The sequence below is a fragment of the Clostridium sp. TF06-15AC genome, from assembly GCF_003481165.1.
GTDB lineage: Bacteria > Bacillota > Clostridia > Lachnospirales > Lachnospiraceae > Otoolea > Otoolea fessa.
Genome location: NZ_QUKS01000008.1, coordinates 81,941 through 139,611 on the forward strand (window position 1 = coordinate 81,941; position 57,671 = coordinate 139,611).

At 50.2% G+C, this 57,671-nt stretch carries 45 protein-coding genes, 4 tRNA genes, 1 other RNA gene and 1 riboswitch (1 of these 51 cut by a window edge); of the genes, 45 read left to right on the forward strand and 5 right to left on the reverse strand.

Annotated features, from left to right (window positions below):
• The 17 genes from DXC57_RS14015 to DXC57_RS14095 all read left to right on the forward strand — a co-directional run.
• Positions 1-895, forward strand: partial view of a BMP family ABC transporter substrate-binding protein gene (locus DXC57_RS14015; RefSeq protein ID WP_022359763.1) — the 3' portion only. The gene continues 212 nt to the left of window position 1, outside the view; 895 of the gene's 1,107 nt are visible here — the last part of the coding sequence; the start codon falls outside the window, past its left edge; the stop codon is at positions 893-895.
• Between the two features lie 139 nt (positions 896-1,034).
• The gene (locus DXC57_RS14020; RefSeq protein ID WP_022359764.1) at positions 1,035-2,573 is read left to right on the forward strand and encodes an ABC transporter ATP-binding protein; all 1,539 of its coding nucleotides are present in this window, start codon (positions 1,035-1,037) and stop codon (positions 2,571-2,573) included.
• A complete protein-coding gene (locus DXC57_RS14025; RefSeq protein ID WP_118472467.1) occupies positions 2,570-3,616 on the forward strand; it encodes an ABC transporter permease in 1,047 nt (348 codons plus the stop codon). The genes DXC57_RS14020 and DXC57_RS14025 overlap by 4 nt, the downstream gene beginning before the upstream one ends.
• Entirely contained in the window at positions 3,613-4,563 is a 951-nt protein-coding gene (locus tag DXC57_RS14030) for an ABC transporter permease (RefSeq protein WP_243017803.1), read from the forward strand. Before DXC57_RS14025 ends, DXC57_RS14030 begins: the two co-directional genes overlap by 4 nt.
• Positions 4,564-4,604: 41 nt before the next feature.
• A complete protein-coding gene (locus tag DXC57_RS14035) occupies positions 4,605-5,543 on the forward strand; it encodes a nucleoside hydrolase (protein ID WP_107001566.1) in 939 nt (312 codons plus the stop codon).
• A gap of 32 nt (positions 5,544-5,575) precedes the next feature.
• The gene (locus DXC57_RS14040) at positions 5,576-6,850 is read left to right on the forward strand and encodes an ArgE/DapE family deacylase (RefSeq protein WP_118653192.1); all 1,275 of its coding nucleotides are present in this window, start codon (positions 5,576-5,578) and stop codon (positions 6,848-6,850) included.
• Between the two features lie 31 nt (positions 6,851-6,881).
• Positions 6,882-7,628 (forward strand): glutamine amidotransferase, encoded by a 747-nt coding sequence (locus tag DXC57_RS14045; RefSeq protein ID WP_118472469.1) that lies wholly within the window; start codon positions 6,882-6,884, stop codon positions 7,626-7,628.
• Between the two features lie 25 nt (positions 7,629-7,653).
• Positions 7,654-8,799, forward strand: a complete 1,146-nt coding sequence (locus tag DXC57_RS14050; RefSeq protein ID WP_118538508.1) for a M20 family metallopeptidase — start codon at positions 7,654-7,656, stop codon at positions 8,797-8,799.
• Entirely contained in the window at positions 8,796-9,824 is a 1,029-nt protein-coding gene (locus DXC57_RS14055) for a LacI family DNA-binding transcriptional regulator (protein WP_118522416.1), read from the forward strand. Before DXC57_RS14050 ends, DXC57_RS14055 begins: the two co-directional genes overlap by 4 nt.
• A gap of 21 nt (positions 9,825-9,845) precedes the next feature.
• A complete protein-coding gene (locus DXC57_RS14060; protein ID WP_118570242.1) occupies positions 9,846-10,742 on the forward strand; it encodes a ribokinase in 897 nt (298 codons plus the stop codon).
• A 168-nt stretch (positions 10,743-10,910) separates the two neighbouring features.
• Positions 10,911-12,281 carry a sodium-dependent transporter gene (locus tag DXC57_RS14065; protein WP_118570243.1) on the forward strand — a complete coding sequence of 457 codons (1,371 nt, stop codon included), beginning with the start codon at positions 10,911-10,913 and terminating at the stop codon, positions 12,279-12,281.
• A gap of 375 nt (positions 12,282-12,656) precedes the next feature.
• Positions 12,657-13,982 (forward strand): electron transport complex subunit RsxC, encoded by a 1,326-nt coding sequence (gene rsxC / locus DXC57_RS14070; RefSeq protein ID WP_107001559.1) that lies wholly within the window; start codon positions 12,657-12,659, stop codon positions 13,980-13,982.
• A gap of 13 nt (positions 13,983-13,995) precedes the next feature.
• Positions 13,996-14,937 carry an RnfABCDGE type electron transport complex subunit D gene (locus tag DXC57_RS14075; protein WP_107001558.1) on the forward strand — a complete coding sequence of 314 codons (942 nt, stop codon included), beginning with the start codon at positions 13,996-13,998 and terminating at the stop codon, positions 14,935-14,937.
• Positions 14,937-15,545 carry an RnfABCDGE type electron transport complex subunit G gene (locus tag DXC57_RS14080; protein ID WP_118492120.1) on the forward strand — a complete coding sequence of 203 codons (609 nt, stop codon included), beginning with the start codon at positions 14,937-14,939 and terminating at the stop codon, positions 15,543-15,545. Before DXC57_RS14075 ends, DXC57_RS14080 begins: the two co-directional genes overlap by 1 nt.
• A gap of 14 nt (positions 15,546-15,559) precedes the next feature.
• A complete protein-coding gene (locus DXC57_RS14085) occupies positions 15,560-16,258 on the forward strand; it encodes an electron transport complex subunit E (RefSeq protein WP_118653194.1) in 699 nt (232 codons plus the stop codon).
• Complete coding sequence (locus DXC57_RS14090) at positions 16,258-16,833, forward strand: RnfABCDGE type electron transport complex subunit A (RefSeq protein ID WP_118492124.1); 576 nt, start codon at positions 16,258-16,260, stop codon at positions 16,831-16,833. Before DXC57_RS14085 ends, DXC57_RS14090 begins: the two co-directional genes overlap by 1 nt.
• A gap of 15 nt (positions 16,834-16,848) precedes the next feature.
• Positions 16,849-17,640, forward strand: a complete 792-nt coding sequence (locus DXC57_RS14095; protein ID WP_022359780.1) for an RnfABCDGE type electron transport complex subunit B — start codon at positions 16,849-16,851, stop codon at positions 17,638-17,640.
• A gap of 150 nt (positions 17,641-17,790) precedes the next feature.
• Here DXC57_RS14095 and DXC57_RS14100 read toward each other — a convergent pair whose 3' ends face one another.
• Positions 17,791-18,234: a hypothetical protein gene (locus DXC57_RS14100; protein ID WP_118522417.1), complete on the reverse strand. Its 444-nt coding sequence runs from the start codon at positions 18,232-18,234 to the stop codon at positions 17,791-17,793.
• A 79-nt stretch (positions 18,235-18,313) separates the two neighbouring features.
• Positions 18,314-19,411 carry a redox-regulated ATPase YchF gene (gene ychF, locus DXC57_RS14105; RefSeq protein ID WP_118653196.1) on the reverse strand — a complete coding sequence of 366 codons (1,098 nt, stop codon included), beginning with the start codon at positions 19,409-19,411 and terminating at the stop codon, positions 18,314-18,316.
• A gap of 590 nt (positions 19,412-20,001) precedes the next feature.
• Here ychF and DXC57_RS14110 point away from each other — a divergent pair.
• From DXC57_RS14110 to DXC57_RS14175, 14 genes are all read left to right on the forward strand, one after another.
• A tRNA-Leu gene (locus DXC57_RS14110) sits at positions 20,002-20,085 on the forward strand.
• A 4-nt stretch (positions 20,086-20,089) separates the two neighbouring features.
• Positions 20,090-20,173: transfer RNA gene (locus DXC57_RS14115), tRNA-Leu, on the forward strand.
• Between the two features lie 166 nt (positions 20,174-20,339).
• Positions 20,340-20,423, forward strand: a tRNA-Leu gene (locus tag DXC57_RS14120).
• Between the two features lie 4 nt (positions 20,424-20,427).
• Positions 20,428-20,511 (forward strand) — tRNA-Leu (locus DXC57_RS14125).
• Between the two features lie 99 nt (positions 20,512-20,610).
• Entirely contained in the window at positions 20,611-22,368 is a 1,758-nt protein-coding gene (locus tag DXC57_RS14130) for a S8 family peptidase (RefSeq protein WP_118653198.1), read from the forward strand.
• 258 nt (positions 22,369-22,626) lie between these two features.
• On the forward strand, positions 22,627-24,309 hold the full coding sequence (locus DXC57_RS14135) for a carbon starvation protein A (RefSeq protein WP_022359691.1): 1,683 nt from the start codon (positions 22,627-22,629) through the stop codon (positions 24,307-24,309).
• A gap of 324 nt (positions 24,310-24,633) precedes the next feature.
• Positions 24,634-25,641 carry a deoxyguanosinetriphosphate triphosphohydrolase gene (locus tag DXC57_RS14140; protein ID WP_118653200.1) on the forward strand — a complete coding sequence of 336 codons (1,008 nt, stop codon included), beginning with the start codon at positions 24,634-24,636 and terminating at the stop codon, positions 25,639-25,641.
• A 10-nt stretch (positions 25,642-25,651) separates the two neighbouring features.
• Entirely contained in the window at positions 25,652-27,565 is a 1,914-nt protein-coding gene (dnaG, locus tag DXC57_RS14145; protein ID WP_118653202.1) for a DNA primase, read from the forward strand.
• 204 nt (positions 27,566-27,769) lie between these two features.
• Positions 27,770-28,885, forward strand: a complete 1,116-nt coding sequence (rpoD, locus tag DXC57_RS14150; protein ID WP_022359694.1) for an RNA polymerase sigma factor RpoD — start codon at positions 27,770-27,772, stop codon at positions 28,883-28,885.
• Positions 28,886-28,928: 43 nt separating this feature from the next.
• Entirely contained in the window at positions 28,929-29,696 is a 768-nt protein-coding gene (locus DXC57_RS14155) for a class I SAM-dependent methyltransferase (RefSeq protein ID WP_118653204.1), read from the forward strand.
• Positions 29,683-30,483, forward strand: a complete 801-nt coding sequence (locus DXC57_RS14160; protein WP_118653206.1) for a Nif3-like dinuclear metal center hexameric protein — start codon at positions 29,683-29,685, stop codon at positions 30,481-30,483. The genes DXC57_RS14155 and DXC57_RS14160 overlap by 14 nt, the downstream gene beginning before the upstream one ends.
• Before the next feature lie 12 nt (positions 30,484-30,495).
• On the forward strand, positions 30,496-32,148 hold the full coding sequence (locus DXC57_RS14165; RefSeq protein WP_118653208.1) for a nucleoside kinase: 1,653 nt from the start codon (positions 30,496-30,498) through the stop codon (positions 32,146-32,148).
• 44 nt (positions 32,149-32,192) lie between these two features.
• Positions 32,193-32,540: RNase P RNA component class A (gene rnpB / locus DXC57_RS14170), an RNA gene on the forward strand.
• Between the two features lie 100 nt (positions 32,541-32,640).
• Complete coding sequence (locus tag DXC57_RS14175; RefSeq protein ID WP_118523582.1) at positions 32,641-34,068, forward strand: alanine/glycine:cation symporter family protein; 1,428 nt, start codon at positions 32,641-32,643, stop codon at positions 34,066-34,068.
• A 136-nt stretch (positions 34,069-34,204) separates the two neighbouring features.
• Here DXC57_RS14175 and DXC57_RS14180 read toward each other — a convergent pair whose 3' ends face one another.
• Both DXC57_RS14180 and pyrB read right to left on the reverse strand, forming a co-directional pair.
• Positions 34,205-34,630 (reverse strand): aspartate carbamoyltransferase regulatory subunit, encoded by a 426-nt coding sequence (locus DXC57_RS14180; protein WP_022359701.1) that lies wholly within the window; start codon positions 34,628-34,630, stop codon positions 34,205-34,207.
• The gene (gene pyrB / locus DXC57_RS14185) at positions 34,624-35,547 is read right to left on the reverse strand and encodes an aspartate carbamoyltransferase (protein ID WP_107001544.1); all 924 of its coding nucleotides are present in this window, start codon (positions 35,545-35,547) and stop codon (positions 34,624-34,626) included. Before pyrB ends, DXC57_RS14180 begins: the two co-directional genes overlap by 7 nt.
• Positions 35,548-36,107: 560 nt before the next feature.
• Between pyrB and DXC57_RS14190 the strand changes: the two genes are divergently transcribed.
• The 9 genes from DXC57_RS14190 to DXC57_RS14230 all read left to right on the forward strand — a co-directional run bounded on the left by DXC57_RS14190 (position 36,108) and on the right by DXC57_RS14230 (position 48,703).
• Positions 36,108-36,875 carry an ABC transporter ATP-binding protein gene (locus DXC57_RS14190; protein ID WP_118653210.1) on the forward strand — a complete coding sequence of 256 codons (768 nt, stop codon included), beginning with the start codon at positions 36,108-36,110 and terminating at the stop codon, positions 36,873-36,875.
• Positions 36,876-37,030: 155 nt separating this feature from the next.
• The gene (locus DXC57_RS14195) at positions 37,031-39,007 is read left to right on the forward strand and encodes a CARDB domain-containing protein (RefSeq protein ID WP_243101489.1); all 1,977 of its coding nucleotides are present in this window, start codon (positions 37,031-37,033) and stop codon (positions 39,005-39,007) included.
• 15 nt (positions 39,008-39,022) lie between these two features.
• Positions 39,023-40,384, forward strand: coding sequence for an ABC transporter permease (locus DXC57_RS14200; protein ID WP_118653212.1), 1,362 nt, complete (start codon positions 39,023-39,025; stop codon positions 40,382-40,384).
• A 129-nt stretch (positions 40,385-40,513) separates the two neighbouring features.
• Complete coding sequence (locus DXC57_RS14205) at positions 40,514-41,023, forward strand: SEC-C metal-binding domain-containing protein (protein WP_022359524.1); 510 nt, start codon at positions 40,514-40,516, stop codon at positions 41,021-41,023.
• Between the two features lie 141 nt (positions 41,024-41,164).
• The gene (locus DXC57_RS14210) at positions 41,165-44,242 is read left to right on the forward strand and encodes an insulinase family protein (protein ID WP_182457326.1); all 3,078 of its coding nucleotides are present in this window, start codon (positions 41,165-41,167) and stop codon (positions 44,240-44,242) included.
• Positions 44,243-44,273: 31 nt separating this feature from the next.
• Complete coding sequence (locus DXC57_RS14215) at positions 44,274-45,959, forward strand: GspE/PulE family protein (RefSeq protein ID WP_118653216.1); 1,686 nt, start codon at positions 44,274-44,276, stop codon at positions 45,957-45,959.
• A 32-nt stretch (positions 45,960-45,991) separates the two neighbouring features.
• On the forward strand, positions 45,992-47,053 hold the full coding sequence (locus DXC57_RS14220) for a type IV pilus twitching motility protein PilT (protein ID WP_118653218.1): 1,062 nt from the start codon (positions 45,992-45,994) through the stop codon (positions 47,051-47,053).
• Positions 47,054-47,201: 148 nt separating this feature from the next.
• Entirely contained in the window at positions 47,202-48,308 is a 1,107-nt protein-coding gene (locus tag DXC57_RS14225; RefSeq protein WP_118653220.1) for a stage V sporulation protein AD, read from the forward strand.
• A gap of 38 nt (positions 48,309-48,346) precedes the next feature.
• On the forward strand, positions 48,347-48,703 hold the full coding sequence (locus DXC57_RS14230; RefSeq protein WP_022359528.1) for a SpoVA/SpoVAEb family sporulation membrane protein: 357 nt from the start codon (positions 48,347-48,349) through the stop codon (positions 48,701-48,703).
• 131 nt (positions 48,704-48,834) lie between these two features.
• Here the strand turns inward: DXC57_RS14230 and DXC57_RS14235 are convergent, their stop codons facing one another.
• Positions 48,835-51,546 carry a transglycosylase domain-containing protein gene (locus DXC57_RS14235; protein WP_118653222.1) on the reverse strand — a complete coding sequence of 904 codons (2,712 nt, stop codon included), beginning with the start codon at positions 51,544-51,546 and terminating at the stop codon, positions 48,835-48,837.
• A gap of 322 nt (positions 51,547-51,868) precedes the next feature.
• On the opposite strand from DXC57_RS14235, the gene DXC57_RS14240 reads away from it, so the two are divergent.
• The 5 genes from DXC57_RS14240 to dapA all read left to right on the forward strand — a co-directional run bounded on the left by DXC57_RS14240 (position 51,869) and on the right by dapA (position 57,440).
• A complete protein-coding gene (locus DXC57_RS14240; RefSeq protein ID WP_333491330.1) occupies positions 51,869-52,531 on the forward strand; it encodes a YigZ family protein in 663 nt (220 codons plus the stop codon).
• Positions 52,532-52,696: 165 nt separating this feature from the next.
• Complete coding sequence (gene typA, locus DXC57_RS14245) at positions 52,697-54,535, forward strand: translational GTPase TypA (RefSeq protein ID WP_118653224.1); 1,839 nt, start codon at positions 52,697-52,699, stop codon at positions 54,533-54,535.
• Positions 54,536-54,802: 267 nt separating this feature from the next.
• Positions 54,803-55,432 (forward strand): single-stranded DNA-binding protein, encoded by a 630-nt coding sequence (locus DXC57_RS14250; protein WP_022359532.1) that lies wholly within the window; start codon positions 54,803-54,805, stop codon positions 55,430-55,432.
• 245 nt (positions 55,433-55,677) lie between these two features.
• Positions 55,678-56,196: a cob(I)yrinic acid a,c-diamide adenosyltransferase gene (locus DXC57_RS14255; RefSeq protein WP_022359533.1), complete on the forward strand. Its 519-nt coding sequence runs from the start codon at positions 55,678-55,680 to the stop codon at positions 56,194-56,196.
• Positions 56,197-56,225: 29 nt separating this feature from the next.
• Positions 56,226-56,398: riboswitch (Lysine riboswitch) on the forward strand.
• 148 nt (positions 56,399-56,546) lie between these two features.
• The gene (dapA, locus tag DXC57_RS14260; RefSeq protein WP_118467484.1) at positions 56,547-57,440 is read left to right on the forward strand and encodes a 4-hydroxy-tetrahydrodipicolinate synthase; all 894 of its coding nucleotides are present in this window, start codon (positions 56,547-56,549) and stop codon (positions 57,438-57,440) included.
• Positions 57,441-57,671: the final 231 nt, after the last annotated feature.

The window sequence follows — 57,671 nt, forward strand, 5'->3', positions numbered from 1 at the left end:
CTGCAACATGGGTGCACAGAAAGCAGTTGAGGATTTCGGCATTGAGCTTAAGAGTCTTGAGGGTACCACTGCTGAGGAGTGGAAAGCAAACCTGCTTCAGGCTTGTGATGATGGCTACGATTTAATTATCGGTGCTTCTTCCAACATCGCAGATTACATCACTGAGAATGCTTCCAGTTATCCGGATACCAAGTTCGCAGTTATCGATACAACCGTAGATCTGCCGAACGTTGAGTCTATCAGCTTTGCTCAGAATGAGGGTTCTTTCCTGGCAGGTGCAGCAGCAGCTATGTTTACCACCAAGACTGATATCCCGAATGTCAATGAAGATCATATCATCGGCTGGGTAGGCGGTATGGATATTCCGGTACTTCATGACTTCTATACAGGCTATGAGCAGGGTGCGAAGTACATCGATCCGGATATCAAGATTCTTCAGGCTTTTGCAGGAAGCTGGACGGATCCGTTAAAGGGCAAAGAGCTGACTTTAGCACAGTATGAGCAGGGCGCTGATATTGTCATGAACGTAGCATCCGGTACCGGTGTTGGTATTCTGGAAGGTGCAAAAGAAGCTGACAAATACGCAATCGGCGTTGACTTAAACCAGGATTCCGATCAGCCTGGACATATTCTTACTTCTATGGTTAAGAGAGTTGATAATGCCTGCTACCTGGTTATCCAGTCTGCAGTAGATGGAACCTTTGAGGGCGGCACAACTAAATATCTGGCACTGAAGGACGGCGGCGTCAGCCTGACTGATTTCTCTGTTATCAAAGAATCTCTGGGCGACAAATTCCCGCAGGATATCGTTGATAAGTGTGATGAGCTTGCCGAGAAGATCAAATCCGGCGAGATCGTAGTAGAAAACTATGAAGGATTTGGCCCAGAGGCATAATTGATAAAGACAAGGCCGGGAGCGAGTGAAACCTGGCGGCGAAGGGGGATCTGGATTCTTTCAGGTTCCCCTTCATTTTCAACAAAAATGTTTTTCTTGGAAAGAGCCGTCAGGCATTTCCGGACGAGAGGGTGATCGAATGAACGAATACGTAGTGGAGATGAAAGGAATTGTCAAAAATTTCGGACAGGTTCAGGCGGTAAAGCATGGCGAATTTACTCTGAAAAAAGGCGAGATCCATTCACTGATTGGTGAAAATGGAGCTGGTAAATCCACCATGATGAAGCTTCTGTACGGCATGTATCCCATTGACGAGGGCGAGATTATCGTCAAGGGGGAACCGATGGGAACCATCACACCGAAGATTGCAATTGAGCACGGTGTCGGCATGGTCCATCAGGAATTTATGCTGGTAAATGAGCTGACGGTTCTGGAGAATATTATTCTGGGATTTGAACCGAAAAAGGGATTGACAATTGACTTTGACAAGGCAAGAAAAGAAGTTAAAAAATATATTGAACAGTATCATATGGACGTGCAGCTGGATAAGAAGGTAAGCCAGATATCCGTTGGTGAGGCGCAGCGTGTCGAGATTATCAAGACATTGATGCGAGGTGCTGATATCATCATTCTGGATGAGCCTACAGCGGTTCTGACTCCTCAGGAGGCGGAACGTCTGTTTGAAATCCTGAACAATCTGAAACAGGATGGAAAATCCCTTGTCTTTATTTCTCATAAGTTGAATGAAGTTATGGCAATATCAGACCGCATCTCTGTGATGCGTCAGGGACAATATATGGGCACTGTTAATAAAGAGGAAACTTCTCCGCTGGATCTGACCAAACGAATGATCGGACGTGAAGTATTCTTAAACATTGATAAGGCTTATTCTGAGGCGGGAGATACGATTCTGGAGGTTCAGGATGTGTGGATTCCCAGCCAGAAGGAGACATCGAAGATCCGGGGCATGTCCCTGCATGTCAAGGCCGGTGAGATTGTCGGCGTGGCAGGTATCGATGGAAATGGACAGAGTGAGCTGGTTGAGGCGATCACCGGACTCCGCAAGGTAGAGAAGGGCAAGATCCTTCTTTGCGGCAAGGATATTACGAATCAGAGTCCGAGAAAAGTGAGAGAGAGCGGTCTTTCCCATATTCCGGAGGATCGAAATACAAGAGGTCTGAACCGTGCCATGACCATCGAGGAAAATCTGATCGCAGTCCGTCTGGATCAGCCTCCATTTACCAAGGGCATCATGATGAATAAATCAGGACAGGATACCTATGCAAAAGAAATGGTAGAACAGTTTGATATCCGTCCGGCGGATTATAATCTTCCTACCTCTTCCTTATCCGGTGGCAATGCACAGAAGGTCGTAGTAGCCCGGGAGGTATCTCTTGGCAATAAGCTTCTGGTAGCATCCCAGCCTACCAGAGGTGTAGATATCGGTGCCATCGAGCTGATTCGTAATACACTGGAAAAGGCGAAAAAGGCAGGCGCCGGTGTCCTGCTGGTATCGGCAGAGCTGGAGGAGATTATCTCTCTTTCGGATCGCATCGTTGTTATCCATGAGGGCAAGATCACCGGCGAGATGCGTGCGGATGAGGCGAATGAGAACAATCTGGGTCTGCTTATGATGGGCGGTACAGACACAGGGAAGGACGGTGAAGCAGCAGTATGAATCAAACAATAAATGGTATTCGAAGGATTCTTATTACGATACTCGTTGCGATGGGTGTCGGTGCGCTGTTTATCGTAGCGATCGGGGAGAATCCGATTGATGCATATGCGGCGCTGTTCCGAGGTGCTTTTGACGGAAAGCTTCGTCTTGGTACAACCTTGGCAGGATTTACTCCGCTGCTGCTGACATCCATTGCTTTTGCAGTTGCAGCGAAAGCAGGCGCATTTAATGTAGGTGTTGAGGGCGAGGTTTTCTTGGGCGGTATCACAGCTGCTTATATCGGCATCAACTGGACCTTCCTTCCGAAGCCGGCTCTGTATGTGGCCTGCTTCGTAGGTGCTATGGTGGTAGCAGCTGCCTGGGCCTTTATTCCGGCGGTTTTGCGTGCCTATTATAATGTAAATGAAGTATGTACCACCATTTTGATGAACACAGTAGCCCTTTATATCACATCTTATCTGGTCAGCGGACCTATGAGTGCCGGTACTGCTAATGCTCAGTCCCTGCCGGTTACGGTAAGACTGTATCAGTTTATGAAACCCAGCAGTGTCAACGTTGGTATTTTCATCGCAGCCATCACCGTGATTGTGATTATTTTTATGCTTCAGAAAAGCAGCTGGGGCTACAAGATCCGTACCGTCGGCCTGAATCCGACCCATGCGGATTATGTGGGAATTGATTCCAAAAAGGTATTTGTCGGTGCTATGATGCTTTCCGGTATGTTAGGCGGCATGGCAGGCTGCATCGAGGTTCTGGGTGTTCACGGATATTTCCTGAACAACTTCGCAACTGGACTTGGAAGCAATGGTATGCTGGCAGCTCTGATTGTAAAGAACAACATGGTTTCAACTCCATTTATGGCATTTTTCCTGGCAGTTTTAAAATCAGGTGCTATGGGAATGCAGCAGTCAACCGGTGTACCAAAATCGCTGGTTGATACCATTACAGCAGTTTTCATTATCATAGCGACCATGGAGACTGCATTCCAGTTTACAAAGAAACGTAAAAAGAAAACGGAGGAGAAGAAGGAGGATAAGGCATGAATGCGATAATGCAGAATTTTGATAAAATCTTTAATGCGTCGCTGATTTATGCAACGTTTCGTTCAGCGACTCCGATCATCTTTGCCGCTCTTTGTGCGGCAATCACCCAGCAGGCCAATATCTTAAATATCGGTACTGAGGGTATCATGCTGGTGGGTGCTTTTACAGCAGTAGCGGTCAGCTACTTTACCGGAAACTGGCTGTTAGGTATCATCGCGGCGATGATCGCGGGCGCTGTGATTGCGATGATCATGGCGGTCGGTCACATCCGTTATAACTCTGAGATCTGTGCAATCGGTATGGGTATCAACATGCTGGCGCTGGCGCTCACAAAATTCATGGTAAATGCGATCTTCCACAGCACCGGCAGCTTTTCCAGCCCGGACATCAAAGCAATTCCGCGTGTGTCGCTCGGATTTTTAGACAATCTGCCGGTGGTTGGCGACCTGTTTAACAACTGGTGTGTGACCGAGTGGTTTGCCATCGTTTTGATTATTCTGCTTCAGTTCTTCTTTTATAAGACTGTATGGGGACTGCGTCTGCGTGCGGTGGGTCAGTTTCCGGAAGCAGCCAAGACGGCAGGTATCAAGGTAAATGCAGTCAAATATCAGGCAATGCTGCTTTCTGGTCTCATCGGTGGTCTGGCAGGTGCACATCTTTCCCTGGGATACAGTACCCAGTTTATCGAGAACATGACCAATAACCGTGGTTTCATGGGCGTTGCAGCCATGTATTTCGGTGGTGCGAACCCGGTTCTGACCACACTGGGCTGTCTGCTCTTTGGATTTTCAGATTCCGTCGGTGCCCGCCTCCAGGCATATGGCATTCCATCCCAGTTCGTTCTGATGATGCCGTATATCGTGACCATCGCGGTACTGGCAATTTCCATGATTGCGAAGATTTCAACCAACAAGAAGAGAGAATCTTCCCTGCATGTGGGAAGCTGATGATGAAGAAAGATAAAACACTATAAGGAGGACATAATCAGATGGAAAAGACAAAAATTATTCTTGACTGCGATCCGGGACATGATGACGCGGTCGCGATCACGCTGGCGGCGAACAGTGACAAGATCGATCTGTTAGGTATTACAGTCGTAGCAGGCAACCAGACGCTGGAGAAAACGCAGATTAATGCGAGAAATGTGTGCCAGTGGCTCGGTGTTGATGTGCCAGTGTATGCGGGCTGCGGACAGCCGATGGTGCGTGAAAAAATGATAGCGGGCGATATCCACGGTGAAACAGGGCTGGATGGTCCGGTTTTCCCGCCGCTGACAAAAGAATTAGAGAAAGAGCATGCAGTCGATTTCATCGTTAAAACCCTGATGGAGTCTGACGGCGATATCACGATGGTGACAACCGGTCCGATGACCAATCTGGCGATGGCGATGCGGATGGAACCGGCGATTATTCCGAAGATCAAACAGATCGTCCTGATGGGAGGCGCGTATACCAATGGTAACGTAACTCCAGCGGCAGAGTTCAATATCATCGCCGATGCGGATGCAGCGTATGTATGCTTTACCAGCGGACGCCCAATCACGATGATGGGTCTGGATGTTACCCGCAAGGTACTGTGCTATCCGGAGATCGTTGACCGGATGGAGAAGATCGGCAATAAGGCATCCAAGCTCTTTGCGGATCTGATGCGCTTCTTCTGCAAGACCCAGAAAGAGGTATTTGGCTGGGAAGGCGGACCTCTGCACGATCCGGTTACGATCGCATGGCTGATTGATCCGAGCGTTGTGACCTTGAAACCGATGCATGTGGACATTGACATCCGCAGCGTCCAGTCCTACGGACGTACTAACTGCGATTTCTTCGGTTACGGCGGACAGGAGCCGACTGCAAACGTAGCGATCGATATCGATGCGGCGAAGTTCTGGGATATCGTTGAGGCAGGGCTGAGAAGATACAGCGAGGCATAGTTTATAATACTTGTGTTCGGAGGCAGATATAGATGAGAGACCTGAAAGAAGTTTTAGAGCAGAACAAAGAGAAATATATCGAAGAACTCAAGAATCTGGTGGGAATTGATACCCATGACTTAGGGCACGGAATCGATGGTGGTCTGGAGAAACAGGGACAGGAGTATATGGTAAACCTGTTTGAATCGATGGGAGCCGACGAGATCACGGTGGATCCGATGGATGAGGCTGTGATTCAGGAAAGCTACAAAAAGCACCAGGAAGGAAACCTGGGGCACAACCAGACCGACCGTGCCAATGTCTATGCGACATTTAAAGGAAAACAGGGCGGAAAAAGCCTGTTATTTAACGGTCATATTGACGTTATGCCGGCGGAGATGGAAGACGGCTGGACGAACCCGCCGTTTGAGCCGGTAATTCGGGATGGCAAGATGTACGGACGCGGCTGCACGGATATGAAGGGCGGTCTGATGGCATCGGTGATGGCGGTAAAGCTTTTGCAGGATGCCGGGTATGAGCTGCCGGGCGATGTGACAATTACCTCCGTGTGTGACGAGGAAGGCGGAGGCAATGGCTCGATCCAGGCGGTAATGCGCGGTCTGAAAGCCGACGGCGTTGTCAACTGCGAGCCGACCGACGATACCCTGATTCTGGCGCATATGGGCTGGGTATTCTTTAAGGTTGATTTTGAAGGAAAAGCGTGCCATTCCGGTGCAAAAGCCGAGGGCGTCAGCGCGATCGAGAAGGCGATCAAAGTAATTCAGGGGTTAAATGAGATGGAGCACCGCTGGCTTCTGACGATCCGCCACCGCCTGCTTCCGCCGCCGAGCTTAAATATCGGCGTGATCGAGGGTGGAACCGCCGGTTCTACCGTGCCGGGCGAGTGCAGTTTTTCTACCTGCGTCCACTATGTTCCGACCCTGATGAATCAGGATATGGTTGTAAAGGAATTTACAGAGGTCGTTGAGCGGATCAGCCGTTCCGACGCGTGGATGGAGGCACATCCGCCTAAGATTTCCATTTACCAGACCGGACATGGGTTTGAGATGGAGGAGGATCATCCGCTGGTAGACACCTTTAAGGAGGCGTACAGTGAGGCACTTTCGCGCAGCGTGAAGGTGGAAGGATCCCATTTTGGCTGTGATTCCCGCCTGTGGCGCAACATTGCCGGATGCCCGACGATCCAGTACGGACCGGGCGAGGGCGCACAGTGCCATACCGTGGATGAGTGGCTGAAGCTCGATTCCTATCTGGAAGCGATTCTGGTGTATGCGAAACTGATTCTTTTCTGGGGAGAGAAGAAATAAGGAATTGATAAATATATAAGGAGATAAAAATATGAGCAAGAAAGTTTTACTGGCAGGCGAGTCCTGGATGAGCTATACAACCCATGTTAAGGGATTTGATTCATTTTACACTTCTACCTATGAAACCGGTGAAAAATGGCTGAAAGCAGCCCTTGAGGCAGGTGGTTATGAGGTGACATTCCTTCCAAACCATCTGGCAAATGAAGAATTTCCATTTACAATGGAAGAACTGAAACAGTATGATCTGGTAATTCTGTCCGATATTGGAGCGAACACCCTGCTTCTGCCGGGTGCTACGTTTAACCGCAGTGAGAAAATGCCGAACCGCTGCAATCTGATCCGCGACTATGTCAACGATGGCGGCGCTCTTCTGATGGTCGGCGGCTATCTGACCTTCTCCGGCGTGGATGCAAAGGGCAAATGGCATGACACAGCCGTACAGGAGGTTCTTCCAGTCGAGGTTCTGACGGTCGATGACCGTATGGAACACTGCGAGGGTGTAAAACCGGTAACCGTGGGCGAGCATGAAGCTTTAAAGGGCATTCCGACCGACTGGCCGGAGGTTCTCGGTTACAATAAGGTAATCGCAAAACCGGAGGCAGAGGTTCCGGTTACTGTAGAGGGCGATCCGTTTATCGCGTTTGCTTCTTATGGAAAAGGGCGCAGCGGTGTTGTCACAACCGACTGTGCACCGCACTGGGCACCGCCGGAATTCTGCGAGTGGGAATACTACAATAAATTGTGGCAGAATATCGCAGACTGGCTGATTCAGAAATAAGATAGCAGGAAAAAGGAGAGCGCGTATGGACGGAGCGGTGAAACTTTTAAAAGAGCTTCTGACCATTCGGAGTGTCAATGGACGGGATGACGAGGGAGCAGTGGCAGAATATTTGTGCAAGTATTTCGAACAATCGGGAATTTCTGCACATATACAGCGGATTGACGCGACACACGCCAATGTGCTGGCGGAGCTTGAGGGGGAGTCGGATGGCGCTCCGATCTTCTGGAACGGGCATCTGGACACGGTTCCTTACGGAGATACCGGAGAATGGAAGACTGACCCGGCGGTTCCGGTGGAACGGGACGGTTTTCTCTATGCCCGCGGTGCCAGCGATATGAAGAGTGGGCTTGCCGCGATGGTGTACGCGCTCTGTGAATATAAAAAATCCGGTCGTCCGGTGCCGCGTACGATCCATTTCCTCGGAACCTGTGATGAGGAAAAGGGCGGCATCGGCGCCAGGGAGATCTTAAAGGAAGTCCCGGAGACGTCGATTGGAACGCTTCTGATAGGAGAACCGACGGGATGCAGGCTGGGCGTGGCGCAGAAAGGCTGCCTGTGGCTGGAGATAGAAGCACACGGAAAGACGAGCCACGGGGCATACCCGCAGGAGGGCTGCAATGCCGTGGAACAGGCGATGGCGCTGACCGGTGAGATTGAAACATATGTGAAAAGCTTCACACACCCGGTTCTCGGCGCATCGACCGCGCAGGTAACGCAGATTTCCGGCGGCGTGGCGCCAAATATGACGCCGGACACCTGCCGGATTCTCATGGATATCCGTATGACACCGGGACTGACAAGCCAGATGGTAGTCGGTCAGGCGGAGGCGTTTGCGGCGGCGCGTTCCGTTACATCAGAAGAAAAATTCCGCGTCAGCTGCCGGATTGTCAATGACCGGCGGGCGATCGAGATTGGAGAATCACATCCGCTTGTGAAACAGCTCTCGAAGGAACTGGAGAAAAAAGGGCTTCCGGTGGAGACGACTGGGATTAATTTCTTTACAGATGCTTCGATCCTGGTGGAACACAAGCTGGATGCAGCCGTTCTCTTATTTGGTCCGGGCGAGGCAGGCATGGCGCATAAGCCAAATGAGCGGGTCGAGATAGAAAAATATCAGAAATCCATTCAGGTTCTCATGGATCTGATCGCATCGGAGGTGGATGAGTGAGGGCAACCATCAAGGATATTGCCGCTGCGACTGGTTTTTCCGTGACGACAATCTCACTGGTTCTCAATGGAAAAGGATATAAGATCTCGGATGAGACAAAGAATCAGATCCTAGCGAAGGCGCGGGAACTGAATTATCGTCCGAACCAGCTCGCGGTCAGTCTGGTAAAGCGGCAGAGCAAGACCATAGGATTTATCGTCCCGGATATTTCCAATGTATATTTTGCCAATATGGCGCGTGCGATCGATGAGGCGTGCCGCGAAAATGGCTGGAGTGTGATTCTCTGCAACACGAATGATAATTATGACCGGGATCGCGAGTATATCGATCTTCTGGCGGATAAAGGCGCGGACGGCATTGTGTTTATCATGGCTAAAGATAATACGCGGGAGATGGCGGCGGAGGAGATCGATTATCTGGAATCGATCCACATACCCTATGTGGTAGTTGACCGGATCCCGGAGCTTCGGAACTGTCCGGCGGTCGGTACCGACCATGAGATCGGCGGTTATCTGGCGGCGCGCCATCTGTTAAGCCTTGGACACCGGCGGATTGCCTGCGTTGTGGGACCGCATGCGACCCAGATGGATTCGGAGGCCCGTTACCATGGCTACTGCCGGGCGATGGAGGAGGCGGGAATTCCAGTGGATGAACGTCTCGTCTGTGCCGGCGAGTATACGCAGGAGGGCGGCGCGGCGGCGGTCGAAAAGCTCATTTCACAGGATTTTACGGCGATTTTCGCCTGCAACGACGCTTCGGCGTATGGCGTATGCAGAAAACTCAAGGAATATAGAAAGAAAGTACCGGAAGATGTTTCGGTTGTCGGATACGATGACGTTTTCTATGCACGGATGCTGGAGGTGCCGCTGACAACGGTACGCCAGCAGGTACGGGAGATGGGAAGAGAGGCGGTACGGCTGCTTCTGAAACAGATACGGGAACATAAAAGACCGGAGAGCAAGGTAATCTTTGCGCCGGAACTGGTGGTGCGGGAGAGCACGGCGAGAATACAGCCGTCCCGGTAACCGGAGAGAGAGGGGAGCAGAGTGAAGGTATTGAATTTTGGTTCACTGAATATTGATTATACGTATCAGGTGGATCATTTTGTAAGAGCGGGAGAGACGATGTCCTCCGAGTCACTGCAGGTATTCAGCGGCGGCAAAGGGCTGAATCAGTCGATCGCGCTGAGCAAGGCGGGCGCAGACGTATGGCACGCCGGAGCTGTCGGAGCCGGGGATGGAGATTTCCTCATCGAGCAGATGAAGAAGGCGGGCGTCCACACGGAGCTGATCGAGCATCTCGACGGGCAGACAGGACACGCGATCATTCAGAAAGATCCGGCAGGGCAGAACTGCATTCTGCTGTATGGCGGTGCCAACCAGCGGATCACGAGGGAAATGGTGGATCGCGTCCTGACACAGTTTGAGGCGGACGATTTCCTGATTTTACAGAATGAGATCAGCGAGATCGGCTATATCATGGAGAAAGCCCATGAAAAAGGCATGAAGATCGTTCTGAATCCGTCCCCGATGAATGCGAAGATCCTGTCCTATCCGCTGGAATATGTGGATTACTTCTTATTAAATGAGGTGGAGGCGTCGGATATCTGCGGCATTGAGGCAACCAAAGATCCGCAGACGCTGATGAACGGACTGGTAAAACAGTTCCCGGAGGCGAAGATTGTCCTGACACTCGGCGGCGATGGTTCCGTGTACCGCGATGGCGACACAGTCCTTCGTCAGGGAATCTATAAAGTGCCGGTTGTGGACACGACAGCGGCAGGCGATACATTTACCGGTTATTTTATTGGCGGCTTACAGCTCGGTGAAGACCCGAAGACGGCGCTGGAACATGCGGCAAAAGCGGCAGCGATCGCCGTTTCCCGCCCAGGAGCAGCTCCGTCGGTGCCGAACCGGGAGGAAGTCGAGACGTTTGAAGGATAAAAAGCACCTGAAAACTTGTCTTTTAAAACAGAATATAGTAAAATACCATTTGGTGGCGTTTCCGAAATTCGGGCTGGTACCGGGATTTGCGGAGGCGCCTCTTTTTGCGCCCGTCTGACTCTTGTCAGTGTGGGCCTGTAGAAATAAAAAAGGAGAAGGTAAGTAGAAATGGGAAGAGAACGTTTTTCCTCTCGGCTGGGATTTATCCTGATTTCCGCGGGCTGTGCGATCGGTCTGGGAAATGTGTGGAGATTCCCGTACATTGTCGGTCAGTATGGCGGCGCGGCGTTTGTACTGATTTATGCGGCATTTCTGGTGCTTTTAGGTCTTCCGATCATCGTTATGGAATACTCGGTCGGCAGAGCGAGCCAGAAGAGTGCGGCGCTTTCATTTGATGTGCTGGAGCCAAAGGGTACTAAGTGGCATTTTGAAAAATGGTTCGCGATGGCGGGCAACTATGTCCTGATGATGTTTTATACGACGGTAGCCGGATGGCTTCTGCTGTATGTGTTCAAGATGGCGAAAGGCGATTTCGTGGGTCTGGATGCGGACGGTGTAGCAGGGGAGTTTGGCTCTGTACTGGCAAATCCGGGACTGATGACGGTATTTATGCTGCTCTGTGTCGTATTCTGTTTTTCCATCTGTGCGATGGGACTCCAGAACGGCGTTGAGAAGATCACAAAGATGATGATGGTCTGCCTATTATTCCTGATGGTTGTGCTGGCAATCAATTCGGTGCGGATGGAAGGCGGACGTCCGGGACTTGAATTTTACTTAAAGCCGGATTTTGGCAAGATTCAGGAGGTTGGTGTCGGCAAGGTCGTATTTGCGGCGCTGGGACAGTCGTTCTTCACGTTGAGTATCGGTATCGGTGCGATGGCGATTTTTGGAAGTTATATCGATAAAGAGCGCAGCCTGACCGGCGAGGCGATCAATGTACTGGTCCTTGACACGCTGGTAGCGTTTATGGCAGGACTTATCATTTTTCCGGCATGTGCGGCTTACGGCATCGAGGCAGGACAGGGACCAAGCCTGATCTTCATCACGCTGCCGAATGTATTTAACCACATGGCAGGCGGACGTTTCTGGGGCACGCTGTTCTTTGTCTTTATGACCTTTGCGGCGGCATCAACGGTCACAGCGGTATTCCAGAATATCGTATCCTTTGCAACGGATCTGACTGGCTGTTCGATCAAAAAGGCAGTCTGCGTCAATCTGGTGGTGATTACGGTCCTGTCGCTTCCGTGCGTGCTGGGTTTCAATCTCTGGAGTGGTTTCATGCCGTTCGGAGAGGGCAGCAACGTGTTGGATCTCGAGGATTTCATCGTCAGCAACAACCTGCTTCCACTCGGAAGTCTCGTTTACCTGATGTTCTGTACCAGCCGGTATGGATGGGGATTTGAAAATTTCCTCAAGGAGGCAAATGAGGGAAAAGGCGTGAAGTTCCCGCGCCAGGTGCGAGCGTATGTGACATATGTCATTCCACTGATTGTGCTGTTTATTTTTGTGCAGGGGTACTGGAGTAAGTTTTTCCAGTAGACTGTGCAGCTCTTTAGGTAACGAGAAAAAAGGAAAGTCCGGCAGAGGCAAACTCCGCCGGACTTTCCTTTTTTCGCCAAGGCTATTGACATAGTATTTAAGGGAAAGTTTTACGGGATTTTTACACAGTTTTGTTAATTCTGTATAAACAAAAGCTATATTATAACCATTTGTATTAATTTTTATACAGAGTGAAGGGGGCAGAAGATTCATTTTTCAATTGTGAATTTTTTTTACCTGTGTTATACTATACGCGGTAGATTCTAGCTCCTACGCCCGATAATATTTTCACAATTTCGGCAGAAAAGGCATCTGACGGGAGGTGAATGGGTGGAGGATGAAGGAAAATTTAGTAAGAGAAAGAGGGTTTAATTGATGGGTTTGGCTACATTTATAGGCGGCATTCATCCATATGAGGGTAAAGAACTGTCTGAGGATAAGCCGATCAAGGTTCTCGAACCGTTACAGGGCGAGATCATGGTTTATCCGCTGTCCCAGCACATTGGCGCACCTGCGAAACCACTGGTAGCGAAGGGCGATCACGTGCTGAAAGGCCAGATCATTGCAGAGGCAGGCGGATTTATTTCCGCAAACGTACTCAGTTCTGTTTCCGGTACGGTAAAGGGAATCGAGTCCAAGCTGGTTGCCAATGGTGCAATGGTTCAGTCAATCCTGGTGGAGAATGACGGTGAGGAAGAGGCGATTGAGGGCTTCGGAACAGACAGAGATGCAACAAAGCTGTCGAAAGAAGAGATCCGTAAGATCGTTAAGGATGCCGGTATCGTCGGCCTGGGCGGCGCTGGTTTCCCGACACATGTAAAGCTTACTCCGAAAGATGAGAACGCAATTGATTACGTTATCGTCAACGGTGCAGAGTGCGAGCCGTACTTAACCAGTGACTATCGTACCATGATGGAGCGTCCGGAGCAGATTATCGGCGGCCTGAAGGTTATGCTTCAGCTGTTTGACAATGCGAAGGGTGTTATCGGTATCGAGAACAACAAGCCGGAGGCTATCAAGAAGCTGACGGAGATGGTAAAGGACGAGCCGAGGATCGAAGTATGTCCGCTGCTTACCAAGTACCCGCAGGGTGGTGAGCGTACACTTATCTATGCAGTGACAGGACGTGAGATCAATTCTTCCATGCTGCCGGCAGATGCAGGCTGTATCGTAGACAATATTGATACCGTTGCTTCTATTTATAATGCAGTATGCAAGACAACTCCGCTGATCCGCAAGATCATTACGGTAACCGGTGATGCCATTGCAGAGCCGCAGAACTTTGAGGTACGTCTTGGTACCAACTATCAGAGACTGGTAGAGGCAGCAGGCGGCTTTAAACAGGAACCGGAGAAGATGATTTCCGGTGGCCCTATGATGGGACAGGCTCTTTTCAGCCTTGACTTCCCGGTAGCGAAGACTTCATCTGCTCTGACCACCTTTACCAAGGACCAGGTAGCAGCGATGGAGCCGTCAGCATGTATCCGCTGCGGACGCTGTGTAGGCGTTTGTCCGGAGCACCTTGTACCTCCGCTGATGATGAAAGCATCTACGGCTCACGATCTTGAGAAATTCCAGAGCTTAAACGGCATGGAATGCGTTGAGTGCGGATGCTGTGCATATGCTTGTCCGGCAAGACGGCCGCTGACCCAGGCATTCAAAGAGATGCGTAAGGCAGTAGCAGCCAGCCGCAGAAAGTAGGAGGTGGGAAGAAATGGAAAAATTATTAAAAGTATCGTCATCACCTCACGTTCGTGACGGAGTTACGACACAGCGCCTGATGTTTGACGTTGTGATCGCCATGATTCCTGCCAGTGTTTATGGTGTATGGCAGTTCGGCATGAATGCACTTCTGGTTCTGATCGCTACCGTGATCGCCAGTGTGGCAGCCGAGTATCTTTATGAGAAATTAATGCACAAGCCGATTACGATTTCGGACGGCAGTGCAGTTGTTACCGGCATGATTCTTGCACTGAATATGCCGCCGGAAATCCCGGTTTGGATCCCGGTTCTTGGTGCATTCTTTGCAATCATCGTTGTAAAACAGCTTTACGGTGGTCTGGGACAGAACTTCATGAACCCGGCACTGGCAGCCAGATGTTTCCTTCTGACTTCCTTCGCTCTGTTTATGAATAACTTCTCATCCGCAAAGCTTGGATTTGACAGTCTGACAGGTGCAACTCCGCTGGCACAGTTAAGAGCCGGTGAGACAGTGGATCTGGCATCCCTGGTAATCGGACGTATCCCGGGAACTATCGGTGAGGTATCTGTAATTGCCCTGCTGATTGGTGCTATTTACATGGTAGTCCGCAAAGTTATCAGCCCGGTTATCCCGCTGATTTACATTGGAACCGTATTTGTATTTACATTCCTGTTTGGTGGATTCAACCTGACCTATTCTCTCAGTGAGATCTGTGCAGGTGGTCTTATCTTCGGTGCATTCTTTATGGCAACCGATTATGTAACGAGTCCTCTGACTCCGAAGGGACAGATCGTATACGGACTGATCCTCGGAATCGTAACCGGAATCTTCCGTCTCTGGGGTGCTTCTCCGGAGGGCGTTTCCTATGCGATCATCTTCAGCAACCTGCTGGTACCGCTGATTGAGCGCTATACGCTTCCGACAGCATTTGGAAAAGGAGGTCAGAAGAAATAATGAACCAGATTATCAAAAATACAATCATCCTTTTCGTTATTACTCTGGTAGCTGGTATCTGTCTGGGAACAGTACATGATATTACGCTGGATCCGATTGCACAGGCACAGGAGGCAGCAGCTACTAAAACTTATCAGGAAGTTTACCCGGATGCGGCAAGCTTTGATGAACCGCAGGAGCTGGCTGACGCAGTAACTGCTGCAGCGGACAGCATCTCTGAGTGGGGATTTGGAAAAGTTACCATCAATGATGCAAAAGAAGCGCTGGATGCAAGCGGCAACCAGATCGGTTACCTGATTACCTCTACCTCCGCAGAGAGCTACGGCGGCAACGTGCAGATCGCAGTTGGTATCAGCAACGAGGGCGAGCTGACCGGTATCGGTTTCTTAAGCATCAGCGATACGCCAGGTCTTGGTATGAGAGCCAAAGAACCGGATTTCAAGGATCAGTTTATCGGCAAGAAAGCTGAGAACCTGGAAGTTACTAAGACAGGCGCGTCTGCAGACAATCAGATCCAGGCCATCAGTGGTGCAACGATCACTTCCAAAGCAGTTACCAACGCAACAGATGCAGCTATCTATTTCGTGGCTAACTGCCTGGCACAGTAGGAGGTGGAAAGATTATGAATAAATATGTAGAGCGCTTATATAACGGTATCTGGAAAGAAAACCCGATTTTCGTTCAGATGCTGGGTCTGTGTCCGACCCTGGCGGTAACCACTTCCGCCATCAACGGTGTCGGCATGGGACTTTCGACAACCGCCGTACTGATTGCGGCGAACTTTCTGATTGCATTGCTTCGTAAGATCATTCCGGACGGCGTGCGTCTTCCGGCAGAGATCGTAGTAGTAGCATCCTTCGTAACTATTATCGATATGCTGATGGAAGGTTTTGTTCCGGGCTTATATGCTTCCCTGGGACTTTATATTCCGCTGATCGTAGTTAACTGTATCATCCTTGGCCGTGCCGAGGCATATGCTATGAAGAACGGTCCGGTTCTTTCTGCATTTGACGGTATCGGTATGGGACTTGGATTTACAGTTGCTCTGGCACTCATCGGTTCCTTCCGTGAGCTTCTGGGTGCAGGCACCATTTTTGGTAAACAGATTATGCCGGCAGCTTTCCAGCCAATTTCTATCTTCATCCTTGCACCGGGTGCATTCTTTGTTCTGGCTGCCCTGACTGCTCTTCAGAACCGTCTGAAGATGCCGTGTGCAACCAACGGTTCTGTTAAACAGAAGAAGAAAGGCGGATGTAACGGTGATTGCTTAAGCTGTGCCGGACATACTGCAGAATGTGATAAGGAACAGGAGGAGAAGTGATGAAAGAATTACTTATTATTGCCATAAGCTCGGCGCTGGTCAGCAACGTCGTACTGAGCCAGTTCCTCGGTATCTGCTCCTTCGTCGGTGTATCTAAAAAAGTTGAAACAGCAGCAGGTATGGGCGGTGCGGTTATCTTCGTTATCACCATCGCTTCCATCGTTGCAAGCTTGATTTACCAGTTTGTTCTTCAGCCCCTTGGTATCGATTACCTGAAAACCATCGTTTTCATTCTCGTTATCGCAGCGCTGGTTCAGATTGTAGAGATGTTCTTAAAGAAGTGCATGGTTTCCCTGTATAATGCGCTGGGCGTGTTCCTTCCGCTGATCACAACAAACTGTGCCGTTCTTGGTGTTGCTATTACAAACGTTCAGAATGGTTACGGATTTGCACAGAGCGTGGTAAATGGTGTTGGTACAGCCGTTGGTTATACGATCTCCATCATTCTTTTAGCAGGTATTCGTGAGCACATTGAAGGAAATGATATCCCGTATAACTTCCAGGGATCTCCTATCGTACTGGTAACAGCAGGCCTGATGGCAATTGCATTTCTCGGATTTTCCGGATTACTGTAGAAGGAGGAGACGAAGATGGATATGAATTCAATCATTATTGCAGCTGTCGTAATCGCGGCAGTCGGCATCATCGTCGGTGTAGGCCTTGGTCTGTTCGGCGCAAAGTTTAAAGTAGAAGTGGATGAAAAAGAGGCAGCTGTCCGTGAAGAGCTTCCGGGCAACAACTGTGGTGGTTGTGGTTATCCGGGTTGTGATGGTCTTGCTAAGGCTATCGCAGAAGGGAAAGCTCCGGTCAATGCCTGCCCGGTCGGCGGTGCTCCGGTTGGAGAGAAGATTGCCGCTATCATGGGTGTAGAGGCTGGTTCCTCTGAGAAGAAGGTAGCTTTCGTTAAATGTAAAGGTACCTGCGACAAGACAAAAGTACAGTACGAGTACCATGGTATCGAGGACTGTGCGAAGGCATCCGTTGTACCGGGTGGCGGTGCAAAGGCATGTTCTTACGGCTGTACCGGCTTCGGTACCTGTGTGAAGGCATGTAAATTCGATGCAATCCACGTGGTAGACGGCGTAGCGGTTGTAGACAAAGAGAAGTGTGTAGCCTGCGGTGCCTGCGTGGCAGCCTGCCCGAAACACCTGATCGACCTGGTACCGTACAAGGCAAAACATCTGGTACAGTGCAGCTCCCACGATCGTGGACCGGCTGTCAAGGCAGCCTGCCAGGTTGGCTGTATCGGCTGTACGCTGTGTACCAAGCAGTGTAAGTTTGATGCAATCCATATGGATAACAACGTAGCTGTTATCGATTATGAGAAGTGCGTAAACTGCGGAGCTTGTGCAGCGAAGTGCCCGGTTAAGGTTATTCAGTAAATAACGTAAAAGAATACGGAAATAAAAAGTCCGGTTGAACCGTTTGGAAAGATGGTTCAGCCGGATTTTTTTGGTTAAAAGATAAGGCGCTTTTCTAAAGCATCCGATGAAGGTGTTCTTTGAAATTTTTGATGTTATGCTATACGAAATTTAAAGGATTGCTTTTGCTAATGCAGTATGTATCACATTTAATAATGCCTGTGAGGTATACTGGCTGCCACTTTCAAAGGAGAGATTTTCAAGCGATTGCGTGCTCACGATCTGCTCCGAGAGATGCGAAGCGGAGGAGGAGAGCAGTGGGTACATAGTTTCGATGGAATCGCTTAAAGGACGGCAGGTAACAGAGGTGATCTGGGTGGAATCAACCGTGACTTCGACGTTGACTGCCTGGCTGCCGAGTGTCAGGGTAGAACTGTACATACCAGGCAGATAGGAAATGCCGACCGCAGCGGGAGCGGAGGCGCTCTGCGTCTTCCTGCCCGGTCGGAACATGATGAGAAGAAGGGCGATGAGAAGAAGCCCCAGTCCGATAAAGATAGCAGTATAAATAATCTCTTTCATGCGGAGTACGACAATTTTTGTTTTTGAGCTCATAAAAAATCCCCGGAATTCGTTTAATACAGTGTATGAGCGAATTTCGGGGAAAATGTTTTTAAATTATATAGAAGGGGTATTAAACATTAAAACGGAACAGCACAACATCGCCGTCCTTCACCACGTAGTCCTTGCCCTCCATGCGTACCAGCCCTTTTTCTCTGGCTGCATTGTAGGAACCGCAGTCTAAGAGATCCTGATAGTTGACTACCTCGGCTTTGATGAAACCGCGCTCAAAATCAGAGTGGATCTTTCCAGCTGCCTGCGGAGCTTTGGTGCCGACCTTGATGGTCCATGCGCGTGTCTCGGTTTCTCCGGCAGTCAGATAACTGATGAGACCAAGCAGACGGTAGCTGGCTGCGATCAGTTTTTCAAGACCGGATTCGGTCAGACCGAGATCTTCGAGGAACATCTTTTTCTCGTCCTCGTCCAGTTCTGCGATTTCCTGTTCAATCTGTGCACAGATAACAAATACCTCGCTGTCGTTCTCAGCTGCAAATTCGCGAACCTGTCTTACATATTCATTGGAAGCACCGTCATCTGCCAGATCATCCTCAGATACGTTGGCAGCGAAGATAACCGGTTTCCAGGTTAAGAGATCCAGCGTATTGATGAACGTGAGTTCATCCTCGTCCTCCGGCTCAAAGCTCTTAGCCAGATTGCCGTTTTCAAGGTGCGCATACAGTTTTTTCAGAGTTTCCAGCTCTTTTGCAAGGGATTTATTTCCCATGGCGCTCTTGGTTGTCTTGGCAATACGGCGTTCCAGAACTTCCATATCGGAGAAGATGAGCTCCAGGTTGATGGTTTCGATATCGCGGAGCGGATTGACGCTGCCGTCTACATGGATAACATTTGGATCCTCAAAGCAACGGACAACGTGTACGATCGCGTCTACCTCACGGATATTGGCAAGGAACTGGTTTCCAAGACCTTCGCCCTTGGAAGCGCCCTTTACCAGACCAGCGATATCAACGAACTCGATCACAGCCGGAGTGATTTTGGCAGAATTATAAAGAGCTGCTAACTGACCCAGACGCGGATCCGGAACCGGTACGACACCGACGTTCGGATCGATGGTACAGAACGGGTAATTGGCAGACTCAGCGCCAGCCTTGGTCAGAGAATTAAACAGTGTACTTTTGCCTACGTTTGGCAGACCTACGATACCTAATTTCATTTTATGATTTACCTATCCGAAAACCCTTTGCTTATCAGGATTTCCGCCTTTCTTTCGGTTTCTTATTGCGCCTTTTTACGCCCTTTTTGTAATGTTTCTTAATTTTAATGAAAGAAATCAATGCAACTATGTATTATAGCAGAAAGACAGCGCTTTTTCAATCTCAAAGGAGACATTTTGTGGCTATAGGAATGCAGAAATGGTTACTGTTCACAGGTAGGCACTTTTGGAACCGAAAGTGCCGTAAGAAAACGTGGTGGCAGCAGGAATTTGCCGTATTTAAATGCGAAGCCACGGCAAATTCCGTTACTGGGCACGTATGCGTGAACAGTAATCAGAAATGTGTAATGGTTGTCTATTTTCCTGTTTAAGAAGTAAGAAAGGATTTTTTAAGGGAGCTGCGGAGTGGTAGGATAGGGCTGAAATACATGATTTTGCAGTAGAAAGAAACTATAAAAATATAGGAATAATTAGAACAAATAAAAAAAAATAAAAAAAACAAAAAAATGCTTGCATTCGCGGAGCGCCTGTGCTATACTAAGCTTCGTCAGTGAGTGACTCACTCGACAGGCAAAAATAAAAAGCAGTAAGCGGGAGTGCTGGAATTGGCAGACAGGCAAGACTAAGGATCTTGTGGGTGTATGCTCGTGTGGGTTCAAGTCCCATCTCCCGCAGTAAGCAGAAGTGGCGGAATTGGCAGACGCGCACGGTTCAGGTCCGTGTGATGGCAACATCATGAGGGTTCAAGTCCCTTCTTCTGCATGACTGATAGCCCGGTACAGAGACGTGCCGGGTTTTTGCTATACTCTGATTCAATAAATTCAGGTATAAATTTGCGGAAAACAGGCTTGCAATTTAAATGAAATTGTGCTATACTACTCTTTGTCGGTGAGAAAATCATCGGACAGAGAAAATTGAAAAACAGTAAGCGGGAGTGCTGGAATTGGCAGACAGGCAAGACTAAGGATCTTGTGGGTGTATGCTCGTGTGGGTTCAAGTCCCATCTCCCGCAGTAAGCAGAAGTGGCGGAATTGGCAGACGCGCACGGTTCAGGTCCGTGTGATGGCAACATCATGAGGGTTCAAGTCCCTTCTTCTGCATGATCGATAGCCCGGTACAGAGATGTGCCGGGTTTTGTTTTGTTAAAAAAATAGATAGAATATGATGCTGGGATTTGCCATATAAGCATAAACTGTAAAATGAGTGAATTAGTGAATGGCAAGAGCCAGAAAAAAGAAAACCTTTTAAACTTATCTTTGGATGCGACAGAAGCGGAACGGGAAAAGTCCCCGGCACTTCAGATGGGATACGACCAGAATACGAAACGCTGGGAATTAATCATTCAATATAATGGAACTGTGGAAAAGCTGCAGGAACAGCTGCCGCAGGCGGAAATTTATCCACTTTCCGGCGGCTACGCGATTGTGCGGCTCCCTGAATCGCAGGTGGATGATCTGGCAGGATTATCACAGGTTGAGTATATAGAAAAGCCGAAGCGTCTTTATTTTGAGGTGAACCGGGCGATTCGGGATACCTGTATTGCGCCGGTGCAGAGCGGAAATCAAGTCTCTCAAAACGTGTATGGCAGAGATGCTGATTTAAGTGGTCGCGGCACATTGACTGCCATCATCGATTCCGGAATCGATTATTTCCATCCGGATTTTCGGAACACAGATGGAACGACGCGCATCGCCGCACTCTGGGATCAGGAGCAGAACCGGATTTATACGCGGGAGGAGCTCAACCGGGCATTGGAGGCGGGCAGCCGGGAACGCGCTTACGAGATCGTCCAGTCGCGGGATGTGAGCGGGCACGGGACGGCAGTTGCGGCGATTGCAGCCGGAAATGGCTGGGAGGGCGGCGGACACTACCGGGGAGTAGCCTGGGAGAGTGAACTTCTGGTCGTGAAGCTTGGAACGCCGCTTGCGGATTCATTTCCCAGGACAACAGAGCTGATGCGGGCGTTGGACTATGTGGTGGGAATCGCACAGGAATGGCGGATGCCGGTGGCGGTGAATCTGAGCTTTGGAAATACATACGGTTCGCATGACGGAACCAGCCTGCTGGAGACGTATCTAAATTCGATGGCAGAGCGGGGGCGGACTTCCATCATCGTGGGAACCGGAAATGAAGGATACAGCATGGGACACCGGGCGGGATTTCTGCAGATGGGACGTCCGGTGGAGATAGAGCTTGCAGTGGGGGAATATCAGACGGGCTTCGGTGTGCAGCTATGGAAATTGTATCAGGACCGGTTTTCAGTAGAAATTTTCAGCCCGGGCGACAGCAGCACCGGGGTGATCCGGGAATCATTGGGAGCACAGCGGCTTTCCTATGAGAGGGAAGAGATTCTTCTATATTATGGGATGCCGAGTCCATACAGTCAGGCGCAGGAGATTTATCTGGATTTGATTCCCAAAGGAAGCTACATTCAGGACGGGCTCTGGAAAATCCGTCTGATTCCAGAAGAAATACGGGATGGTCAGTATGATCTGTGGCTGCCAGCGGGCATGGCACTGAACAGGGAAACACGTTTTTTGACGGCATCGCCGGACACGACGCTGACAATCCCATCGACCGCCAGCCGGGCGATCTCGGTGGGGGCGTACGATGACGCCACGCAGGCGTATGCAGATTTTTCCGGTCGTGGATTTGCAAGATTGGGGCATCCGATCAAACCTGAGCTGGCGGCACCTGGTGTAAATATCATCACCGCCCGCGCAGGCGGCGGATATGAGGCGGTGACAGGAACTTCCTTTGCCGCTCCATTTGTGACCGGATCGGCGGCTCTGATGATGCAATGGGGGATTGTAAATGGGAACGATCCCTATCTGTATGGGGAGAAGCTGAAAGCATATCTCATCCGCGGGGCGCGGAGTCTGCCGGGGGAGGCGGTATATCCGAATGAGCGGGTGGGGTATGGGGCATTGTGTCTGGAGCGAAGTTTTCCGTTGTAAAAACAATAGGAAGTGCAAGGTGCACAAAAAACAACAAATGAAATTGTAAATTATATTTAAAGTGTTAATTGAATTTTCTGCTCAAAAGAGTATAATTTATATGGTATAAAATGCAATGAGTATGGCAATAAAAGAACGGGAATACAGAGAGTTACTGGATGGAGCAGGAAAACTGTTTGGATAGAAAATCCGCCTTTGTTATCCGACTGGATAGCAGAGGCGTTTTTTTATAAATAAACAAAGGAAAGAGGTTTAACTATGAGTGGAGTAATGATGATGATAATCGCCATCGTTGTTCTGGGAGGAGCATACCTCCTGTACGGGCGTTATCTCCAGAATAAGTGGGGCATCGATCCGAATGCCAAAACTCCGGCATATGAGATGGAGGACGGTGTCGATTATGTACCGGCTGATACAAACGTTGTGTTTGGTCATCAGTTCGCGTCGATCGCCGGTGCGGGTCCGATCAATGGTCCGATTCAGGCGGCAATTTTTGGCTGGCTTCCGGTCCTGCTTTGGATTTTAATCGGCGGCGTATTTTTCGGCGCCGTTCAGGATTTTGCATCCATGTATGCGTCTGTCAAAAATAAGGGACGTACAATCGGATACATCATCGAAGAGTACATTGGAAAATTAGGAAAGAAATTATTCCTTTTATTCTGCTGGCTGTTCTGTATTCTGGTTGTCGCAGCGTTTGCAGACGTTGTAGCGGGAACATTTAAGGGATTTACGGTTGATGAGGCGGGTGCTGTCACAAAGATAGCGGCAAATGGAGCCGTTGCAACTACTTCTATGTTATTTATCATCGAGGCAGTTGCACTTGGATATTTCCTCAAATATACCAAATTCAACAAATGGATCAACACAGCCGTCGCTATCTTATTACTGGTGGCAGCGATCGCGCTGGGACTGAATTTCCCGGTCTATGTCGATCTTGGAACCTGGCATATTATTATCTTTGTGTACATTCTGATTGCCAGTGTCGCTCCGGTATGGGCGCTGCTTCAGCCGCGTGATTATCTGAACAGCTATCTGCTGATCTTTATGATCGTCGGTGCAGTTATCGGTGTATTTGTGGCCAATCCGGCATGTAATTTGAAACCGTTTACAAGTTTTAATGTAAATGGACAGTATATGTTCCCGATTTTATTTGTAACGATTGCCTGTGGCGCAGTTTCCGGTTTCCATTCTCTGGTATCTTCCGGTACTGCATCTAAACAGATCAAAAATGAAAAGAACATGCTTCCAGTTTCGTTTGGCGCAATGCTGATGGAGAGTATGCTTGCTATCATCGCACTGATTGCAGTTGCTTCCTTTGCAGATGGCGAGGCAGCAGCACAGGGACTTACCACCCAGCCGCAGATTTTTGCAGGCGCGATCGCAAACTTTCTTTCCGTAGTTGGTCTGCCGCATTCGCTTGTATTTACATTAATCAACCTGGCGGTATCTGCATTTGCACTGACTTCCCTGGATTCGGTTGCCCGGGTAGGACGTCTGTCGTTCCAGGAATTTTTCATGGATTCGGACACAGACGAGGAAAATATGAGCCCGTTTGTAAAAGTAGTAACCAATAAATATTTTGCAACCATCATCACACTGGTACTCGCGTACCTGCTTACCAAGGTCGGCTATGCAGAGATCTGGCCGTTATTCGGTTCTGCAAACCAGCTGTTATCGGTACTTGCTCTTGTAGCTTGTGCAGTATTCTTAAAGAAAACCAAGCGTCAGGGCTGGATGCTCTGGGTGCCGATGCTGTTCATGATGGCAGTTACCTTTACTGCACTGAGCATGACCATCATAAAGCTCACAAACGCATTTATGACGACCGGTCTGGATCTGGGAAATACACTGCAGCTTGTATTTGCAGTGCTGCTGTTAATCCTGGGTGTATTAGTAGCAATTCAGGGTATCAAGAAACTGCTTGAAAAAGCGGATAAGTAAAAATAATAAGTGAAAATAAAATGTAGATGAGGTCCATCAGGGACAGCCGTTACGTTTTGTATGTATGATAATAAAGAGAGGATGTCTGTATTCAAAAGAACAGATGTCTTCTCTTTTTCATTCTAAGCCCCTTTGTTCAATAGATGGAAATAAGTAGTCATAATTCCCCTTCTTTCCACATAAAATAAAAAAAGAAAATAGAAAAAGATCAAAAATCCATGGAAAACCTCTGTCCCAAATTACAAAAATATGATATTATTATAAGATAATGGGCGAACTTTCGAATTTATTCCGTAAATTATTCTGAATAAAGGTGGGATCTGGATGAATATCAGAGAAACGATCGAAAAATGGGAACAGGAAACCCTGAGTCCGTATGCGTCGCTGAGTGCGAATACACGGGGACGGGAGCGGAAAGAACCGCTCTGCGACATCCGGCCAGAGTATCAGCGCGATCGCGACCGTATTCTGCACAGCAAATCGTTCCGGCGTCTGAAACAGAAAACGCAGGTTTTTCTGGCGCCGGAGGGCGACCATTACCGGACGCGCCTGACGCACACGCTGGAAGTATCGCAGATAGCGCGCACGATCGCGAAAGCGCTGCGGCTGAATGAGTCTCTGGCGGAGGCGATCGCGCTGGGGCACGATCTGGGACATACGCCGTTTGGTCATTCGGGGGAGGCGGTGCTCAACCGGCTCTGCAGCGAGGGGTTCGCGCATTATCAGCAGAGTGTCCGCATTGTGGAGGTGCTGGAGCAGAAGGGGCAGGGGCTGAACCTGACCTGGGAGGTTCGCAACGGGATCCTGAACCACCGGACGAGCGGTCATCCGGCGACGCTGGAAGGGAATGTTGTGCGGCTTTCAGATAAAATTGCCTACATAAACCATGATATAGATGATGCGATCTGGGGAAAGATCATGAAGGAAGAGGATTTGCCGCGGGAGTACACGGACATTCTGGGAAACAGTGTGCATGAGCGGCTGAATATCATGATCCACGACATCATCGAGCACAGCCAGGACAAGCCGGAGGTGGCGATGTCACCGGAACGCGAGGAGGCGATGCACGGGCTGCGCCGCTGGATGTTTGACCATGTCTACCATGACGGGATTGCGAAAGCGGAGGAAGGGCGCGCACAGCAGATGATCGAGATGCTGTATGGATATTATATGGCGCATCCGGAGGAACTTCCGGAAGAATCCCACCGGATTATGGAGATAAGAAATGAGACGAAAGAGCGCGCGGTATGCGATTATATCGCGGGTATGACAGATATTTACGCGATTGACCGGTTTAAGGAATTGTTTATTCCGAAAGCCTGGAGCGTATAAGGAGGAAGAAATGTATTATCCGGAAGAGGTAATCGAGGAAGTCAGAATGCGTAGCGACATTGTGGATGTGATTTCCGGATACGTGAAGCTGCAGAAGAAGGGAAGCAACCTGTTTGGACTCTGCCCGTTTCATCATGAGAAATCGCCATCCTTTTCTGTGTCGCCGTCCAAGCAGATGTACCACTGCTTTGGCTGCGGTGTCAGCGGCAATGTGATTACGTTTGTGATGGAATATGAAAATTATTCATTCCGCGAGGCGGTTGAGATGCTGGCGGACCGTTCGGGCGTGAAACTGCCGAAGATGGAATATTCTAAAGAGGCAAAGGCGAAGGCGGACCGCAAGGCGGCGCTTCTGGAGATCAATAAGCTGGCAGCCAATTATTTTTATTATCAGCTCAAGCAGCCGCAGGGAAAGATAGGATATGATTATCTGGTAAAGCGGAAGCTGACGGATGAGACGATCCGGCGGTTCGGACTGGGATTTTCCAATAAAATCAGCGACGATCTGTACCGGTATCTGAAAAGCAAGGGCTATGAGGACGAGCTTTTAAAGGATACGGGGCTGGTGACGATCGAGGAGCGCGGCGCCAGGGACAAGTTCTGGAACCGTGTTATGTTTCCGATCATGGATGTCAACAGCCGGGTGATCGGGTTTGGCGGACGTGTCCTTGGGGACGGGGAACCGAAATACTTAAACTCACCGGAGACGATGCTGTTTGACAAAAGCCGGAATCTATACGGACTTAATTACGCGCGTACTTCGAGAAAGAAATATATGATGCTCTGCGAGGGCTACATGGATGTGATTTCCATGCATCAGGCAGGTTATACGAACGCGGTCGCATCGCTGGGAACGGCGCTGACCGAGCAGCATGCGGCGCTTCTGAAGCGGTATACGGATCAGGTCATTCTGACCTACGACAGCGATGGCGCGGGCGTCAAAGCGGCGCTGCGGGCGATTCCAATCCTCAAGCGGGCAGGAATTTCAACCAAGGTATTGAATATGCGTCCGTATAAGGATCCAGATGAATTTATGAAAAACCTGGGAGCAGAGGAGTTTGAAAAGCGGATCGAGACGGCTAGAAACAGCTTTCTCTATGAGATCGATGTGCTGAAAGCCGGCTTTGATATGGAAGATCCGGAGCAGAAGACGGCATTTTACAATCAGACGGCGCGCAAGCTGCTTGAATTTGGCGAGGCGCTGGAGCGGGATAATTATATACAGGCGGTTTCGCGGGAATACTTTATCAATTATGAAGATCTGCGGCGGCTGGTCAACCAGCTCGGAAGCCGGTATGGCGTCGGGGAGACGGCAGCAGGCGGATATGCGGGTCGCTATGGTGATTCATATAGAACCGGAAATACGACTGGTGCGGTACAAAACAGGGAGGTAGGCGGAAGCGTCGGCAGTGCCGGGGCAGTGTCGGAAAACCGCGGTGCTGGAAATGCAGAGCTTCCGGGAAATGCGGGACCGGCGGTGAGACCGGTGGGCAGGAAGAAGGAGAAGGACGAGGGCATCCGCCGTTCAGAACGCCTGCTTCTTACATGGCTGATTGAAGAACCATCGCTGTATGCCCGGATCAAGGACATCATCGGACCGGAGGATTTTGTAAAACCACTTTATAAAGAAGCGGCAAAAGCTGTATTTGAGGGTCTGGAAGTTGGAAATGTCAATCCGGCGGCGATTTTGAACCGTTTTATCGACGACGAGGGCAATTATAAAGAAGTCGCGGCGCTTTTCAATGCAAGTCTGGAAGAATCCTTAAACAATGAGGAGCAGAAAAAGGCATTTGCGGAGACGGTGCGCCGGATCAAGAAGAACAGCCTCGACGATCAGATCCGGCGGGCGTCGGATTTGAATGAGCTGCAGCGGCTCATACGGGAACAGGCGGGATTGTCTTCGCTCGTAATTACGTTGGAGTGATTGCGGATTGGGAAAAATTGGGTTACTGTACACGGGTAGGCACTTTTGGAACCGAAAGTGCCGTAAGAAAACGTGGTGGCAGCAGGAATTTGCCGTATTGAAATGCGAAGCCACGGCAAATTCCGTTACTGGACACGTATGCGTGTTCAGTAACAAAATTGGAAATGGTCGGGCAGGTTCTGAGGATGGAAGGAAGGACGAACTATGGAAGAGAAAAAAGTTACATTTGAAGAAAAACTCACACAGCTTCTGGAATTGGCAAAAACAAAGAAAAATGTACTGGACAATAAAGAAATATTGAATTATTTCCATGGTGAGATACTGAGTCCGGAACAGCTCGATCAGATCTATGATTTTCTGGAAAATCATCATGTAGACGTTCTCCGGATGGATGACGATGAGGACATGGAGCCAGAACTTTTTGAAGACGGCGAGGAGGAGGAGCCGATCGACGTGGACAACCTGGATCTCAGCATCCCGGATGGCGTCAGCCTCGATGATCCAGTCCGGATGTATCTGAAAGAGATCGGAAAAGTGCCGCTGCTTTCTCCGGAAGAGGAGATTGAACTGGCGAAGCGGATGGAGCTGGGAGATGAAAATGCCAGAAAACGTCTGGCGGAGGCGAATCTGCGCCTGGTTGTCAGCATTGCGAAGCGCTATGTCGGCAGAGGCATGCAGTTCCTTGACCTGATTCAGGAAGGAAATCTGGGTCTTATCAAGGCGGTTGAAAAATATGATTATTCAAAAGGATTTAAGTTCAGCACCTATGCAACCTGGTGGATCCGTCAGGCAATCACGCGCGCGATCGCGGATCAGGCGCGGACGATCCGGATTCCGGTTCACATGGTGGAGACGATCAACCGTTTGATCCGGACTTCCAGACAGCTTTTACAGGAACTTGGACGGGAACCTACCCCGGAGGAGATCGCGGAAAAGATGGAGATGCCGGTTGAGCGTGTGCGGGAGATCATGAAGATTTCACAGGATCCGGTTTCCTTGGAGACACCGATTGGCGAGGAGGAAGACAGTCATCTGGGCGATTTCATTCAGGACGATCATGTGCAGGTTCCGGTCGATGCGGCAACCTATACATTGCTGCATGAACAGCTCATGGAAGTGCTCGATACGCTGACCGAGCGGGAGCAGAAGGTGCTGCGTCTGCGCTTTGGCCTGGACGACGGCAGACCGCGCACGCTCGAAGAGGTAGGACGGCAGTTCAATGTCACCCGCGAGCGGATCCGCCAGATCGAGGCGAAAGCGCTGCGGAAGCTGCGCCATCCGAGCCGGAGCAAAAAATTGAAGGATTATCTGGATGAATGATCTGGAAAGAAGAAATAAAAAGTAGAACACAGGAGAATAAATCATGCGGACAGAAGTAAAACTCTCGAAGCGTCTGGAACGGATCGCTTCTTTTGTACAGCCGGGCAGCCGGGTAGCAGATATCGGCACCGATCACGGTTATGTGCCGATCTGGCTGGTGCAGAAGGGCGTGTGCCCGTCGGCATTGGCGATGGATGTGCGGAAAGGCCCACTGGAGCGGGCGGAAGAACACGTGGAAGAGGTGGAGCTTTCCGGGAAAATTGAACTGCGCCTGTCAGACGGACTGGCAAAATTGAAGGCAGGCGAGGCAGACACAGTTGTGATCGCAGGAATGGGCGGAAAACTGACCTGCCGGATTCTGGAACAGGGACGCCATGTGTGGGAGAATTGGAGCGAGGGAAAAGAACGCCTGATTCTGTCGCCGCAGTCGGAGCAGGACGAAGTGCGTCATTTTCTGGAAGAACAGGGATTTTCGATTCTCCGGGAAGCGATGCTGACGGACGAGGGAAAATATTACATAGTGATAGAAGCGGCGCGAGGCACGATGCGGCCGGGGAGAGAGCAGGATTACCGTTTTGGAGCCGATTTGATCCGGAAGAAAGATCCGGTGCTGCTTGCGTATCTGGAGAAAGAAGAGAAGATGACGCGGCAGGTGCTGGCAGGGCTGACAGAAAATGATGCCCAGAACAAGAAGAAAACTTTAGAAGCCAGTGAAGCGGGAGAGGCGGCGATCAGCCGCCGTGGAGCGCGCATCAACGAACTGACCGCCTATCTGGCGCTGATAGAGGAGACGAGACATGAAATGCAGTGAGATTATCAAGATCCTGGAAACACTTTCGCCGCGCAGCATGGCATGTGACTGGGACAATCCGGGGCTTTTAGCGGGGCGCAGCGGGAAGGAAGTGAATACGATCTTTCTGGCGGTGGACGCCACAGATTCTGTGATTGAGCAGGCAGAGCAGGCGGGGGCGGATATGATTTTGACGCACCATCCGCTTATTTTCAAAGGAATCAAGCAGGTGTCCGATCAGAATTTCATCGGCAGAAGAGTCCTGCGGATGATTCAGGATGATATTTCCTACTATGCGATGCACACGAATTTCGACGCAGCGCCGGGCTGCATGGCAGATCTGGCGGCAAAGAAGCTGGGACTGACGGATTGTGAAGTTTTAGAGAAAATGGGAGAGACCGGAGACGGCACTTCCTACGGAATCGGATGCACTGGACGCTTCGAACAGCCGATGACGCTGCGGGCAGCTGCCGAGCAGGTCAAGGAGGCATTTGGCCTGCCGTATGCGGCAGTCTTCGGTGAGCTGGACGGTGAAGCAGTGATTCAGAAAGCGGCGGTCTGCCCGGGCGCGGGAGGAAGCACGATGGGAGAGGCACTGGCAGCCGGGACGCAGGTTTATATCACAGGAGATATCAGCCACCATGAAGGAATCGACGCGGTTGCACAGGGCATGGCGGTCATTGACGCCGGACATTATGGAATTGAACACATTTTTACAGAATTTATGGAGAAATATCTGATGAGGAAGCTGGGTGATGCCGTGAAGGTTGTGCGGGAGAAACCGGCGTTTCCAATCCAGATTGTTTAGGGAGGGGATTACATGCCGGAGGTACGGATTGGGAGTGAGATAAAAACATATCCGCAGGGAACCGCCTACGCGGAGATTGCGGAGGAGTATCAGAAGAATTACGAGAATGATATTCTTCTGGTCTCGGTAAATGGACGGCTGCGGGAGCTGCATAAAACACTGCAGAAGGACTGCCAGATGGAATTTATCACAGCGGCAGATACGGCTGGCTATCTGGCATATCAGAGAAGTGCCGTCTTTTTGATGATGAAAGCCTTTCAGGATGTGGCAGGCAGGGAAAATGTGAAAAATATCACGGTCTGCTTTTCTGTTGAAAATGGTCTGTATGTGGAGGTGGAAGGCGGGGTAACACTCAGCCAGGAGCTGTTAGACCGTGTGAAAGCGGAGATGAAGCGCCTGTCTGAGCAGGATCTGCCGCTGCAGAAACGGAGTGAAAATACGGATGAGGCGATGGATCATTTCCAGGAGCAGGGCATGTATGACAAGGCGCGTTTGTTCAATTACCGGCGGGCGTCGCGGGTCAATGTTTACCGGCTCGGCGATTATGACGACTATTTCTACGGATATATGGTCATGAGCACCCGGTATCTCAAATATTTTGATTTACAGATGTACGAGGAAGGATTTATCCTGCGTCTGCCGAACAAGAAGCAGCCGAAGGCGATTCAGCCGTTCCATCCGCAGAAAAAACTGTTTGATGTCCAGCAGGAGGCGGAAAAGCTCGGTCACAAGCTCGGTGTGTTTGACGTGGGAACACTCAACGATACGATCGCGCGGGGGCACATGAACGACCTGATCCTGATGCAGGAGGCGCTGCAGGAAAAGAAGATCGGAGATATTGCGGAGCAGATTTATGAGAGCGGACGCAAACTGATCATGATTGCAGGACCGTCCTCTTCGGGAAAAACGACCTTTTCACACCGTCTGTCGATTCAGCTCGGCGCGCTGGGAATGAAACCGCATCCGATCGCGGTGGACAATTATTTTGTCAACCGTGTGGACAGCCCGCGGGATGAAAATGGAAATTACGATTATGAGGCATTAAACTGCATCGATGTGAAACAGTTTAATGAAGATATGGAAGAACTTCTGGCGGGAAAACGCGTGGAACTGCCGGTTTACAACTTTGTCAAGGGCGAGCGCGAATATAAGGGCGATTTTTTGCAGCTTGGGGCGGAGGATATTCTGGTCATCGAGGGAATCCACTGCCTGAATGATGATTTGTCGTATTCACTGCCGCGTGATAAGAAATTTAAGATCTATATCAGTGCGCTGACACAGTTAAATATCGACGATCACAACCGAGTTCCGACGACGGACGGACGTCTGATCCGGCGGATGGTCCGCGATGCGAGAACGCGCGGTGCGTCGGCACAGGACACGATCCGGATGTGGGATTCCGTACGCCGGGGCGAGGAGCGGAATATTTTCCCGTATCAGGAAGAGGCGGATGCGATGTTCAACTCTGCGTTTTTATATGAGCTTTCGGTGCTCAAACAGTATGCGGAGCCGATCTTATATAGTGTTCCGCGTGATTCGGCGGAGTACAACGAGGCGAAGCGGCTGCTCAAATTTCTCGATTATTTTCTGGGTGTCAGCAGCGAACAGGTGCCGCACAATTCGATTGTGCGCGAATTTATCGGCGGAAGCTGTTTTAAAGTATGATTGACTGGACAAATGCCTGAAAATATGGTAGAGTTAGGATGTTTTGAGTAAGACAGATGGTCGCGGCTGCAGAACCGAAAGGCTGCAGGTGAGGAAAGTCCGGGCTTCACAGGGCAGGATGCCAGATAACGTCTGGTGGAGGCGACTCCAAGGACAGTGCAACAGAAATGTACCGCCTGGTTTACCGGGTAAGGGTGGAAGGGCAGTGTAAGAGACTACCGCCCGGCTGGTAACAGCCGGGGCACATGTAAACCCCATCCGAAGCAAGACCGAACAGAGAGCGCAAGGCGGCCCGTCTGCTCTCGGGTAGGTCGCTTGAGCCTGCTGGCGACAGCAGGACTAGATAGATGACCATTCAACGACATAACCCGGCTTACCGTTTTGCTCAAATCATTTAAGAGGGCTGTTGCCGAATGCAGATACCAAAGAGCATCTTTATCCGGCAGCGGCTCTTTTTTCTATATTGCATACAAAAGAAAAGGGGGAAATTTTATGTTAGAAGGATTTGCATCACTCGTTGGTGTGATCAGCAATGTTATGTACAGCTATCTGCTGATTATCATGCTGCTGGCGGTCGGACTGTATTTCACACTCCGAAGCCGTTTCGTACAGCTCCGTCTGCTTCCGGAATCAATCCGGGTAGTTGGAGAGAAGACGGACAGCAACTCCGTATCCGCATTTCAGGCGTTGATGGTATCGACGGCGAGCCGCGTCGGCACAGGCAATATCGTAGGTGTAGCCAATGCGATCGCGATCGGCGGTTACGGCGCGGTGTTCTGGATGTGGCTGATCGCGATTGTGGGCGGCGCATCGGCTTTTGTTGAGAGCACGCTGGCACAGATTTATAAGAAGCGCGACGCATCCGGCGGAAGCTACGGAGGTCCGTCTTATTATATCGAGGCGGCGCTGAAGAGCCGTGCGCTGGGCGTTGTCTTCGCGATTGCCCTGATTGCTACTTATGCTGGCGGTTTTAATATGCTGGCGTCCTTTAACCTGATTGACAGCATGTCGAATTACGGTTTTTACCATCAATTTATGATGGGGGACAGGAGCCTGGTTCCGATGATCGGCGGCGCCATTCTGGCGATTCTGGTCGGCATCTGTATCATAGGCGGCGGAAAACAGATTGTCCGCATTACCGGTGTGCTGGTTCCGTTTATGGGCGTTTTCTACATCTTGATGGCAGTTGCGGTCATGTTCTTAAACATCGGAAGACTACCGGAAGTGTTTGTCAATATCTTCTCCAATGCCTTTGATTTCAAGGCGATCTTCGGCGGATTCGCAGGTTCTGCCATGATGCAGGGAATCAAGAGAGGTCTGTATTCCAACGAGGCGGGTGTTGGTTCTGCACCGAACGCGGCGGCAGCAGCCAATGTCAGCCATCCGGTTAAGCAGGGACTGGTACAGATGCTTTCCGTCTTTATCGATACAATCCTCATCTGTACGGCAACAGCGATGATGTGCCTCTGCACCGGTATCGTTCCGTCCGAAGAGCTGAAAGGCGCTCCGTTCGTACAGGAATCTTTGGGAACGGTATTTGGCGTGATCGGACCGTATTTCATTACATTTGCACTTCTTTTGTTTGCATTTACGACACTGCTCGGCAACCTGTTCTACTGTGAGGGATGTCTCAACTACATCGCAGGCCGTACACTGAAAAACAAAGAAATGAACGTGTTCCGCCTGTTTGCGGTGGTAGTTGTCTTCATCGGCGCACAGCTCCAGTTCGGTCTGGTATGGGATCTCGCGGATGTCCTCATGGGTATCATGGCGATCATCAACCTGCCGGTTATCGTGATTCTGGGAAATACAGCGCTCAAATGTCTGGATGATTACCTGGTGCAGAAAAAGGAAGGCAAGAATCCGTGCTTCAAGGCTGAGAGTATCGGGCTGGAAGGTAAGACAGAGTTCTGGAATTAAGATGTTCAAGGGTAGGCACTTTTGGAATCTATAATCTGGAAAATAATAAAAAGCCATGAAATCGCTTATGATCTGTAAATCTACAGAAAAGTCGTTCATGGCTTTTTTGATATTCATTTGATATATTCAGGAGAATTTACAGCGAATACTTCTCATCACAGTACTGGCAGCGGTATACCTCTTTTTCCTCATCCGCGAGATAGAAGATATGCGGAAGCTCCTGCTCGATCGAGGTAATGCAGCGCGGGTTCTTGCAGTGGATGACATTTGTGATTTTTTTCGGCATCTTGACATCTTTTTTCTCTACGATTTTTCCATCCTTGATGATGTTGATCGTGATACGGTGATCGATGTAGCCGAGCACATCAACATTTACCAGATCAAGGCTGCCGTCGATCTTGATGATGTCCTTGCGTCCCATCTTGCTGCTGCGCGCATTTTTGATGATAGCCACCTGGCAGTCCAGCTTGTCCAGCCCCAGTTTAAAGTAAATATCCATACTGCGTCCTGCCTGGATGTGGTCCAGAACAAAACCTTCTTTTAATCCGCTGATATTTAACATGGTTTTTCCACCTCCAGTAAAGTCATGATCAGAGCCATACGGACGTATACGCCGTACTGAACCTGTTTGAAGTAAGCGGCACGCGGGTCGTTGTCCACCTCAACGGAAATCTCATTGACACGCGGAAGCGGATGGAGCACAAACATATCATCACGGGCAAGCTCCATCTTCTTTTTGTCGAGAATGTAGCAGTCCTTCATACGGATGTAATCTTCCTCGTTGAAGAAACGCTCTCTCTGGACACGTGTCATGTAGAGAATATCAAGCTCCGGCATCGCCTCATCCAGGTTTTCGACCTCTTTGTACTCGATTCCCTTTGCATTCAGTGTATCCTCAATGATATAATCCGGGACGCGCAGTTCCGGCGGGGAAATGAGGACGAAACGGATGCCTGTGTAGCGGGACAGCGCATTGATTAAGGAGTGAACCGTGCGTCCGAATTTCAAATCGCCGCACAGACCGACTGTTAAATTGTTCAGGCGTCCTTTTAAAGAACGGATCGTCATCAGATCGGTCAAGGTCTGCGTCGGATGCTGGTGACCGCCGTCGCCGGCATTGATAACCGGGATGGAAGAGTGCAGGGAAGCAACCATCGGTGCACCTTCCTTCGGGTGGCGCATCGCGCAGATATCTGCGAAGCAGGAGATAACGCGGATGGTATCTGCCACACTCTCGCCCTTGGAAGCAGAGCTTGAATCGGCAGAAGCAAAGCCAAGAACCCGTCCCCCTAAGTTCAGCATAGCAGCCTCAAAACTTAAGCGTGTACGGGTGCTTGGCTCATAAAACAGAGTCGCGATTTTCTTTCCGTCGCAGACGTGTGCATATTTGGCTGGATTGGCTTCGATATCGGAAGCGAGATCCAGAAGCTGGTCGATCTCCTCAACGGAAAAATCCAGTGGATTCAGCAAATGTCTCATTTGATTCTCCTTCTCTATTCGTATTAGCATATTTTTCCCAACTATTATAAAACATTTCCAGATGGATTGCTATAGCTTTTAATGATCTGTGATATAAAAAATATGAATAGGGGGGATAGAAAATATGGACAATGTGATGACGGCTGGAAGATTACCTGCGATGAAATAGGAAATAAAAATGACTTTCCAGGGCAAAATGGATTAGCGTAAGGAACGGTCAGACAGGGAGAAAAAGCTGGTAAGAAGTAACTGTTCACAGGTAGGAATTTTCTGAACTGAAAATTCCGTACGATACAGTTCTGGCAGCAGATTTTGCCGATTTGGAATGCGCAGCATCGGCAAAATCCCGTTGCTGGGCACACGTGTGTGAACAGTAACGGTAAGAAAAGCGTAAGGAACATTAAGAAAAATAAGGTAGGAGAATTGAAACAAATCCGGTATAATGTAGAAAGAAGAACTGGAATTGCAATGGTTGAAACTTGTATAAATCCAGGTTGTCAGGAATGGATTTCGATGGAATATTCAGGAGCATGAAATAAGTTAGAAAATGGAGAAGGCTGATGGAAGAGCGGAAAGTGCCGGGGAAGAATGAACTCCGGAAACGGGAACCTGTCATACAGGTAAAAAATCTATATAAAGTCTACCGCGTCGGCGAGACGAAAGTATACGCGCTGAACGGCGTTGATTTTACGATGTACCGTGGCGAATTCTGTGCGATTGTAGGTACCTCCGGTTCGGGTAAATCTACCTTATTGAATATGCTGGCGGGGCTGGAGAAGCCGACGAAGGGCGAGATTGTCATAGCTGGACAGCACATAGAAAAATTAAACGAGAACCAGCTGGTGGCATTCCGCCGGGAGCGGGTCGGATTTATCTTCCAGTCATATAACCTGCTCGGTACGATGAATGCGGTTGAAAATGTAGCGCTTCCGCTGTCCTTCCGCGGTGTGCCGCGCGGCAGGCGCCGGGAGATGGCGGAAAAATATCTGAAAATGGTCGGACTGGAAAAAGTCGGCGATCATATGCCGAACCAGATGTCCGGCGGGCAGCAGCAGCGTGTCGGCATTGCACGGGCGCTGGTGGTACATCCAGAGATCATTTTTGCAGACGAGCCGACTGGAAATCTGGATTCGCACACGACGATGGATGTGCTGAAACTGATGCAGCGGATCGTCCGGGAACAGAACCAGACGCTGGTTATGGTCACGCATGATAACCATCTGGCGGCGTATGCGGACCGGATCTTCCATATTATCGATGGGAAGATTGTGAAGATAGAGGAGAATCGGCAAATGGGCAAGGAAGATGGAAAAATAGAGGAAATTTAAGAGAGCGAAAGACGGAGCAGATATGAAATAGACAGATAAAAATAGAGTGTTGGCTGTGTCAGGAATTTAGGAGGCTAAAACACAGGAATGCTGACGATAGAATGAGAAATTGATAAAAGCAGCATTTAATGTGAGCGGATATGGAGGTATGAAAAATGAGAGGTATGAGAAAGTGGAAGAGATGGGCGGTGTTTTTGCTGCTTTTTGTGGTGCTGGCGGTGGGAGGAAGCCGGACAGCGCAGGCGGAAATGCTGAACATGACGGATTTTCAGGACAATAATGGAACGATCACGGTCACGAAAGTTCCGCGCGGCAAGGCGGGCAATAAGATTTCGATCAAAATGACGATTCATAATACAGCAGAAAAAGGCGACAACAGCTTCAAGACAATCCGTCTTGCGAATGCGTATGAATATGAGCGATTCATGACAGATTCCTTTGGTGAATCAGATGACGAAGGTGACAGCGGAGATCTGTACTGGTATGACAAATCCTTTCCGTTTGAGGCGGATTCCAACACGTTTAAAAATAAGGCGATCGACATTAAGCCGGGTTCCTCCAAGAGTGTGACTCTGACGTATAAACTGCGCCGGGATCTGTCAGCTGGATATTATCAGGCTTTTTTCTTTATTGATGATAGTTTAAAAGTCGGCGTCAATCTGTGGGTATCCGCCTACGATGGTTCCTCTACCGAGGAAGACGACAACACGAAGCTGGACTACGATTTTTCCATCGGCGATAACCAGCAGACACCGTATGCGGGGTACAATCAGGTCATGGATTTTGGCGTGAACCTGACCAATACGGGACTTAAAAAGGTTTACGATGTCCGCGTGGATATGCAGCTTGACGCAGATATTACGAAATTCCCGTTTGATATCAATGAGGGCAACTATAACCGTAAAATGGGGGATATGGAATCAGGGCAGATGGTGACGGTTCCGTACAGCATGATGGTGCGTGAGGACGTAAAATCGGGCTTTTTCCCGATTCACTATCTGGTTACATACCGCGAAGAAGAGGGCGGCGAGTTTTCGGAGCCGGTGGACAAGGTGTTTTACGTGCGCGTCAAGGGAAAAGATGACGATGAGCTATCGGCGGATGCGGGCGAGCAGGATCGAACCAAGGCGCGTATCATCGTGGACAGCTTCGAGACGATCCCGGCAGAGATCTATGCCGGACAGCCGTTTGAACTGCGTGTGCGGATGAAGAATGCGTCTTCGGATGTGGCAGCTTCCAATATTATGTTTACATTTGCTTCGGAAGAAGTTGAAAATACGCCGATCTTTACATCCGAGAGCGGTTCCACCTCCGTAGTTGTCAATAACATGGCGCCGGGGGCGACGGCGGATCTCTCGATGGTGTTCAAGGCGGCGCCGACGGCGGAGCAGAAATCATACCGCATGACGATTCAGGAGCAGTACGACAGCCCGGAATTTAAAAATGCCAAGGAAGAAGTCAAAATTGCCCTCCCGGTAAAACAGGAGCCGCGGCTGAACACCAGCACGATTGATGTGATGCCGGATGCGATCGAGGTTGGTTCTGAGACGAATGTCATGTTTGGCATCAACAACACCGGAAAAGTAATTCTTTACAATGTTATGGCGCGTTTTGAGGCAGATTCTATCCAACCATCTGACGCTTACGTGGGAAATATCAAGCCGGGCGAAACCGGCAATGTCGATACGATGCTGACCGCGATTGCGCCGACAACCGATGATGGAAAAGTGAAGATTATCATTTCCTATGAGGATGAAAATGGAGTCGTTTCAGAGACCGAAAAAGAAATGCTTCTGAACGTGAGTGAGGCGTTTTCCGATGACGGGATGGACGGCATGGATGGAATGGACAACGGCATGGATGCAGATGCCGATGCGGCGCAAGCGGGCGGCGCTGGGCGGATCGCTCCGATGCTTGTGATCGCTGCGCTGGTGGGCGCAGGTGTCGGTGTAGTTGTCTGGAAGAGGAAAAAGAAGAAAATAGCAGGAGAAAAGGCGCTTGAAGACGAATTAGAAGAGGAACTGGACAATGAGCTGGGCGAGCCGGAAATGACGACAGCAGATGTATCGGAAGACGAAACAAAGGACGTTGAAAAAGAACAAAACGATCATCTGAAAAGAAAGAAAAAATAGAAAGGACCGGTGAAAATGAGATTCAGTGATCTGCTGACGATGAGCGTCAACAACCTGTTTCGCAGAAAGCTCCGTACCTTTCTGACGGTTCTGGGAGTCGTGATTGGTACGGCATCGATCGTTGTCATGGTTTCCATCGGAATAGGACTGAAAGAATTTACCATCAAACAGTATTCTTCCTATGGAAGCCTGACCGCGATTCAGGTGTATAATTATGACAATGGAAATTCCAGCGATAAGAAAAATCCAGAGGACAGCTTTATGACGGATGAGACGATGAAGACATTTGAGAAGATTCCGCATGTGACAAGTGCTTATCCGGATCTGAACCTGAATGTGATTATGCGTCAGGGTGTCTACGAGGGAAATGTGCAGCTGCATGGGATCCCCTTGGGAGCAATGAAGAATATCAAGCTGGGGGAAGGAAGTCTGCCGACTGCCGAAACGAAGGATATGGAGATGGTGGTCGGAAACATGGTCGCGCAGAATTTCAGCAATGCTAAGACGGGAAAAGGCTATTGGGACACCGGAGAGATGCCGGATATCGATTTTATCAATAAGCCGATGTTCACGATCTTTGACACGGATGCCTACTATCAGTCTAAGGGTAATTCCGGCGGTGATGACGGCAGCCAGAAGGTGGCGGCTCCGAAGAAATATATGCTGAAAACCGCCGGTCTGGTCGCAGGCGGACCGGATGAGTGGAGTGATTATAGCTACGGCGTCTACGTTGATCTGGATAAGCTCAAGACACAGCTAAAACAGGTGTTCAAGAAAAAGCCGATTCCGGGTCAGCCGACCAATAAAAAAGGAAAACCGTACAATTATTTTGTATATGAGGAAGCAACGGTCAATGTGGACGATATGGATCATGTAATAGAGGTTCAGAAAGCCATCAGCAACATGGGCTATGAGGCAAACAGCCAGATGGAATGGTTGGAACAGTCCAAACAGCAGTCCAACATGATCCAAGCAGCCCTCGGCGGCATCGGCGCCGTTTCCCTGCTGGTAGCTGCGATCGGCATTGCCAACACGATGATGATGTCCATCTATGAGCGGACGAAAGAGATTGGCGTGCTGAAAGTGCTGGGATGTTCCCTTGCAACCATCCGAAATATGTTTCTGATTGAGGCAGGTTTTATCGGTTTCATGGGAGGACTCATCGGACTGGCGCTGAGTTTTATGGTTTCCGTGCTGATTAACCAGTTTCTGGCAGCGACTTTTTTATATGGAATGGATGGAAAACTGTCCGTGATCCCGATCTGGCTGGCAGTTCCATCGGTAGGATTTGCCATCATCATCGGCATGGCAGCCGGATTCTTCCCGGCGATGCGCGCAATGAAGCTGAGTCCGTTGGCGGCGATACGGAATGAGTGATACGTTTGCTTATGCGATAAAATAGGCAGATGCCAGTTTTCCTCCTTGCAAATCCCCCCAACTTGTTATATACTTAAATATACTATGTTATTATAGTAATGAAAGAACGAAAAAAGGAAGGAATTACCGATGACACTGTTAGAAAATTGGCGCAATCTGGCATATGGTGACGGGCTGGATGATAAAAAGAAAGAGGAACTCTGGTCTGGATATTTTACGATTGAGAAAGGCATTTACGAGCAGATTCTTGCAAATCCGACTGAGGTTGTAGAAGGTACCGTTAAGGAACTGGCTGAGAAGTATGATACCGAAGTTATGATCATGACCGGTTTCCTGGATGGAATCAATGAGAGCTTAAAGGGCTATGAGAATCCGATCGAGACCATGGATGAGGATACCAAGGTTAAGATTGAGATCGACCCGGAGAAGTTATATTACAACATGGTAGAGGCAAAGGCTACCTGGCTGTATGAGCTTCCGCAGTGGGATGCAATCCTGACTGAGGAGAGAAGAACAGAGCTGTACCGCGAGCAGAAGGCATCTGGCACAGTCCGCAATACACATAAGATTTACCCGAACGATCCGTGTCCATGCGGAAGCGGTAAGAAATATAAGAAGTGCTGCGGAAAGAATAAATAATAGATTTATGAATCAGAAGCACATCCGGAACACAGAGTGAACCGGATGTGCTTTTTTCTATGGAAATATAGGACGTGCTTTTGTATAATAGATATAGAGAAAAGACAGCAGACGAATGATGGCAGGAGGCATGATAAAAGAATGGCAGATACAAAGCAGTGGAGGGCGGCAGATGGGAGACTGCAGCCGGGATTTCAGACAGCAGGTTTTACATTGAAACAGGTGGGAAAACTGCAGGCGCTGGGAGCGCAGACACTGTATTTTGAACATGAGAAAAGCGGGGCGTCCCTGTTTTATATCAGAAATAAAGATACAAACCGGGGATTCTCGATTTCCTATCGGACACCGCATCTGGATGAGACGGACACGAATCATGTGTTTGAGCATTCGGTACTTGCTTCCTCTGATAAATATCCGAGTAAGGATATTTTTTTTGATCTTTGCAGCAAGACATACCACACATTTGTAAATGCATTTACCTATATACCATTTACGGCATATCCGGTGTGCAGCCAGAGCGAGGAACAGCTGCTTAAGATGGCAGATGTGTATTTAAGCTGCATGAAAGCGCCGGGAATCCGGCGGGAACGCCGCTTTTTTGACCGTGAAGCGGTCCGCTATGAGCTGCGCGACCGCGAAAGCCCGATTACGCTGGCAGGAACGGTGTACAGCGAGGATTTCGGCATGCTGAATGATACAGATAATGAGGCACTGCGGAATGTTTTGCGGGCGCTGTATCCGGGGGAGACGGCGGCAAATGCGAATGGACAGGCGCACCGTTTTTATAAGGATCTGACGTATGAACATACGATGGAGATGTATGATCGATTTTATCGGTTCGATAATGCTCTGATTTTGTTGTATGGGGATCTGGACTGGAAACGGTTTCTGGCATTCCTGGATAAAGAGTATCTGTGTGATGCAAAGAAAAGCTATGGAAAAGAAGACGGATGGAGTTTCCAGTCAGGCAGCGGGCGACAGGAAAAACAGGAAATGCAGAATATAGGGATGAGTGCGTTTTACAGCCCCGAGCCAGATGGTTTGGAAAATGGGGGAGAATCATTCTTCCGTCAGGCAACCGTTCCCAGTCCTGCTTACCGGGGAGACGCATCGGAGAATGCGGCGGTGGTATCGTATGCGATGGATCTGAGCGGCATTTCATGGGAAAAGCTGATCCAGTACAGCATCATTGCGGGAATGATGAATGTGGATGGATCGGTTTTCAGGGAAAAGCTGCGGACGGCGGGCATCCATTGTGATGCGAGCGCATCGGTGATGATGGAGGCAGAAAAGCCATTTTTTGTTTTCGAAATGACAGACAGCAGTCCGAAGGATGCAGAACGGTTCCGGCAGGTGTCGGATGAGACATTGTGCGAGATGCAGGAGCGCGGGATCGACCCGTCAGTGGTGGAGACGGCGCTCAAGGCGCGGGCGATACATGATTATACGGCAGGCGAAGATACGGATGTATTTGCGGATTCGATCGTGCCGGAAGTCAGCCTGAAATGGGCACTGACGGGCGATGCGGATGTGTATGCGGATGAGGCGGCAGCCTATGATTCTCTGGATGCAGGGACGGCACAGGCGGAGATTCGACGGTTTGCGGCAGAGCTTGGCGCGGCGAAGCGGCGGGTTCTTGTCACGACGGTTCCGACGCCGGGGATGGCAGAGGAGATGGAGCAGGAGCGCGACGCGTATCTGGCGCAGATGAAGGCGGAGATGAGCGAGGCAGAGCTGGATGCGCTGATTGCGAAGACCCTGGATTTTGATGCGTGGAATGCGTCGGAGTGTTCGAATGCGGATTTTATGATCCGGGTCGATGAGCTTCCGCCGCCGGAAGAGACGCCGGAATATCAGATATATGAGATAAATGGGATTTCGGTCTATGAATCGCCGTCGGATCTGGAAGCGATCAGCTATAATCGTTTATATCTGGATTTGAGCGGCGTGCCGGAAGAGGACCGTTTTTACATTCCTTTATATACAATGTTTGTTTCAGAGCTTGAAAATGCCCGGTATGGCAGAATGGAAAAGGAAAATCAGATTGAGCGCTATCTGCATGATTTTTCCATGAATGAGGGACATCCGGAGGTTCGGGCGGGACGAAACAGCCATCCGACGCTGGCGGTGAGCTGGTACGGGATGGCGGAGGATTATGAAGAGAGCCTGTATGTCCTGTTGGAACTCTTATCACATCCACTGTGGAGAGATAAGAATGCGGTTCTTCAGGCACTGGATGAGACGATTCCGTCCTGTGATGAGTCGCGCAGTGATGCGTATTCGCTGGCGGTGCGTCTGGCGGCATCTGGCTATAGCATCAATACGCGGTATCAGGAATATGTCGGCGGACAGGCGTTTTATGAGTTTTTGAAAAAACTGCGCGGGCGACTGGAACAGGAGGATGCAGCGATCTTCCAGCTGGCAGAGAAGATGGAGGAGGTGCGCGACCGCATCCTGCATGGAACAGCGGTGACGATTCTTCATGTTGCACCGAGGGAAAATCTGGAATGGATGCGGAACTGTGCGGGGCGGATTCTGGGAAATCTGCGGGGAGAACAGATGCCAGACCATGAAAATAAAACGGAAAACAGAGGGGAAAATGCTGGGTATACCTTCCCGGTTCCGGCGCGCAGGGAGGCGGTAATTGTGGAGAGTTCCAGCCAGTATACCGTCTTTTCGGCAGAGCTGAGCGCTGTAGATGGATTTTCCGGGCGGATTCTTCCGTATGTAAATGCGCTGGATGACCGGTATTTTGTGCCGCAGCTCCGTTTTCAAGGCGGCGCCTACAGCGCGTCGTTTGCATTTACGCCGACGATGGACCGGATCGTGGCGAGTACATACCGGGATCCGAAGGTCAGTGAGACGATCGAGGCGATCCGGGCGGCAGCGGGTGTATTGGAAAAACTGCAGCTTTCGGAGGCAGATCGGAATGGCTATATTTTAAGCAGTTACGGCAATGCGACGGCGCCGTGCGGATGCCTGGGACGGCGGATGGCAGCGATGCAGTATGCATACAATGGCCTGGATATTGTACAGATCCGTCGTTGGACAGAGGAGATCCGTGAGACGACCGCAGAGGATCAGAAAGAGGCGGCGCGGATCATCCGGCGGCTTCTGGAAGAAGCGTGGATTGTGACGACTGGAAATCAGACGGCGATCGAGATGGATCGGGACTGCTTTGACCGGATCCGGGATTTCCGCAGTAAAATGGCTGAATAACCAGATCCATATTTATAGGGAGGTAGAGAGAATGCGTACAAAGCGATTGGGAGACATGCTTTTGGAGCTTGGACTGATCACAGAAGGGCAGCTTAAAGAGGCGCTTGACTATCAGGCGAGGGAGAAAGAACGTCTGGGAACAACGCTGGTCAAGCATCATTATATCACGGAAGGTCAGCTGATCGATGCGCTTCGCATGCAGCTGGGCATTGACTATATTGATTTGACGCGGGTCGATATCAGCCCGGAAATGTCGAGTTTTGTGCCGAAAAACCTGGCAAAGAAGATGACGATCGTACCGGTGCGTATTTCCAAAGACCAGCTCTATCTGGCAATGGCGGATCCGCTGAACTTCATGGCGATTGAGGAAGCACAGCATACTTCCAAAAAGAAAATTGTGCCGATGATCGCCTCTGAACCGGCGGTGAAGCGTGCGATCAATATTTTGTATGGCAACGAGGGAGCGGCAGAAGCGATGGCGCAGATGCAGGCAGAGACGGCAGCGGCACAAGAGGTGCGTCAGGGGCAGACGGCGGCAAGAGAAGGACAGGAAAATGTGACGCCGATGATCCGCCTGGTCAATTCGATTATTGAGCGCGCCATTTCGGAAAATGCTTCGGATATCCATTTTGAGCCGACGGAGGAGGAGATGGTCGTCAGGATGCGTATCGACGGGCAGCTTCACCGGATCATGACGATCCCGTCGGAACTCAAGGATTCGGTCATTTCGAGGCTTAAAATCATGTCCCAGCTCGATATTGTCGAAAAAAGAATTCCGCAGGATGGTCGTGCGGTGATGCATTTAAGAGGAAAAGATATTGATATGCGTATATCCACCCTTCCGACCCTGTATGGAGAAAAAGTGGTTATCCGTATTTTGAAACGAAATGAGGAGACGCTGAACCGCCGCGGTATCGGTATTCCGGCAGTGGAGGATGCAAAGATTGATACACTTTTAGGGCTTACTTCCGGAGTTATCATGATTGTAGGACCGACTGGTTCAGGTAAATCTTCGACGATGTATACGCTGATCCGCGAACTTCTTTCGGATCGGACCAACCTGATTACACTGGAGGATCCGGTGGAATACCATATCAAGGGCGCGACACAGGTGCAGATCAATGAAAAAGTGGGGCTGACCTTTGCATCGGGTCTGCGCTCAGTTCTGCGTCAGGATCCGGATATCATCTGCGTCGGCGAGATCCGTGACGGTGAGACGGCAGAGATCGCGATGCGTGCGGCAATGACGGGACATCTCGTTATCACCACGATTCATACGGAAGATGCGATCTCGGCGATTGACCGTCTGCGAGATATGGGCGTGGCGCCATACCTGATTGCGGCGGGACTGCGAGGCGTTATTTCCCAGCGGCTGCTGAGGAAAATCTGTCCGAACTGCAAAACCCAGATTCAGCCGCCGAAAAAAGCGCTTGAGATGGCAGGAATCCCGGAGAAGCCTGGAAAATTATACTGGCAGGGAGCCGGATGCGATCAGTGCTTCCATTCGGGATACCGGGGCAGAATCGGTGTGTTTGAGGTAATGCTGATTCAGGAGGAGCTGCGCCGGTGCATTCTGGAAGGAGCTGACCGGACACGTTTCTTAGAGGCAGCCAGAAGAGCGAGCCAGTATGTTCCGATGCTGGAACACGCGCAGAAGCTGGTAGAAGAGGGTGTTTCGACGGTAGACGAGGTGATCCGGACGCTGCTGGCACTGTAAATGGTGCAGAAAGAGAAGAGGAGGCAGATGGTATGTATGGAATCGAGGAATTAATCGCGCTGGCAGCTGAAAAAAGGGCATCGGATGTGCATCTGATTGCAGGGCTGCCGCCAAAATGCAGAATTGACGGCAGAATCGAGACGCTGACGGATGGCGGGCTGACGCGTGAGGATTGTGAGGAATATGGACGCCAGCTGGCAGGCAATGCGGCAGATCAGATCGAGGCGATCGGACAGCTGGATTTTAGTGCTTCGTTTGCGGGACGGCGTCTCCGTGTGAATCTGTTCCGGCAGCAGGGCGCGCTCTCTGCGGCGATCCGTCTTCTGGGCAGTACGATTCCGAACCTGTCGGAGCTGGGGCTTCCGGAAGCAGTGAATCAGTTTTCAAGCTGGAATAAAGGCATTATTCTGGTAACCGGCGAGACGGGAAGCGGCAAGTCAACGACGCTGGCGGCAATTTTAAATGAGATCAACCAGAATCGTCCGCTCCATATGATTACGCTGGAAGACCCGATCGAGTATGTCTATGAACCGGCGCAGGCGATCATCAACCAGCGCGAGGTGGGCGTGGATGTAGAGAGCTATGATAAGGGGCTTTATGCAGCGCTCCGTGAGGACCCGGATGTCATTTTGATTGGAGAAATGCGTGATCCGGCGACGATCGAGACGGCGCTGATGGCGGCGGAGACGGGACATCTTGTTTTTTCCACCATTCATACCAATTCGGCAATCGACAGCATTGACCGGATTGTGGGTGTTTTTCCAGAGGATAAACAGCCGCAGATCCGGATGCAGCTCTCGATGACGCTGCGGGCGGTGCTGTCACAGCAGCTGGTGCCGAGGGCGGGCGGCAAGGGCAGGGCGGCAGCTTGTGAACTTATGATGCTCACGCCGGCGATCCGGAATCTGATCCGCGATGGAAAAACACCGCAGATGCAGAGCTATCTGCTTTCTAGTGCAAAAGAGGGCTCTATTACGATGGATAATTTTCTGATCCGTATGGCGAAAGAGGGCGTGATCACACCGCAGACGGCAGTCGATGCGTCCCAGGACCCGCAGGAGCTGAGAGAGAAACTGGCGGCGGTGCAGTATTAATAATATGGTAAAAACGGGTGAATGAAGCCTGCGAGGAATGCAGATTACTAGAAAACATAAAAATGTATGTTTGTGTAAATACTGAGATTGTAGCGAAAGTTTGAACAGTATATTTTTGACAATGTTTTTATGTTTCAGGAGGAGTTATATGCAGGCAGGTAAATCAAGCATCCAGTTTGAGCATCCGCCCATCATCACATCGGCGGCATCGATCGTGGGGCAGACGGAAGGCGAGGGACCGCTGGCAAGTTTTTTTGACCGGGTGGAGCCGGATCCGACGTTTGGGAAAAAGTCGTGGGAGGAGGCGGAGAGTGAATTGCAGCGCCAGACGGTGCAGAAATGTCTGGATAAGGCGAGCAGACAGGCGGCGGATGTGAATTGCCTGTTTGCGGGAGACCTGTTGGGACAGATTGTGGCGACCTCGTTTGGGGTGGAGTTGTTTGATATCCCGTTTTTCGGGCTTTACGGCGCCTGCTCGACGATGGGAGAGGCGATGATTCTGGGGGCGATGGCAGCAGGGGCCGGCTATGCGGATCGGGTTCTGGCGCTGGCGTCGAGCCATTTTGCCTCGGCAGAACGGCAGTTCCGGTTTCCGCTGGCGTATGGGAATCAGAGACCGCAGTCCACAACCTGGACGGTGACCGGGTGCGGGTGTGTGATGATCGAGGGAAATGAGAAAAATGAAGGGAAAGATGGGCGCAGAGCGAAAGAAAATGCGTCAGAATCACTGAAAAATGCTGGACAGGAAAAATTGCATCCCAAATTTCAACCTTGTATCCCAGCTGCCACCCCCGGAAAGATCGTCGATATGCAGATGCGCGATTCCATGAACATGGGAGCGGCAATGGCGGTGGCGGCGGTAGACACAATCTTGCAGAATTTCCGTGATTTTAATCGGAAACCATCTGACTATGACCGGATCATCACTGGCGATCTGGGAATGGTGGGGAAGGAGATCCTGCTTGATTTTATGCGCGAGGCAGGACAGGATATTTCCAGCATCCATATGGACTGCGGGATCGAAATGTTTGACCCGAAGACGCAGGATACCCATTCGGGCGGGAGCGGCTGCGGTTGCTCGGCGGCGGTGCTGTGCGGCTATATTCTTCCGAAAATACAGGCGGGTGAGTGGAAACGAGTCCTGTTTGTGCCGACCGGGGCGCTGCTGTCCCAGATCAGCTTTAATGAGGGGCAGAATGTGCCGGGGATTGCCCATGGAGTGGTGCTTGAGGGAAAAGAATCGTTCGGTGAATAATAGGTATTTGCAAGAAACTTTAGAGAGGGAGCAGAAAAATGGACTATATCAAAGCATTTGTGACCGGCGGACTTCTCTGTGCCGCCGTGCAGATTCTGATGGATAAAACGAAACTCATGCCGGGGCGGATCATGGTACTTTTGGTGGTATGTGGCTCGATTCTCGGTGCGATCGGCTTGTACGAACCGTATGCCAAATGGGCGGGTTCCGGGGCAACAGTGCCGCTGCTGGGGTTTGGGAATACGCTTTGGAAGGGCGTGCGGGATGGAATTGACAAGGATGGGGTTCTGGGGCTGTTCACCGGCGGATTCACGGCGGGTGCGGCGGGGATTTCCGGGGCGTTGATCTTCGGCTATCTGTCATCGCTGATTTGCAAACCCAAGATGAAGGATTAGAGAGAAGACGAAAGAAAAGTAAAAGAAAGCAAAGCAAAAGAAAATCAGTTGAGGAAATAAAAAGCTGCTGTAAAAGAGGCATATGAATGTCACTTTTTACAGCAGCTTTTTGCAGATATATTATTTTGCTGTTAATGCTCCGGATTCGCCGGGACAATCGGAATATTATTTCCATTCCGTCCACTTCCCGCCATCGGGCGTGGAACCGCAGAGTGGATCGGAGCCGATAGATTATCTGAATCGGGGCTGTAGCCCGGAGCTGAGAAATCGGCGCTCTCAGAAGGATGGATGATCGTGGACGAACCATTGTGAATCTTGCACTCGCCCGGCATGGAGAAGCGGGAATCGTCCGTTTCTCCGCCGTCTTCCGGAACGACCATAACTGTCTTGGAAATCTGCTGGTTCGTCGGGCAGAAGGCAGTTGAGATGCCGCCGGAGGCGGAGCAGATTGTCACGCGGGTGTGGTGATCGCAGGTCTCGGTCGGAACCGTGCCCTTCGCGAAATATTCAGTGTAGACGGCCGTTCCGCGCGGGTCACTGCTGCAGACGCCGGAAACCGGAAGCTTGCCGGATTTGCGGCATACTTCAGCAGTTTCAATGCTGTCCGGAACCGTAAATCCGGAGTCGCTTAAGCTCTCATGGACACGTGTCATGATATTTCGCCAGATGCGCTTGTGGTAACTGGTACCGCCGTTTGAAACGGTGCCGCCTTTTAATGGCTGGTTATTGTCGCACCCGCCCCAGATACCGGCAGTGTAGTACGGCGTAAAGCCTACAAACCAGACGTCGACGTTGCTGGTGGTCGTACCGCTCTTTCCGGCGCAGCTCATATTGGGAATCGCCGCTGTCGTACCGGTCGATTTAACCCCGGAACCGGAACGCGTATACATTGTATTGCTCTGCATAACATCCTGCATTGCGCTGGTTAAAAGATAGGCGGTAGAGTCTTTGAGCGCCTGCCGCGTCTCCGGTTCATTGTCGATCAGTATCTTTCCGTTGCGATCCAGAATCTTAGTAAAGAAGATAGGCTTCGTGTAGGTGCCGCCGTTGGCGATCGCCGCAAATGCATTTGTCAGTTCCAGGTTGCTGACGCCCTTTGTCAGACCGCCGAGTGCTGTCGAGAGAGTCTGATCCTGGCTTACGAGGGAAGTGATTCCCAGCCGTTCGGCATATTCGACACCGAGCTGCGGCGTTACCGTGTCCGCCATGCAGCGCAGGGCGACGATGTTCATGGAATAGGTAATGCCGTCGCGGATCGTGTGATAGCCCTTGTAATCGCTGCCCCACCAGTTTCGGAACTCTTTTTCACCGGAAGAGTATGGTCCGTCATAGTAAACAGTTGATAGGGTCGCGCCGCAGGCATCCAATGCCGGGGCAAAGGAGGAAATGACCTTGAAGGTCGATCCTGGCTGCCGCAGGGAGTCGGTCGCACGGTTTAAGGTGCGGTTTGCCGTCTTCTGTCCGCGTCCGCCGTTGATTGCCTTGACATAGCCGGTGGACTGTTCGATCAGGACGAACGAGGTCTGCGGCTCTAAAATCATGGTAACTGATTCACCGAGAACGGTGCTTCCGTCCTGCGTGAGGGCGGTGCGGTACTCATCGATCGCCGTCTGCGCCTCTTCCTCGGAATTAAACAGCCCGTCAAAACCGCTTTGACCCTTGACCTGCTGGATCCATGTTTTCAGAGTTTCCTGTGAATAATGCTGCGTTTCCCCGTCTGGATGGGTCAGGGAAAGGCGGTATTCAACCGAATAGCGAGCCGCGTCGTAGTTGGCAGGATTGTTGACTTCCTCATCGACGATCGCCTGAATCTGCGGATCCTGCGGGGTGTAAATCTGCAGTCCGCCGCTGAACAGAAGATTGGACGCCTGCGTGTCAGTATAGCCGAGCTGCTCTTTGAGTGCTTCGGTGACCTGGCTGATTAGCTCGTCCGTGTAATAGGAGTACGGTGTCTCATTTTCCTTGAGCGCCGTGTCGACATTCTGGATACGGGCGTAGACGTCGTCCGCCAGTGCTTCCTCCTGTTCTTCTTTTGTGATATAGCCCTGCTCATACATTGCCTGCAAAATGACCTTGCGCCGGGCGGCATTTGCCTCCGCGCCGCTGATCGGATTCAGCTTTGACGGATTCTGTGTGATACCGGCGATGACCGCGCACTCAGAAAGGGTCAGATCGGAGACGTTCTTATTAAAATAGCGCAGCGCCGCTGCTTTGACGCCCAGCGTATTGCTGCCGAGGTTGATCGTATTTAAATAGTTCGTTAAAATGACCTTCCGATCGACGTTTTTTGTCAGCTGCAGCGCCAGATATTGTTCCTGGATTTTTCGTTCGATTTTGGAACCTTTGCTGGTCTCCATACCGCCGTTGAAGACGGTATTTTTGATGAGCTGCTGGGTCAGGGTGCTGGCGCCGCCTTTATAATTATTTGTCAGGACACCGACCACGGCGCGTGAAATGGAGCGCAGATCGATACCGCTGTGCTGCCAGAAACGCGAGTCCTCGATGGAGACGAATGCGTCGATCAGATCCTGAGGAAAATCCTCGTAGGATGCTTCGATTCGGTTCGAGTTAGAACCGACCAGCGTGTCGGTCACTTCCCCGGCGCTATTATATATAGTAGAAAAATATCCGCTTGGAGTGAAGCTGTCCGGGTTGAAGTCCGGCGAACTGTCCAGAATGCCTTTAAACATGCCGATAAAGGTGCTGACACCTGTCACGCAGAGAAACAGAACAAGAACAAAGGCAGTCTTGAAGAAGGTCAGAAACAGCCGGTTGGCGTATTTCTTCTTCCGGGAATTGGCTGCCCGGATCCGTTTCTTGGTTGCTTTTACACCGTAATTCATGAGAACCTCCTTTGGGTTCGTAGTGGTTCGTTCTATTAATAAATACAGTATTTCCAATTATATCAAAATTCATGGGATAAATAAATACTATTGTCATGAAGTTTTTTTTACGGTATCATAAAAGATAAGGGTTGTTCACGGGTAGGCACTTTTGGAAGCAAAAGTGCCGTAAGAAAACGTGGTGGCAGTAGGAATTTGCCGTATTGAAATGCGAAGCCACGGCAAATTCTGTTACTGGGCACGTATGCGTGAACAGTAGCTAAGGTTTACAAGCGGTTAAAGAGGTGAAAAAACATCCGTTTTAAGGATGCGTAGTTCATAGATGGAGGAAAAGATGAAAGAGCGCTATAAAATCGTCTATCAGGGCGGCGAGGGCGAGATTGTGGAGAAGAAGTCCCGCTTTATCGCGGAGATCCGCCCGGTGGAATCGGAAGAAGAGGCGACGGCATTTATTGCAGAAGTCAAGAAGAAATATTGGGATGCGAGACATCATTGTTCGGCATTTACGATCGGAGAAAATAACGAGGTGGCGCGCTGCAGCGACGACGGCGAACCGGCGCAGACGGCGGGACGCCCGATGCTGGATGTGCTGCTGGGACGCGAGCTTCACAACGTCTGTGCGGTTGTGACCCGGTACTTTGGCGGGACACTTTTAGGAACCGGCGGACTGGTGCGGGCATACGGCGGCGCAGTCCAGGAAGGTCTTAAAAACTGTGTGGTTCTGGAAAAATGCCTGGCTCGTAAATGGAAGGTTGGGACAGACTACAGCGGGCTTGGAAAGGTGCAGTACATTTTGGCAGAAGCAGAGCTGCCGATTCTGGACAGCGAGTACGGCGAGGGTGTGGATCTGACGATCCTGGTGCCGTTTGACCAGGCGGGAGCAGCGGAGAAGAAGCTCATAGAGGGCACAAATGGAAGATGCCGGATCGAAAAACTGGATGAAGTTTATTTTGGCATGGATGACGGAAAAATCATTTTATTGTAAAAAAAGATTGAATAATGGATAAAAAAATGCTAAAATAACAAGCTGTATTATTTTGTGGGCGGATCCTTTGCCAAAGACGAAACGGCAGGATGCTTGTCTGTGACAGAAAATAATTATTAATTAGTACATGTAATGAATCATCATAAGAAAAGAGAGTAAGCAGATATGAAAATGAAACGGGAAGATGTCAGAAACGTTGCAATTATCGCTCACGTTGACCACGGTAAAACGACGCTGGTAGACCAGCTGCTTCGCCAGAGCGGTGTATTCCGTGCCAATCAGGAAGTAGTCGATCGTGTCATGGACTCTAACGATATTGAGCGTGAGAGAGGTATCACGATTCTGTCCAAGAATACGGCTGTTAATTACAACGGCACCAAGATCAACATTATCGATACACCAGGACATGCGGACTTCGGCGGCGAGGTAGAGCGTGTTCTTAAGATGGTAAACGGCGTTATCCTTCTGGTAGACGCATATGAGGGCGCGATGCCGCAGACCAAATTCGTTCTGCGTAAAGCACTGGAACTGGATCTGCCGGTTATCGTATGTATCAATAAGATTGACCGTCCGGAAGCACGTCCGGAGGAGGTTGTGGACGAGGTTCTCGAACTTCTGATGGATCTGGATGCATCCGACGAGCAGCTTGACTGCCCGTTCTTGTATGCATCTGCACGTTCTGGCTATGCGAAGAAGAACCTGGACGATCCGAATGTGGATATGAAGCCGCTGTTCCAGACCATTCTGGATTACATCCCGGCGCCGGAGGGAGATCCGGATGCAGAGACACAGGTTCTGATCAGCACGATTGATTACAACGAGTATGTAGGACGTATCGGCGTTGGTAAGATCGACAACGGTTACCTGAAAGTAAATCAGGACTGCGTCATCGTCAACCATCATGAGCCGGACAAGTTCCGCAAAGTTAAGATCGGTAAGCTCTATGAGTTTGAAGGTCTGAATAAAGTAGAAGTACAGGAAGCAAAGATCGGTTCGATCGTAGCGATTTCCGGTATCGCAGATATCCACATCGGTGATACCCTGTGTTCACCGGAGAAACCGGAGGCAATTCCGTTCCAGAAGATTTCTGAGCCGACCATTTCCATGGATTTCATGGTAAACGACAGCCCGCTGGCAGGTCAGGAAGGTAAATTCATCACTTCCCGCCACATCCGCGAGCGTCTGATGCGGGAGCTGAATACCGATGTCAGCCTGCGTGTAGAGGAGACAGACTCCGCTGACTGCTTCAAGGTATCTGGCCGTGGCGAGCTGCATCTGTCCGTCCTGATTGAGAATATGCGCCGCGAGGGCTTTGAGTTCGCAGTCAGCAAGGCGGAGGTACTCTACAAATATGACGAGAGAAACCGCAAATTAGAGCCGATGGAGATCGCTTACGTCGACGTACCGGATGACTTTACCGGTGCTGTTATCCAGAAGCTGACCAGCCGTAAAGGCGAGCTGCAGGGCATGAGCCCGATCGGCAGCGGATACACAAGACTGGAGTTCTCGATTCCGTCCAGAGGTCTCATCGGCTACCGCGGCGAGTTCATGACTGATACAAAGGGAAATGGTATCTTAAACACCAGCTTTGACGGCTATGCACCGTTCAAGGGCGAATTAAGTTACCGCAAACAGGGATCCCTGATTGCATTTGAGGCAGGCGAGTCCATCACCTACGGTCTGTTCAATGCCCAGGAGCGCGGAACCCTGTTCATCGGACCGGGCGTTAAAGTTTACTCCGGCATGATTGTCGGACAGAGCGCAAAACCGGAAGACATCGAGTTAAACGTCTGCAAAACCAAAAAGCTGACCAACACCCGTTCTTCCAGCGCCGATGAAGCCCTTCGCCTTGTTCCGCCGAAAATCATGAGCCTGGAGCAGTGCCTCGACTACATCGATACCGATGAACTTCTCGAGATCACCCCGACCAGCTTACGAATCCGTAAAAAGATTCTTGATCCGACTCTGAGAAAGAGAGCGATGATCAGCCGTAAAAATAGCTAAATAATCGTAAAGTGGGAGCAGCCGCGCAAGCCAGCTGCTCCTTTTCGTATATTCAAGCGAGAGATATCCAGGAAACGACGCGCCCCGCCGTTTCCGTCCCTCTGCCGATCCCATTCCCTCTGTCGATTCATGTCCCCCACCCTGTCGAAATTTCCCCCTCACTTCTTCTTCTAAAACGGTCATTCCCCTCATACATATATACAGTAAGAAGCAGGACTCCAAGAACCTGCCATGAAAAACTGCAAAAAAGAAGAGGAGAGAGATACTATGTCGGAAAAAATGATTGAAAACAACAAGGTTAGCGTGATTGGTGAGGTCGTATCGGAATTTACATTCAGCCACGAAGTATTCGGGGAAGGATTTTATATCGCAGACCTGGCAGTCAGCCGTCTGAGCGATCAGGTGGACGTGATTCCACTCATGATTTCAGAACGACTTCTGGATGTATCGAAAGACTACCGCGGAATGACGATGGAGGCGATCGGCCAGTTCCGTTCCTACAACCGTCATGAGGGCGCGAAAAACCGTCTGGTGCTGTCTGTGTTTGTCCGTGAGATTCATTTCCTGGAAGAATTTACGGATTACACCAAAACCAACCAGATTTTTCTGGAAGGCTATATCTGCAAGGAGCCAATCTACCGGAAAACACCGCTGGGACGCGAGATTGCCGATATGCTGCTGGCGGTCAACCGTCCGTATGGAAAATCCGATTACATACCGTGTATTGCGTGGGGCAGAAATGCCCGCTATGCGTCCGGATTTGGCGTGGGAAGCCACGTGTGCGTGTGGGGGCGCGTGCAGAGCCGTGAATATACGAAGAAACTGAGCGAGACAGAGTGCGAGAAACGTGTGGCATACGAGGTGTCGGTCAGCAAGCTGGAGTGCGTGGAAGAATAGGATAGGTTTAGGATGTTACAGCAAATTTTGAAGCCGGTTATGCAATCTATAGGACATGATAAATGGCTGGTTTTGCCATAGCTTGCCAAAACAGATAAAATATGCTAGAATAAGGCAGTTTACAGAATTCGTAAAACGATCATTGGATGGATAGAAATAAAACACACAGGCCTGTGTGTAAAAAGACATCAGGAAAGACAGTCTGTGCGCCAGCGCAGCGGGAGGCACAGAAAGAGGAGAGGGAAATGAAAAAGGGGAAAGTTCATATCATCTTCGGCACCGGGATGGGAAAAACAGCGATGGCACTGGGACGTGGTGTCAGTGCAGCCATGCACGGCCGGAAGGTAATTATGATACAATTCTTAAAGGGAGTGCTGAGCCATGAGACAGCAGATGGGTTAAAACAGCTGGAGCCGGCATTTAAAGTATTCCGATTTGAAAAACAGAATGAGTATTATGAAAATCTCTCTGAAGAAGGCAAAAAGGAAGAGCTCTGCAATATTCAGAACGGGTATAATTTTGCAAAAAAAGTACTCTGTACCGGCGAATGCGATATGCTGATTCTGGATGAATTTCTTGGGGTGTTAGATCAGAAACTGGTCGGAGACGATGCTCTGGAAACACTGCTGGCAGCGCGCGAGGAGAATGTCGATCTGATTCTGACCGGAAAAGTATGCCCGGCTGGGGCAGAGGAGCATGCAGACGAGGTGACGCGCCTGGAATGCCTGAAGCCGTCAAACGATCATGCGTGCATGAACGGTTGACAAGTATTCAAAGTAATGCTAAGATAGAAAAAACAAGTAGAGGTTGCGTTGATTATCAGTAAGCGGTTGGATGCGGCAGGTGCAGGAGAAGACAGCTGAAAGGATGATACGCCGAAGGGCTGCGGCGCCTGTATCTGCAGTTCCTGGGTGCAGGATGAAGAATTCTGTAACTGTCATCGACAGATGGGGAGCTACTGGGAGTTTGGATTTGAATTCATAGAGCTGGCCATTGTGCCAGCTTTTTGTACGCTCAGGACCGACAGGCTGCAAACATTCGTTTGAAGCGGGGACAGAAACGGACTCTGGAATAGAAACTCAGCCATCGTGCAAAAGAATAAGGAGGAAACAAAATGTCTATTTTTGAAGGAGCAGGCGTAGCGCTGGTAACGCCATTTCATGAGGATGGAAGCGTAAATTATGAGAAACTGGAGCAGATCGTAGAAGAACAGATCGCTGGCGGTACAGACTGTATTATCGCCTGCGGTACGACCGGCGAGGCGGCTACATTAAGCCATGAGGAGCACATCGAGGTGATCCGTTTCGTATGCCAGGTCGTAAATAAGAGAATCCCGGTTGTAGCAGGAACCGGTTCCAACTGCACAGAGACAGCGGTATATCTGTCTACCGAAGCGAAAAAGGCAGGAGCAGACGGACTTCTGCTCGTATCCCCGTATTACAATAAATCAACCCAGAAGGGTTTAAAGGTTCATTTCTCAGAGGTCGCAAAGGCAGTTGATCTTCCGATCCTTCTGTACAATGTACCGAGCCGTACCGGCGTCAATATCACCCCGGAGACGATCGTGGCACTGTGCAAGGAATATGAGAACATCGTCGGTGTCAAAGAAGCAAGCGGCAATTTCTCCGCGATCGCACAGATTGCAAGCCTGTCAGGCGGATCAGTTGATATTTACTCCGGCAACGACGACCAGACGGTTCCGATGATGGCACTGGGCGCAAAGGGCGTTATCTCCGTATTATCCAACGTGGCACCGCGTCAGGTACATGATATGTGCGCGGCATTCAAGGCTGGCGATGTAGCGAAGGCAAGACAGATGCAGATAGATGCAATTCCGCTGATTGAGGCGCTGTTCTGCGAGGTAAACCCGATTCCGGTTAAGGAAGCGATGAACATGATGGGCGAGGAAGTGGGTCCGTTCCGTAAACCGTTAGTGGATATGGAACCGGCAAACCGCGATCGTCTGAGAAGAGAACTGGTAAATTACGGAATCAGCCTGAAAGAGTGATAAGATCGTTACTGTACACGGGTAGGCACTTTTGGAACCGAAAGTGCCGTAAGAAAACGTGGTGGCAGCAGGAATTTGCCGTATTTAAATGCGAAGCCACGGCAAATTCCGTTACTGGGCACGTATGCGTGAACAGTAACATAAGATCCGTTAAAACGGGCAGTGAAACAGAATGCAAAAATCAGATTCGGAGGCGTGCGGCAGGGCGCTGCACCTCTGAATTTTGAATGA

Coding starts and splice junctions, on each gene's coding strand:
- DXC57_RS14020 (WP_022359764.1), top strand. CDS start 1,035: ATGAACGAATACGTAGTGGAGATGAAAGGAATTGTCAAAAATTTCGGA.
- DXC57_RS14025 (WP_118472467.1), top strand. CDS start 2,570: ATGAATCAAACAATAAATGGTATTCGAAGGATTCTTATTACGATACTC.
- DXC57_RS14030 (WP_243017803.1), top strand. CDS start 3,613: ATGAATGCGATAATGCAGAATTTTGATAAAATCTTTAATGCGTCGCTG.
- DXC57_RS14035 (WP_107001566.1), top strand. CDS start 4,605: ATGGAAAAGACAAAAATTATTCTTGACTGCGATCCGGGACATGATGAC.
- DXC57_RS14040 (WP_118653192.1), top strand. CDS start 5,576: ATGAGAGACCTGAAAGAAGTTTTAGAGCAGAACAAAGAGAAATATATC.
- DXC57_RS14045 (WP_118472469.1), top strand. CDS start 6,882: ATGAGCAAGAAAGTTTTACTGGCAGGCGAGTCCTGGATGAGCTATACA.
- DXC57_RS14050 (WP_118538508.1), top strand. CDS start 7,654: ATGGACGGAGCGGTGAAACTTTTAAAAGAGCTTCTGACCATTCGGAGT.
- DXC57_RS14065 (WP_118570243.1), top strand. CDS start 10,911: ATGGGAAGAGAACGTTTTTCCTCTCGGCTGGGATTTATCCTGATTTCC.
- rsxC (WP_107001559.1), top strand. CDS start 12,657: ATGGGTTTGGCTACATTTATAGGCGGCATTCATCCATATGAGGGTAAA.
- DXC57_RS14075 (WP_107001558.1), top strand. CDS start 13,996: ATGGAAAAATTATTAAAAGTATCGTCATCACCTCACGTTCGTGACGGA.
- DXC57_RS14080 (WP_118492120.1), top strand. CDS start 14,937: ATGAACCAGATTATCAAAAATACAATCATCCTTTTCGTTATTACTCTG.
- DXC57_RS14085 (WP_118653194.1), top strand. CDS start 15,560: ATGAATAAATATGTAGAGCGCTTATATAACGGTATCTGGAAAGAAAAC.
- DXC57_RS14090 (WP_118492124.1), top strand. CDS start 16,258: ATGAAAGAATTACTTATTATTGCCATAAGCTCGGCGCTGGTCAGCAAC.
- DXC57_RS14095 (WP_022359780.1), top strand. CDS start 16,849: ATGGATATGAATTCAATCATTATTGCAGCTGTCGTAATCGCGGCAGTC.
- DXC57_RS14100 (WP_118522417.1), bottom strand. CDS start 18,234: ATGAGCTCAAAAACAAAAATTGTCGTACTCCGCATGAAAGAGATTATT.
- ychF (WP_118653196.1), bottom strand. CDS start 19,411: ATGAAATTAGGTATCGTAGGTCTGCCAAACGTAGGCAAAAGTACACTG.
- DXC57_RS14130 (WP_118653198.1), top strand. CDS start 20,611: ATGAGTGAATTAGTGAATGGCAAGAGCCAGAAAAAAGAAAACCTTTTA.
- DXC57_RS14135 (WP_022359691.1), top strand. CDS start 22,627: ATGAGTGGAGTAATGATGATGATAATCGCCATCGTTGTTCTGGGAGGA.
- DXC57_RS14140 (WP_118653200.1), top strand. CDS start 24,634: ATGAATATCAGAGAAACGATCGAAAAATGGGAACAGGAAACCCTGAGT.
- dnaG (WP_118653202.1), top strand. CDS start 25,652: ATGTATTATCCGGAAGAGGTAATCGAGGAAGTCAGAATGCGTAGCGAC.
- rpoD (WP_022359694.1), top strand. CDS start 27,770: ATGGAAGAGAAAAAAGTTACATTTGAAGAAAAACTCACACAGCTTCTG.
- DXC57_RS14155 (WP_118653204.1), top strand. CDS start 28,929: ATGCGGACAGAAGTAAAACTCTCGAAGCGTCTGGAACGGATCGCTTCT.
- DXC57_RS14160 (WP_118653206.1), top strand. CDS start 29,683: ATGAAATGCAGTGAGATTATCAAGATCCTGGAAACACTTTCGCCGCGC.
- DXC57_RS14165 (WP_118653208.1), top strand. CDS start 30,496: ATGCCGGAGGTACGGATTGGGAGTGAGATAAAAACATATCCGCAGGGA.
- DXC57_RS14175 (WP_118523582.1), top strand. CDS start 32,641: ATGTTAGAAGGATTTGCATCACTCGTTGGTGTGATCAGCAATGTTATG.
- DXC57_RS14180 (WP_022359701.1), bottom strand. CDS start 34,630: ATGTTAAATATCAGCGGATTAAAAGAAGGTTTTGTTCTGGACCACATC.
- pyrB (WP_107001544.1), bottom strand. CDS start 35,547: ATGAGACATTTGCTGAATCCACTGGATTTTTCCGTTGAGGAGATCGAC.
- DXC57_RS14190 (WP_118653210.1), top strand. CDS start 36,108: ATGGAAGAGCGGAAAGTGCCGGGGAAGAATGAACTCCGGAAACGGGAA.
- DXC57_RS14195 (WP_243101489.1), top strand. CDS start 37,031: ATGAGAGGTATGAGAAAGTGGAAGAGATGGGCGGTGTTTTTGCTGCTT.
- DXC57_RS14200 (WP_118653212.1), top strand. CDS start 39,023: ATGAGATTCAGTGATCTGCTGACGATGAGCGTCAACAACCTGTTTCGC.
- DXC57_RS14205 (WP_022359524.1), top strand. CDS start 40,514: ATGACACTGTTAGAAAATTGGCGCAATCTGGCATATGGTGACGGGCTG.
- DXC57_RS14210 (WP_182457326.1), top strand. CDS start 41,165: ATGGCAGATACAAAGCAGTGGAGGGCGGCAGATGGGAGACTGCAGCCG.
- DXC57_RS14215 (WP_118653216.1), top strand. CDS start 44,274: ATGCGTACAAAGCGATTGGGAGACATGCTTTTGGAGCTTGGACTGATC.
- DXC57_RS14220 (WP_118653218.1), top strand. CDS start 45,992: ATGTATGGAATCGAGGAATTAATCGCGCTGGCAGCTGAAAAAAGGGCA.
- DXC57_RS14225 (WP_118653220.1), top strand. CDS start 47,202: ATGCAGGCAGGTAAATCAAGCATCCAGTTTGAGCATCCGCCCATCATC.
- DXC57_RS14230 (WP_022359528.1), top strand. CDS start 48,347: ATGGACTATATCAAAGCATTTGTGACCGGCGGACTTCTCTGTGCCGCC.
- DXC57_RS14235 (WP_118653222.1), bottom strand. CDS start 51,546: ATGAATTACGGTGTAAAAGCAACCAAGAAACGGATCCGGGCAGCCAAT.
- DXC57_RS14240 (WP_333491330.1), top strand. CDS start 51,869: ATGGAGGAAAAGATGAAAGAGCGCTATAAAATCGTCTATCAGGGCGGC.
- typA (WP_118653224.1), top strand. CDS start 52,697: ATGAAAATGAAACGGGAAGATGTCAGAAACGTTGCAATTATCGCTCAC.
- DXC57_RS14250 (WP_022359532.1), top strand. CDS start 54,803: ATGTCGGAAAAAATGATTGAAAACAACAAGGTTAGCGTGATTGGTGAG.
- DXC57_RS14255 (WP_022359533.1), top strand. CDS start 55,678: ATGAAAAAGGGGAAAGTTCATATCATCTTCGGCACCGGGATGGGAAAA.
- dapA (WP_118467484.1), top strand. CDS start 56,547: ATGTCTATTTTTGAAGGAGCAGGCGTAGCGCTGGTAACGCCATTTCAT.